This window comes from Sporacetigenium sp. TC11, from assembly GCF_058146105.1.
Map to the genome: position 1 here is coordinate 1 of NZ_JBYVNY010000008.1, position 57,671 is coordinate 57,671.

Annotated in this window: 67 protein-coding genes and 2 riboswitches (1 of these 69 running past the window's edge); of the genes, 16 read left to right on the forward strand and 51 right to left on the reverse strand. The window is 30.0% G+C overall.

The genetic code is table 11. The features are described 5' to 3' along the window. The first annotated feature begins 4 nt into the window (after positions 1–4). On the forward strand, positions 5–91 hold the full coding sequence (locus ACUSRV_RS11705; RefSeq protein ID WP_490141992.1) for a hypothetical protein: 87 nt from the start codon (positions 5–7) through the stop codon (positions 89–91). 74 nt (positions 92–165) lie between these two features. Here the strand turns inward: ACUSRV_RS11705 and ACUSRV_RS11710 are convergent, their stop codons facing one another. Together ACUSRV_RS11710 and ACUSRV_RS11715 are read right to left on the reverse strand one after the other, a co-directional pair. Then, a complete protein-coding gene (locus ACUSRV_RS11710; RefSeq protein ID WP_490142147.1) occupies positions 166–582 on the reverse strand; it encodes a DUF3785 family protein in 417 nt (138 codons plus the stop codon). Positions 583–603: 21 nt separating this feature from the next. Next, positions 604–1,542 carry a DMT family transporter gene (locus tag ACUSRV_RS11715; protein ID WP_490142148.1) on the reverse strand — a complete coding sequence of 313 codons (939 nt, stop codon included), beginning with the start codon at positions 1,540–1,542 and terminating at the stop codon, positions 604–606. A gap of 137 nt (positions 1,543–1,679) precedes the next feature. Between ACUSRV_RS11715 and ACUSRV_RS11720 the strand changes: the two genes are divergently transcribed. Next, a complete protein-coding gene (locus ACUSRV_RS11720; RefSeq protein ID WP_490142149.1) occupies positions 1,680–2,336 on the forward strand; it encodes a DUF1638 domain-containing protein in 657 nt (218 codons plus the stop codon). A 56-nt stretch (positions 2,337–2,392) separates the two neighbouring features. Here ACUSRV_RS11720 and ACUSRV_RS11725 read toward each other — a convergent pair whose 3' ends face one another. From ACUSRV_RS11725 to ACUSRV_RS11785, 13 genes are all read right to left on the reverse strand, one after another. Continuing rightward, positions 2,393–3,553 carry an MFS transporter gene (locus tag ACUSRV_RS11725; protein WP_490142150.1) on the reverse strand — a complete coding sequence of 387 codons (1,161 nt, stop codon included), beginning with the start codon at positions 3,551–3,553 and terminating at the stop codon, positions 2,393–2,395. A 12-nt stretch (positions 3,554–3,565) separates the two neighbouring features. Next, entirely contained in the window at positions 3,566–5,401 is a 1,836-nt protein-coding gene (locus ACUSRV_RS11730; protein WP_490142151.1) for an ASKHA domain-containing protein, read from the reverse strand. A gap of 28 nt (positions 5,402–5,429) precedes the next feature. Continuing rightward, a complete protein-coding gene (locus tag ACUSRV_RS11735; protein WP_490142152.1) occupies positions 5,430–6,128 on the reverse strand; it encodes a GntR family transcriptional regulator in 699 nt (232 codons plus the stop codon). A gap of 4 nt (positions 6,129–6,132) precedes the next feature. Further along, entirely contained in the window at positions 6,133–6,801 is a 669-nt protein-coding gene (locus tag ACUSRV_RS11740; RefSeq protein WP_490142153.1) for a cobalamin B12-binding domain-containing protein, read from the reverse strand. A gap of 83 nt (positions 6,802–6,884) precedes the next feature. Beyond that, positions 6,885–7,028, reverse strand: coding sequence for a hypothetical protein (locus ACUSRV_RS11745; protein ID WP_490142154.1), 144 nt, complete (start codon positions 7,026–7,028; stop codon positions 6,885–6,887). A gap of 12 nt (positions 7,029–7,040) precedes the next feature. Then, positions 7,041–8,198 (reverse strand): uroporphyrinogen decarboxylase family protein, encoded by a 1,158-nt coding sequence (locus ACUSRV_RS11750; RefSeq protein ID WP_490142155.1) that lies wholly within the window; start codon positions 8,196–8,198, stop codon positions 7,041–7,043. A 1-nt stretch (position 8,199) separates the two neighbouring features. After that, positions 8,200–8,835, reverse strand: a complete 636-nt coding sequence (locus tag ACUSRV_RS11755) for a cobalamin B12-binding domain-containing protein (protein WP_490142156.1) — start codon at positions 8,833–8,835, stop codon at positions 8,200–8,202. Positions 8,836–9,060: 225 nt separating this feature from the next. After that, on the reverse strand, positions 9,061–10,254 hold the full coding sequence (locus tag ACUSRV_RS11760; protein ID WP_490142157.1) for an MFS transporter: 1,194 nt from the start codon (positions 10,252–10,254) through the stop codon (positions 9,061–9,063). A 20-nt stretch (positions 10,255–10,274) separates the two neighbouring features. Beyond that, positions 10,275–10,418 (reverse strand): hypothetical protein, encoded by a 144-nt coding sequence (locus ACUSRV_RS11765; RefSeq protein WP_490142154.1) that lies wholly within the window; start codon positions 10,416–10,418, stop codon positions 10,275–10,277. Between the two features lie 11 nt (positions 10,419–10,429). Beyond that, on the reverse strand, positions 10,430–11,587 hold the full coding sequence (locus ACUSRV_RS11770; protein ID WP_490142158.1) for a uroporphyrinogen decarboxylase family protein: 1,158 nt from the start codon (positions 11,585–11,587) through the stop codon (positions 10,430–10,432). 1 nt (position 11,588) lies between these two features. Further along, the gene (locus ACUSRV_RS11775; RefSeq protein WP_490142159.1) at positions 11,589–12,224 is read right to left on the reverse strand and encodes a cobalamin B12-binding domain-containing protein; all 636 of its coding nucleotides are present in this window, start codon (positions 12,222–12,224) and stop codon (positions 11,589–11,591) included. A 35-nt stretch (positions 12,225–12,259) separates the two neighbouring features. Further along, the gene (locus ACUSRV_RS11780; protein WP_490142160.1) at positions 12,260–13,069 is read right to left on the reverse strand and encodes a methyltetrahydrofolate cobalamin methyltransferase; all 810 of its coding nucleotides are present in this window, start codon (positions 13,067–13,069) and stop codon (positions 12,260–12,262) included. Between the two features lie 185 nt (positions 13,070–13,254). Then, complete coding sequence (locus tag ACUSRV_RS11785) at positions 13,255–14,262, reverse strand: NADH:flavin oxidoreductase (RefSeq protein WP_490142161.1); 1,008 nt, start codon at positions 14,260–14,262, stop codon at positions 13,255–13,257. Positions 14,263–14,378: 116 nt separating this feature from the next. Here ACUSRV_RS11785 and ACUSRV_RS11790 point away from each other — a divergent pair, with 116 nt between their 5' ends. Further along, positions 14,379–14,888 (forward strand): flavin reductase, encoded by a 510-nt coding sequence (locus ACUSRV_RS11790; RefSeq protein ID WP_490142162.1) that lies wholly within the window; start codon positions 14,379–14,381, stop codon positions 14,886–14,888. 51 nt (positions 14,889–14,939) lie between these two features. Here the strand turns inward: ACUSRV_RS11790 and ACUSRV_RS11795 are convergent, their stop codons facing one another. The 11 genes from ACUSRV_RS11795 to ACUSRV_RS11845 all read right to left on the reverse strand — a co-directional run bounded on the left by ACUSRV_RS11795 (position 14,940) and on the right by ACUSRV_RS11845 (position 25,508). Then, complete coding sequence (locus ACUSRV_RS11795; RefSeq protein ID WP_490142163.1) at positions 14,940–16,247, reverse strand: WD40/YVTN/BNR-like repeat-containing protein; 1,308 nt, start codon at positions 16,245–16,247, stop codon at positions 14,940–14,942. A gap of 28 nt (positions 16,248–16,275) precedes the next feature. Next, on the reverse strand, positions 16,276–17,661 hold the full coding sequence (locus tag ACUSRV_RS11800) for a Na+/H+ antiporter NhaC family protein (protein ID WP_490142164.1): 1,386 nt from the start codon (positions 17,659–17,661) through the stop codon (positions 16,276–16,278). Between the two features lie 98 nt (positions 17,662–17,759). Beyond that, positions 17,760–18,308, reverse strand: a complete 549-nt coding sequence (locus ACUSRV_RS11805; protein WP_490142165.1) for a fascin domain-containing protein — start codon at positions 18,306–18,308, stop codon at positions 17,760–17,762. 78 nt (positions 18,309–18,386) lie between these two features. After that, complete coding sequence (locus ACUSRV_RS11810) at positions 18,387–18,989, reverse strand: nitroreductase family protein (RefSeq protein WP_490142166.1); 603 nt, start codon at positions 18,987–18,989, stop codon at positions 18,387–18,389. Positions 18,990–19,232: 243 nt separating this feature from the next. Further along, a complete protein-coding gene (locus ACUSRV_RS11815) occupies positions 19,233–19,907 on the reverse strand; it encodes a DUF4397 domain-containing protein (RefSeq protein WP_490142167.1) in 675 nt (224 codons plus the stop codon). Positions 19,908–19,978: 71 nt separating this feature from the next. Beyond that, positions 19,979–21,805, reverse strand: coding sequence for an ATP-dependent zinc metalloprotease FtsH (gene ftsH / locus ACUSRV_RS11820; protein ID WP_490142168.1), 1,827 nt, complete (start codon positions 21,803–21,805; stop codon positions 19,979–19,981). 14 nt (positions 21,806–21,819) lie between these two features. Then, the gene (locus ACUSRV_RS11825) at positions 21,820–23,106 is read right to left on the reverse strand and encodes a sensor histidine kinase (RefSeq protein WP_490142169.1); all 1,287 of its coding nucleotides are present in this window, start codon (positions 23,104–23,106) and stop codon (positions 21,820–21,822) included. Further along, positions 23,103–23,777, reverse strand: a complete 675-nt coding sequence (locus ACUSRV_RS11830; RefSeq protein ID WP_490142170.1) for a response regulator transcription factor — start codon at positions 23,775–23,777, stop codon at positions 23,103–23,105. Before ACUSRV_RS11830 ends, ACUSRV_RS11825 begins: the two co-directional genes overlap by 4 nt. 261 nt (positions 23,778–24,038) lie before the next feature. Then, positions 24,039–24,725: a DUF5714 domain-containing protein gene (locus tag ACUSRV_RS11835; RefSeq protein WP_490142171.1), complete on the reverse strand. Its 687-nt coding sequence runs from the start codon at positions 24,723–24,725 to the stop codon at positions 24,039–24,041. A 209-nt stretch (positions 24,726–24,934) separates the two neighbouring features. Then, entirely contained in the window at positions 24,935–25,135 is a 201-nt protein-coding gene (locus ACUSRV_RS11840; RefSeq protein WP_490142172.1) for a cold-shock protein, read from the reverse strand. A 172-nt stretch (positions 25,136–25,307) separates the two neighbouring features. Further along, a complete protein-coding gene (locus tag ACUSRV_RS11845; RefSeq protein WP_490142173.1) occupies positions 25,308–25,508 on the reverse strand; it encodes a cold-shock protein in 201 nt (66 codons plus the stop codon). Positions 25,509–25,701: 193 nt separating this feature from the next. On the opposite strand from ACUSRV_RS11845, the gene ACUSRV_RS11850 reads away from it, so the two are divergent. After that, positions 25,702–26,067: a DUF3221 domain-containing protein gene (locus ACUSRV_RS11850; RefSeq protein WP_490142174.1), complete on the forward strand. Its 366-nt coding sequence runs from the start codon at positions 25,702–25,704 to the stop codon at positions 26,065–26,067. Positions 26,068–26,109: 42 nt separating this feature from the next. Here the strand turns inward: ACUSRV_RS11850 and ACUSRV_RS11855 are convergent, their stop codons facing one another. From ACUSRV_RS11855 to ACUSRV_RS11865, 3 genes are read right to left on the reverse strand one after another with little or no spacing between them, the layout of a single operon-like run. Continuing rightward, positions 26,110–27,372: a GGDEF domain-containing response regulator gene (locus ACUSRV_RS11855; RefSeq protein WP_490142175.1), complete on the reverse strand. Its 1,263-nt coding sequence runs from the start codon at positions 27,370–27,372 to the stop codon at positions 26,110–26,112. 12 nt (positions 27,373–27,384) lie between these two features. Beyond that, the gene (locus ACUSRV_RS11860) at positions 27,385–29,436 is read right to left on the reverse strand and encodes a hybrid sensor histidine kinase/response regulator (RefSeq protein WP_490142176.1); all 2,052 of its coding nucleotides are present in this window, start codon (positions 29,434–29,436) and stop codon (positions 27,385–27,387) included. Between the two features lie 20 nt (positions 29,437–29,456). After that, positions 29,457–29,813 carry a response regulator transcription factor gene (locus ACUSRV_RS11865; protein WP_490142177.1) on the reverse strand — a complete coding sequence of 119 codons (357 nt, stop codon included), beginning with the start codon at positions 29,811–29,813 and terminating at the stop codon, positions 29,457–29,459. Positions 29,814–30,046: 233 nt separating this feature from the next. On the opposite strand from ACUSRV_RS11865, the gene ACUSRV_RS11870 reads away from it, so the two are divergent. From ACUSRV_RS11870 to ACUSRV_RS11885, 4 genes are all read left to right on the forward strand, one after another. Further along, on the forward strand, positions 30,047–30,991 hold the full coding sequence (locus tag ACUSRV_RS11870) for an arsenic resistance protein (RefSeq protein WP_490142178.1): 945 nt from the start codon (positions 30,047–30,049) through the stop codon (positions 30,989–30,991). Between the two features lie 163 nt (positions 30,992–31,154). Then, on the forward strand, positions 31,155–31,511 hold the full coding sequence (locus tag ACUSRV_RS11875) for a PadR family transcriptional regulator (protein ID WP_490142179.1): 357 nt from the start codon (positions 31,155–31,157) through the stop codon (positions 31,509–31,511). Then, the gene (locus tag ACUSRV_RS11880; protein ID WP_490142180.1) at positions 31,498–32,496 is read left to right on the forward strand and encodes a hypothetical protein; all 999 of its coding nucleotides are present in this window, start codon (positions 31,498–31,500) and stop codon (positions 32,494–32,496) included. The genes ACUSRV_RS11875 and ACUSRV_RS11880 overlap by 14 nt, the downstream gene beginning before the upstream one ends. A 70-nt stretch (positions 32,497–32,566) precedes the next feature. Next, positions 32,567–32,947 (forward strand): hypothetical protein, encoded by a 381-nt coding sequence (locus tag ACUSRV_RS11885; RefSeq protein ID WP_490142181.1) that lies wholly within the window; start codon positions 32,567–32,569, stop codon positions 32,945–32,947. A gap of 283 nt (positions 32,948–33,230) precedes the next feature. Here ACUSRV_RS11885 and ACUSRV_RS11890 read toward each other — a convergent pair whose 3' ends face one another. Together ACUSRV_RS11890 and ACUSRV_RS11895 are read right to left on the reverse strand one after the other, a co-directional pair. Continuing rightward, a complete protein-coding gene (locus ACUSRV_RS11890) occupies positions 33,231–33,659 on the reverse strand; it encodes an N-acetyltransferase (protein ID WP_490142182.1) in 429 nt (142 codons plus the stop codon). 68 nt (positions 33,660–33,727) lie between these two features. After that, entirely contained in the window at positions 33,728–34,585 is an 858-nt protein-coding gene (locus ACUSRV_RS11895; RefSeq protein ID WP_490142183.1) for a PhzF family phenazine biosynthesis protein, read from the reverse strand. A 155-nt stretch (positions 34,586–34,740) separates the two neighbouring features. Between ACUSRV_RS11895 and ACUSRV_RS11900 the strand changes: the two genes are divergently transcribed. Together ACUSRV_RS11900 and ACUSRV_RS11905 are read left to right on the forward strand one after the other, a co-directional pair. Then, positions 34,741–35,475 carry a TrmB family transcriptional regulator gene (locus ACUSRV_RS11900; protein WP_490142184.1) on the forward strand — a complete coding sequence of 245 codons (735 nt, stop codon included), beginning with the start codon at positions 34,741–34,743 and terminating at the stop codon, positions 35,473–35,475. 1 nt (position 35,476) lies between these two features. Beyond that, complete coding sequence (locus tag ACUSRV_RS11905; RefSeq protein WP_490142185.1) at positions 35,477–36,367, forward strand: PhzF family phenazine biosynthesis protein; 891 nt, start codon at positions 35,477–35,479, stop codon at positions 36,365–36,367. 72 nt (positions 36,368–36,439) lie between these two features. Here the strand turns inward: ACUSRV_RS11905 and ACUSRV_RS11910 are convergent, their stop codons facing one another. The 6 genes from ACUSRV_RS11910 to ACUSRV_RS11935 form a co-directional block, all read right to left on the reverse strand. Further along, a complete protein-coding gene (locus tag ACUSRV_RS11910) occupies positions 36,440–36,940 on the reverse strand; it encodes a GNAT family N-acetyltransferase (protein ID WP_490142186.1) in 501 nt (166 codons plus the stop codon). A gap of 399 nt (positions 36,941–37,339) precedes the next feature. Beyond that, complete coding sequence (locus tag ACUSRV_RS11915; protein WP_490142187.1) at positions 37,340–38,212, reverse strand: AraC family transcriptional regulator; 873 nt, start codon at positions 38,210–38,212, stop codon at positions 37,340–37,342. Positions 38,213–38,430: 218 nt separating this feature from the next. Beyond that, a complete protein-coding gene (locus tag ACUSRV_RS11920) occupies positions 38,431–39,090 on the reverse strand; it encodes a hypothetical protein (RefSeq protein WP_490142188.1) in 660 nt (219 codons plus the stop codon). 91 nt (positions 39,091–39,181) lie between these two features. Further along, complete coding sequence (locus ACUSRV_RS11925) at positions 39,182–39,928, reverse strand: hypothetical protein (RefSeq protein WP_490142189.1); 747 nt, start codon at positions 39,926–39,928, stop codon at positions 39,182–39,184. Between the two features lie 117 nt (positions 39,929–40,045). Next, entirely contained in the window at positions 40,046–40,498 is a 453-nt protein-coding gene (locus ACUSRV_RS11930) for a GNAT family N-acetyltransferase (protein WP_490142190.1), read from the reverse strand. Between the two features lie 24 nt (positions 40,499–40,522). After that, positions 40,523–40,945 (reverse strand): GNAT family N-acetyltransferase, encoded by a 423-nt coding sequence (locus ACUSRV_RS11935; protein WP_490142191.1) that lies wholly within the window; start codon positions 40,943–40,945, stop codon positions 40,523–40,525. 159 nt (positions 40,946–41,104) lie between these two features. Between ACUSRV_RS11935 and ACUSRV_RS11940 the strand changes: the two genes are divergently transcribed. After that, entirely contained in the window at positions 41,105–41,599 is a 495-nt protein-coding gene (locus ACUSRV_RS11940) for a GNAT family N-acetyltransferase (protein WP_490142192.1), read from the forward strand. Positions 41,600–41,667: 68 nt separating this feature from the next. On the opposite strand, the gene ACUSRV_RS11945 is transcribed toward ACUSRV_RS11940, so the two are convergent. From ACUSRV_RS11945 to ACUSRV_RS11960, 4 genes are all read right to left on the reverse strand, one after another. Continuing rightward, entirely contained in the window at positions 41,668–42,033 is a 366-nt protein-coding gene (locus ACUSRV_RS11945) for a DUF6483 family protein (protein ID WP_490142193.1), read from the reverse strand. A 21-nt stretch (positions 42,034–42,054) separates the two neighbouring features. Next, positions 42,055–42,945 carry a DMT family transporter gene (locus tag ACUSRV_RS11950; protein ID WP_490142194.1) on the reverse strand — a complete coding sequence of 297 codons (891 nt, stop codon included), beginning with the start codon at positions 42,943–42,945 and terminating at the stop codon, positions 42,055–42,057. A 174-nt stretch (positions 42,946–43,119) separates the two neighbouring features. Beyond that, entirely contained in the window at positions 43,120–43,938 is an 819-nt protein-coding gene (locus ACUSRV_RS11955; RefSeq protein WP_490142195.1) for a polysaccharide deacetylase family protein, read from the reverse strand. A gap of 69 nt (positions 43,939–44,007) precedes the next feature. After that, a complete protein-coding gene (locus tag ACUSRV_RS11960) occupies positions 44,008–44,166 on the reverse strand; it encodes a hypothetical protein (protein ID WP_490142196.1) in 159 nt (52 codons plus the stop codon). Between the two features lie 156 nt (positions 44,167–44,322). Here ACUSRV_RS11960 and ACUSRV_RS11965 point away from each other — a divergent pair, with 156 nt between their 5' ends. Continuing rightward, positions 44,323–45,054, forward strand: a complete 732-nt coding sequence (locus ACUSRV_RS11965) for a metallophosphoesterase family protein (RefSeq protein WP_490142197.1) — start codon at positions 44,323–44,325, stop codon at positions 45,052–45,054. Positions 45,055–45,096: 42 nt separating this feature from the next. Here ACUSRV_RS11965 and ACUSRV_RS11970 read toward each other — a convergent pair whose 3' ends face one another. The 4 genes from ACUSRV_RS11970 to tenA are packed head-to-tail and all read right to left on the reverse strand — an operon-like array spanning position 45,097 to position 48,282. Beyond that, entirely contained in the window at positions 45,097–46,089 is a 993-nt protein-coding gene (locus ACUSRV_RS11970; RefSeq protein ID WP_490142198.1) for an ABC transporter substrate-binding protein, read from the reverse strand. Then, on the reverse strand, positions 46,040–46,852 hold the full coding sequence (locus ACUSRV_RS11975; protein WP_490142199.1) for an ABC transporter permease: 813 nt from the start codon (positions 46,850–46,852) through the stop codon (positions 46,040–46,042). Before ACUSRV_RS11975 ends, ACUSRV_RS11970 begins: the two co-directional genes overlap by 50 nt. After that, positions 46,852–47,613, reverse strand: coding sequence for an ABC transporter ATP-binding protein (locus ACUSRV_RS11980; RefSeq protein ID WP_490142200.1), 762 nt, complete (start codon positions 47,611–47,613; stop codon positions 46,852–46,854). Before ACUSRV_RS11980 ends, ACUSRV_RS11975 begins: the two co-directional genes overlap by 1 nt. Continuing rightward, a complete protein-coding gene (tenA, locus tag ACUSRV_RS11985; protein ID WP_490142201.1) occupies positions 47,614–48,282 on the reverse strand; it encodes a thiaminase II in 669 nt (222 codons plus the stop codon). 91 nt (positions 48,283–48,373) lie between these two features. Further along, positions 48,374–48,474, reverse strand: a riboswitch (TPP riboswitch). Positions 48,475–48,710: 236 nt separating this feature from the next. Next, positions 48,711–48,799, forward strand: a riboswitch (glycine riboswitch). A 155-nt stretch (positions 48,800–48,954) separates the two neighbouring features. Between tenA and ACUSRV_RS11990 the strand changes: the two genes are divergently transcribed. Both ACUSRV_RS11990 and ACUSRV_RS11995 read left to right on the forward strand, forming a co-directional pair. Then, on the forward strand, positions 48,955–50,301 hold the full coding sequence (locus ACUSRV_RS11990; RefSeq protein WP_490142202.1) for an alanine/glycine:cation symporter family protein: 1,347 nt from the start codon (positions 48,955–48,957) through the stop codon (positions 50,299–50,301). Between the two features lie 156 nt (positions 50,302–50,457). Then, positions 50,458–50,616: a hypothetical protein gene (locus ACUSRV_RS11995; protein ID WP_490142203.1), complete on the forward strand. Its 159-nt coding sequence runs from the start codon at positions 50,458–50,460 to the stop codon at positions 50,614–50,616. Positions 50,617–50,710: 94 nt separating this feature from the next. Here the strand turns inward: ACUSRV_RS11995 and ACUSRV_RS12000 are convergent, their stop codons facing one another. Beyond that, positions 50,711–51,094 (reverse strand): winged helix-turn-helix transcriptional regulator, encoded by a 384-nt coding sequence (locus ACUSRV_RS12000; RefSeq protein ID WP_490142204.1) that lies wholly within the window; start codon positions 51,092–51,094, stop codon positions 50,711–50,713. A gap of 152 nt (positions 51,095–51,246) precedes the next feature. On the opposite strand from ACUSRV_RS12000, the gene ACUSRV_RS12005 reads away from it, so the two are divergent. Then, a complete protein-coding gene (locus ACUSRV_RS12005) occupies positions 51,247–51,777 on the forward strand; it encodes a GNAT family N-acetyltransferase (protein ID WP_490142205.1) in 531 nt (176 codons plus the stop codon). 90 nt (positions 51,778–51,867) lie between these two features. On the opposite strand, the gene ACUSRV_RS12010 is transcribed toward ACUSRV_RS12005, so the two are convergent. The 3 genes from ACUSRV_RS12010 to ACUSRV_RS12020 all read right to left on the reverse strand — a co-directional run bounded on the left by ACUSRV_RS12010 (position 51,868) and on the right by ACUSRV_RS12020 (position 55,824). After that, positions 51,868–52,551: a hydrolase gene (locus ACUSRV_RS12010; protein WP_490142206.1), complete on the reverse strand. Its 684-nt coding sequence runs from the start codon at positions 52,549–52,551 to the stop codon at positions 51,868–51,870. 287 nt (positions 52,552–52,838) lie between these two features. Further along, positions 52,839–55,301: an ATP-binding cassette domain-containing protein gene (locus ACUSRV_RS12015; protein WP_490142207.1), complete on the reverse strand. Its 2,463-nt coding sequence runs from the start codon at positions 55,299–55,301 to the stop codon at positions 52,839–52,841. A 25-nt stretch (positions 55,302–55,326) separates the two neighbouring features. Further along, the gene (locus ACUSRV_RS12020) at positions 55,327–55,824 is read right to left on the reverse strand and encodes a metallophosphoesterase (RefSeq protein WP_490142208.1); all 498 of its coding nucleotides are present in this window, start codon (positions 55,822–55,824) and stop codon (positions 55,327–55,329) included. Between the two features lie 246 nt (positions 55,825–56,070). On the opposite strand from ACUSRV_RS12020, the gene ACUSRV_RS12025 reads away from it, so the two are divergent. Further along, positions 56,071–56,682 (forward strand): class I SAM-dependent methyltransferase, encoded by a 612-nt coding sequence (locus ACUSRV_RS12025; protein ID WP_490142209.1) that lies wholly within the window; start codon positions 56,071–56,073, stop codon positions 56,680–56,682. Positions 56,683–56,723: 41 nt separating this feature from the next. On the opposite strand, the gene ACUSRV_RS12030 is transcribed toward ACUSRV_RS12025, so the two are convergent. Both ACUSRV_RS12030 and ACUSRV_RS12035 read right to left on the reverse strand, forming a co-directional pair. Further along, positions 56,724–57,206: a hypothetical protein gene (locus ACUSRV_RS12030; RefSeq protein ID WP_490142210.1), complete on the reverse strand. Its 483-nt coding sequence runs from the start codon at positions 57,204–57,206 to the stop codon at positions 56,724–56,726. 90 nt (positions 57,207–57,296) lie between these two features. Next, positions 57,297–57,671 carry the final stretch of a DUF1015 domain-containing protein gene (locus ACUSRV_RS12035; protein WP_490142211.1) on the reverse strand. Its footprint extends 867 nt past the window's final position, so only the last 375 of its 1,242 coding nucleotides appear in the window; its start codon lies off the right edge, out of view — the gene reads right to left on this strand; its stop codon occupies positions 57,297–57,299.

The window sequence follows — 57,671 nt, forward strand, 5'->3', positions numbered from 1 at the left end:
ATATATTCATTTTTATAACAATTTTAGATTTCAAAAGAAACTTAAAAACATGGCTCCAATTGAGTATAGAAGCCATGTTGATGTTGCATAGGGGTTACGTGTGTCTATTTTTAGGGTATCACTTCAACAAGTTACCTAGGGGTATTTTACTAGTTTTTAATTATTTTAGACTTCACATTGCTCAATTACTATAGAATATTCTTTACAATTAGCACATACTAATACGCTTACAATATAGCTATTATCAACTTTCTTTTCTTTTAATAACTTGTTAAATGATGTGTTTTCATATTCTTTATCTATACTACTTATTACATAATCACCATTCTTTGTAAATATATAAAAGTAATACTCTAAAAATTTGAAGTACTTTGCCTTTTCTTCTCTACCTGCAAAACACTTTTGGCAAGCCTGATCAAAATAAGCTAACTCAAAATCCACATCTTCATATTCACTCAGAAGTCTTAATATATCTTCTCTTGTAATTCCCTTAACTGGAATTTCTTCATCGTTTATTAAATCACTAAAGTTACTTCCTTTAAGTTCATATACATTATCATCGTAAGTAAATTTATAATCCATGTTTCCCTCCATATATAATATTTAACTAACCTTTTTTATATTATCCATATTTTTTCCCTTTGTTTTTTCCTTATATTCCTTTATTTTTCTTTCAAGCATTCCAGTTGCCAAATACACGCCCATAAATACAAGGACTCCTCCAGATATTTGTACAATTGTAATATTATTTCCAAGTATCCAACTAATAATAGCAGTGAAAACTGGAATTAAATTTAAGAAAATCCCCGTTTGATTAGCTCCTATTTCTCTTATAGCTAAATTCCAAAAAATAAATGACAATACCGAAGGAAAAACAGTCATATATAAAATACCATTTATGGCTAATGAGCTAATTTCTCCAAAATCAACACCTTGAGATATTACAAAAGGAGCCATAATAATAGTAGCAGCTAAAGCAGATAATCCACTTGCAGTTATTGGAGGTGTATTTTTAAGTTTTTTTCCTAATACAGAATACAAAGCCCAAGTAACTATAGCAACTATCATCAACAAATCACCTTTGTTGTATTCCATTTCAAATACCTGAGCTATATTTCCTCCAGTTAAAATAACCATTACTCCTAATAAAGATACAATAATGCCTGCACCTTGTAGTTTTGAAAATTTCTCTTTGAGAAAAATAGTTGAACATATTACTATTACTCCAGGGTTTAATGCATTAACAAGAGATGCGTTTGTAGAAGATGTATAATCCAGCGCAGAATAAAGAGCTAAGTTATAACCTATAATTCCAAGTATACCTAGGATAGTTAGCAATGGCCACTCTTTGATTACAACTTTCCACTTTGGTTTTTCAAAATGCGAAGCTATACCAAGGAGTAAAAAAGATGCCAAAAGCCAACGGGAAAAAGTAATCATAAGAGGTGTTATTTCTGCGACTACATATTTTCCAATTACATAATTTCCTGCCCAAAATAAATTACATAAGATTAATAATATCCAAACTCTGTATTTGCTCATATGCTGTCTCTCCTATAATCTAAATAAATTTAACCTCATATTTTCATAATATCATTAAGTTTAATATTAGTACAAGTATTCTAATTTGTTTTTATAAATCATAAAATATAACGTAGATATAAAAAGGGGGTAAGATCTTGAATAATTTAATTATTGCCTGTAAAACTATAACAAACGAGCTAAATTTAGCTCTAAAAGAAACAGGATGCGACTATCCTGTGCTTTGGGTTGATTCAGGATTACATACATATCCAGATTTATTAAGAGCTAAAATTCAAGAGGAAATAGATCATATTTCTAATGTGGACAATATTGTTCTGGCCTTTGGTCTTTGTGGCAACTCTCTTATTGGACTAACTGCACCTAATGCCCGCATTATTTTTCCAAATGTAGATGACTGTATAACATTAATGTTAGGTTCATGTCAAAGAAGAAAGGAAATTTCAGCACAATCCGGAACATATTTTCTTACAAAAGGCTGGCTAGATTACGAACTGAATATATGGGTAGAATACCAAGATGCAGTTAACAAATATGGAAAACCTAGAGCTGATAGAATTTTTAAGATAATGCTTAAACATTACGAAAGGTTGGGAATAGTATCAACTGGGGCCTATGAATTAGAAGAATTTCTTGAGAGAACGCAAGTTGTTGCAGAAGGACTTAATTTAAAACATGAAGTAATACCTGGAACTTTAAGATATATAGAAAAACTTTTAACTGGTCCATGGGATGAAGAATTTGTAGTAATAAATCCAGGCGAAAAAGTTACACTAGACCATACACGTAATTAAAAAAATCGTTGCTTAAACATAAAAGGGCTTCCTATATTAGGATAGCCCTTTTATGTTTAATTCGTAGCATTATTTAATATCTTTTCAATTTTTTGATTCAATACAAACCATATAGCAGCGCAACATAATATTCCAACTCCTGATATTAAGAAATTAAATCTAAACGTTCCATTCCCTATTGCACTTCCAAGAGTATTTAAAACAAAAGGTGAAATAAACTGCCCTACTCCCATTGCACTGGTGGCAATTGCAATCGCAAGTGTTGTTGCCGCTTTTGGAGCAACTATTGAAAGCTTAACCATAATTGAAGGCATTGTAGTTCCAAATCCCATACCTATAATCAATGACTCAAATATAATCATATTCAAACCTAAAGGATAACTTAACATCAAAAATCCAATTCCGGTTAATGTTATGCCTGCAAATATAGCGTGTTTCTTTAGTAATTGAGATATCTTACCAAATAATATACCTGCTATAAGACTTCCTACAGTCATAATTGTCAGTACAATTCCTGCAGATGCTGCATTCCCTAAATTCTCACTTGTAACTACCATAGCTATATTTGTAAAGAATGAGAATAATAAAAGTGAGTAAATTAAAAACAAAGCTGAAATTCCATACACTGAGAAACCTAGTGATTGCTTTTTATCACCGCTAAGTTCAACTCTTTGTGGTTCAGGTAATTTAAATAATGTAAGCAATAGAACACCTAATCCAATAAAATAAACAAAGAATGTATAGTGCCAGTTTATTGCACTTAAAAATCCAGCTATTAATGTAGTAACTATTGAGCCTATACTTACCATAGCACTTTGAAGTCCCATCATAGTTGCTCTTTCTTCGCCTTCGAAGAAATCTGCAATAAATCCTGATGCAAGGGTACCAATAAATCCTAAACCTATTCCAAGTATCCCTCTAAAAGTTAATATAAGACTTAAGCTATTGCTAAATCCTGGACCTACACCCCCAATTACAAACAGGATAACCCCAAAATATAGAAGTCTTGTTTTTCTTATTGAGTTTGAAAGTTTTCCACATAATAATGTGGTAGGTATCATTAGTAGTGAAGGTAGTGATACTATTAAACCTATAGTGCTTGGAGCTGCACTTGGAAATGCCTGGCTTATGTCTGCAAGTGCAGGAGATGCTGCTGTTGCAGCTAACATTAATAGTGAAATAGATAATATAGCTGCTTTAAGCATTGTTTTTTTCATAATCATTACTCCTTAAAAGTACATAGATTTTGAAAAAATGGATGAAAAGTTAGGGTAAGTGGCAAGTTCAACAAATTCTACAAATTCACCAATACTTTCTGCGCGTTTGTATTCACTTTTAGAAAGTAATGATAATTTTGATCCACTTCCAGCTGCATTTCCAACCATTTTTATTTTACTTTCTAATTCCTTTGGTATAAGTCCAATTACACATGCACTGTGTGGATTCATATAATTTCCAAAGGCTCCTGCTAATAGTACTTCCTCTATTTCATCTACGTTAATTCCATATTTATCCATAAGTATCTTAATAGCTGCTGACATTGCACCTTTTGCCATTTGTAGTTGTCTTATGTCCTTTTGAGTTATCATAATAGGTTTTTTGTGTGAAGTATAGTTTTCATCAGCTAATAAAAAGGCTTTTGCACCATCATAATCGATAATATTATTTTTAAATACTTCTGCTTTAGGGTTTGTTATCTTTTCATTAGATAAAAACTTTCCTCTTTTATCAAGAGCTCCGATTTCTATTAATCCAGTTACTACATCTAATAGTCCAGAACCGCAAATTCCCTTTGGTTTTCCTCCACCGACTACAGAAACCTCTAGTTTTTCACCAAATACAACATGATCAATTGCACCTTGTGCACCTCTCATACCGCTACTTATCTCTGCACCTTCAAAGGCTGGACCCGCTGCAGCCGAACAAGCAAGTATTCTATCTCTACACCCAAGGGCTATCTCTCCATTAGTTCCTATATCTATCATTAATTTAATATTTTCACTTTTGTCCATTTCCGTAGCCAAAATTGCTGATACAGTGTCTGCACCTACAAATCCTGCAATGTTCGGTAGTACAAATACCTTTCCTGCATTGTTTATTTCAATAGATAGATCCTTTGCATCTAAAACTACAGGCTCACTAATAGCTGGTATATATGGCGCTTTTGCAACAAAACTTGGACTTACTCCTAAGAAAAGATGGTGCATACAGGTGTTTCCAACTACACTTATAGCATATATATCTTCTTTTTTTATACCTACCTTAACACAAGCTTCATGTATAAGTTCATTTATATCTTCTATAACTTCTAAATGTAAATTTCTTAATCCATCTTCTTCTTTACCAGCATAATTACTTCTGGTAATAACATCTGCACCGTACTTAGTTTGAGAATTTAAAGTTGAAACAACTCCTAATTCTTTTCCCGTATACATATCTATAAGATAACCTACTATTGTTGTAGTTCCAATATCAAAAGCCATACCTATAAGGATATTTGTAGTGTCATTTTCTTCAATTTGCAAAATGTTTTTATCATATGTAACTGCAGTAATATGATTATTATTTTTTCTTATCATATTTGGAAGTTGTTGTAGAATTTGAATTTTTACGTTTTCCAGATAAGTATATTCCTTAAACAAACTATCATTAAGTCTTCTCCAGTCAGACTCCCAATCTCCAATAGATGGCTTTTTAACTTCAATATATGTCTTTGTTATATGAGGATCTATGTTAAATTCTTTTTCTTCTGATGTTAGTAAAATATTGTGTGATTTAGAACTTGTTCCTATATTATCAACAACAATATCTCCCAATACCTCCGTAAAACAAGCAAGGTGGATACCTTGATTTATTTCATCTTCAGTTAAGAATTTTTTTTCAGAATCATTATGTTTAATATTACCTTCTAATATTCTAACTTTGCACTTTCCACATTTTCCTACTCCACCACAAGGAAAATCAAAATCTATTCCTCCATCTCTAATTGCTTTTATAAGTGTAGTTCCTGAAGCCACCTCTATCCTTTGACTTGAGTGTCTAAAAACTACTTTATAATTTTTCACAATAATTCCCCTCTTTCATTTGCATGAATTACTGACTAAATCCCTGTAGCTTAATATAATCTGATCTAAAATAAGTTACGCCTAGTCCCATAGGCTTATTATTGTCATCATATATTTTTTGTTCTACAACCAATAAAGCAAGTTCGTTGTATATATTAAGTAGCTTTTTAGTTTTATCGCCTGGAGCTATAGCATATATCATGATTTCTTTTTTTAGTTCATAAGGAGATATATTTTTCGATATCATTTCTGGAAAAGTTGCTTGTTCAATTTCTTTTTCTACAATAGGCATTCCTTTTTCATACATAAAATATTTAATGTCATAAGCTATAGGTTGACCATCAGTGTAAAACAACCTTCTTATTTTTATAATTTTTTTGTTCTCGCTAATTTGTAATTTGCTTGCTAATTCTTCATCTGGTTTTATAATATCTACTGATAACAGTTTTGCATTATCTACATTATTGATTAAATTATCCATTTCATCGTAATGGACTGTGTACTTATTGCACTCAGGTTTTTTGACGAAATATCCTTTTCCCGGAACTGAATAGATATATCCTTCATTAGACAAAATTGCAAGACCTTTTCTAACTGTCATTCTACTCGTCTCATACTCTTTGCACAAAGAGGTTTCAGATGGTAAATCATCTCCTGAATTTAGGTCTCCACTTTTAATTTTATTTCTAATATCTTCAGCAATTTTAATATACATTGGATTTATCATTGTCTTATACTCCCTGCCTATTTGTGTCATTCATCCACTTCAAACATATGTCAGTTCCTAAATAAGCATCATTGGCAAAACCATCTGCCCCAATATACTCACATGTACATTTATTAATATGGCTAGAGCCTACAATTATTTTAACTTCATCTCTTATATTAGCTTTAACAAAGGCATCTACAACATCTCTCATTGGATCTATAGTATTTGTTAAAGGTCCACTCATTGCCACAATATCAGGCTTATTTTTTATAAATTCTTTTACGAATACTTCTACTTCAGCATCTACACCAATATCTATTACTTCAAATCCGTTTACTTGTAATATGCCTTTAAAAATATCTTTTCCTATATCATGAATATCCCCTTTTACAGTTCCTAAAAGTACCTTACCTATATATGTATTTTCATTGTTTCTAAAGTGATTTCCCATTTTTTCTAATTCTAGAACTTGCTTAAAAATAATACCTGACATTATTAAATCCGCTATATAATAATGTTTTTGTTCATATAATTTCCCTACTCTTTTCATTCCATCATTTATCATTTCCAGTAGAGACAATGGTTCAATACCTTCATCTAATGCCTTATTAGCTATTTTTATTACGTTTTCTTCATCTAGTTGCTCTACATACTCAATAATCAACTCTTTTAACCCAGTTAAACTATCCATCTTTATCCCCCGTTAATTTTATATAAATATAATAGCTGCAATTTCTATGATTTTATAGGATTGCAGCTATTCTTTAAATTTTTCTACATTAATAACATCATTACAAAGCCAAACATCATTTCTTCATATGGTTGCATTTTTGCAGCCATAACATCATCTAACTTTTCTTCTATTTCTGGATGATCTTCCTTGTATTCTTCCCATGTTCTATAATATTGAGTTTCCATATATACCCCTCCTTAATACTTACCATTTTCTGATACATATTGTAGTACCGCTTGTAAATTTTCTATATTAACGCTATCTTTAGTTATTATTACCTTATCAAAGCTAAAGTAATATTTTCCGCCTGGTGCCATAATATCAAGAATCTCCTTTGCCTTATCTATACACTGTTCTTTTGTGCCTGTTTTTAATAAACCAGTTGGATAGAAACCAGTAAGTATGTGTTTGTCACCTAATTTTTCTTTTACAGTTTTTGGATCACCATATTCAAACATCATTCTTGTATTTTCAGGAAGTTCATATAAGTAATCTAGGAATCTCATCCAGTCATGCTCAACAAATAATAGTGATGGCTGACCATTTTCATATAATCCATCTACTAATCTCTTAAATGTAGGCCAATAGAATTTACTAAAGTCCTTTTCACGTAAGAATGGTGCCATATGAAGAGGTATAAATGTAGCTCCATATTTTGATGGATTTGGTGGAGTTCCTTGTTTTATCATAATAGGTGTTACTGCTTCACAAGCTGATTCAACCTTTCCTGGATATCTTCTTATATCACCAGTAATATTTTTGAATCCTCTTAATTGATCCGCTACAAAGTCAAAAGGAGCTTCAGTCATTTGTCCTATTCCCCCTAAAGGAGAATATCCATGTTTTTCAGTTAACTTTCCGATTACTCCTAAGTCTCTGAATAGTTCATCGTAATATGCCTTAAAAGCCTTTGCAAATGCTACTGATCTTTGACCTGGGTTTGTATCTAACTCTTTATAAATTCTTGGAAGTATTTTTTCCATTATACAGTCATATGGAGAATTGATGAATTCATCATATTCACTAGCTTCTAATCCGTGAATTTCAGGATGTTGCATAAATCCATTAGAGCTCATTATAAAGTTTCTAGCTCCTAATAGTTTATATAGTAGAGGATTTCTCAATTGAAGTCCTGCTGGATTTGTATCTGTAACAAAATCATTACATACTTTTTCATATATTTCTTCTAGCTCTGAAGTATCCCATTGGGATTTTGCTAAATCTTTTCCTGAGTACTGTATAGCAAATTCGAGTGAGAAGTTAACATTTATAGGTACTCTCTTTGGAATTTTTCCATCAAATAAATCTTTAAATAACTGTGTTCTTTCTTCTTTTAGTGCTACTATATTACTCATATTATTTCACCCACCCTTGGCATATTTTTACACCTTCTGCAGCGTTAGTTGTAAATGCATCTCCTCCTACAAGCTCACATGCTTCTTTTGTAACTGGGTTACCACCTATAACTATTTTTAGGTCATCTCTAAGTCCTGCTTTCTTCAATTCGTCTATTGTATCTTTCATTGCATCTATTGCAAGAGTTAAAACTCCACTCATTCCTATTATTTGCGGATTTACTTCTTTTACTTTTTCTATAAATGCTTCTGCAGTTACATCTATACCTAAGTCATATACTTCAAATCCTGCAGCCTCTGACATGCTCTTAAATATATTTTTACCTATATCATGTAAGTCTCCACTTACTGTTCCAAGCACTATAGTTCCTACTTTTTCTGTATTATCTGTACCTATTACAGGCTTTAATATATCTATAGCTCCTGATAATACTTCACCAGCAAATATTAAATCCCCAACAAAGTACTCTCCTTGATCGAATAAATCTCCTACTACTGCCATACCCCTTTGGCATGCATTTACTACTTTTTGAGCTTCTTCTTCACTTGGGTTTGATGCTACAAACTCGTTTAACATTTCTACTACACTTTCTTCATCTAATTCTCCAACATATTGCGTTAATAAATTTAAATCCATAATCAAAATCCCCCTTTTAATTTGGTTTTTAATAAATGCCATTTATGTTTTTATTCCTTCTTTAGTCTTAATTGAGGTATAGACTTGTATATACCAGTTGTTGCAAATTTTCAGATTTACACTAATATATATGAGTCACTTTTAAAGAATATTCCAAAAAATAAAAGCAAACTATCTAGTTTTTCATTTTTCAGATAGTTTGCTTTTATTCATACTATATATTATCTAAGCTCTTTTATTTTCTGTATTTACAGGTAACAAAAGTAATATTCCAAGTAGTGGCCCAGCTGCCATAATCCACCATACTGACGAAAACACACCTGAGAAATCTACCGCAAACCCCATAACCATTGGCCCTATTATTGAAGCAAATTGGAACAAGAAGTTAGATGTACCATTTGCAGTTGCAGCCCATTGTTTACCAGCAAAGTCAGTAACCATTACTGTTAACTGTGGATTGGCAATATATGATACAAATCCAAATAAGAAACCAACTATTGATAATGATGGTATAGTTTTCATATATCCAAAAGCAATAGTCAAAGGTATTACTAATGCAAAAGCAAATATTAATATGAGTTTACGTTTACCTATTTTATCCGATATAACTCCCGATAATAAAGGTGCTAATACTCCACCAAGTCCGTAGAAAATCATTACTAACCCTGCTTGTGCTACAGATATACCAAGTTCACCTTTCATATAAGCATTTGCCCAAGTTGCAGTTCCAAGTTCTACCCACATTAAGCAAAATCCTGCAAGTGAAGTTAATATTAAATCCTTATTTCCGAAAATGACTTTAAATCCGTCTATTATTTTTCCAGAGTTTTGTTCTTGTTTATCTGCTTTAATTAACATATAAACCAAAACACCAACTACTATAGTTGCAATGCCTACAGTTTTAAATGCTCCCTGCCAACCAAAACTATTATTAAGAGCAGGGACTATATAGTTTGATAAAACTATGCCTGCTGATGGTGCTGCAAGTAAAATTCCAAAAGCTGTTCCTCGTTCCTTAGGCGAAAACCACTCTGCAACTGCACGTGAGCAACAACTAAATACTGCACCAGCTCCTAATCCGGTTATAACTCTAAGCCAAAATCCTCCTTCAAATCCTGTAATATATCCCATTCCAAGTGTAGCAATACCCTCAACAATAAGACTAACTGCCAATATTACACGAACTCCGAACTTGTCTGCTAGTATACCTGATGGTACTTGAGTTATAACATAACCTATATAAAAAGCACTCATATATGCTCCAGCCTGTGTCATTGCTATACCTAAGTCAGGCATAGCAACAGGAATTAATGGAGGCCATGTAAATCTAGTAATAAAAGTAAATATAAAACATGCAACTGTTAACAGGAGTATGGTCCATCTATATGGGCTTTTTTCCTTTTCAACTATTGTTTCCATACTTTTCTCCCCTTTAGCTTCTACATTAACAACATCATAACAAAACCGAACATCATTTCTTCGTATGGTTGCATTTTAGCAGCCATAACATCATCTAATTTTTCTTCTATTTCTGGATGGTCTTCTTTGTATTCTTCCCACGTTCTATAATATTGAGTTTCCATACTACCCCTCCTTAATACTTACACTGAGCTACATAATCAAGTACTGCTTGTAGATTTTCAACATTAACACTATCAAGTGTTATTATACTCTTATCAAATCCAAAGTAATATTTTCCACCTGGTGCTAGTATCTCCACTAACTCTTTTGCCTTATCAACACATTGTTCTTTTGTACCTGTTTTTAATAGTGTAAGTGGATAGAAACCAGTAAGTATGTGTTTGTCACCTAGTTTTTCTTTTATAATCTTTGGATCTCCGTATTCAAACATCATTCTTGTATTTTCAGGAAGTTCATATAAGTAATCTATAAATCTCATCCAATCATGTTCAACAAATAGTGTTGCTGGTTGGCCTGCTGATGCCATATCATCAACTAACTTTTTGAAACTTGGCCAATAGAATTTTTCAAAGCTTTTATCATTCATGTAAGGTGCCATATGTAGAGGAATAAATGTTGAGCCATGTTTTGTTTTATTAGCAGGAATTGCCTGTTTTAACATAAGTGGTGTAACTGCTTCACAAGCCTGAACGACTTTATCAGCATGTCTTCTCATGTCACCAGTAACTCCTTTAAATCCTCTTATCAAATCAGCTACAAGATCAAAAGGTGCTTCTGTAGCTCCTGTAAATAAAGGATCTGCATATCCATATTTTTGAGATAAGTTCCCAAATACTTTTCTCATATTTGCACTTTCATCATGATAAAGTTTAAAAGACTTTGCCATTACCATAGATTTTGTAACTGGATCTGTATCAAGTTCAGTATATAATCTTGGTAATACCTTCTCCATTATAACTTTATATGGATCTGCTATGAATTCATCATACTCTGCAGGCTCTAATCCATGGACCTCTGGATGTTGTAAGAATCCACTTGAACTCATAACAAATGTTTTTGCACCTAACTCTTTATAATATGAAGGAAATCTTATAGTACTAAGTGGAAGGTTATCCGATTTAAAGTCTCTGCATACTTTATCAAGTATTTCTTCAAGATTTGAAGTATCCCATTGTGCTTTTGCTAAATCTTCTCCAGCATATTGTATGGCAAACTCACTTGAAAATCTCGTTGCACCATTAGGTACTCTTTTAGGAATTCTTCCTGCAAATAAATCATCATATAATTCATTTCTCTCTTGTTGTAGTTTCTTAACGTCTATTGATGACATATTAATTCACCCACCCTTGGCATATTTTTACGCCTTCTGCTGCGTTTGTTGTAAATGCATCTGCTCCTACAAGTTCGCATGCTTCTTTTGTAACTGGGTTACCACCTATAACTATTTTTAAATCATCTCTAAGTCCTGCTTTTTTGAACTCTTCTATTGTATCTTTCATTGCATCTATTGCAAGAGTTAATACTCCACTCATTCCAACGATTTGTGGTTTAACTTCTTTTACTTTTTCTATAAATGCTTCTGCAGTTACATCTATACCTAAGTCATATACTTCAAATCCTGCAGCTTCTGACATACTCTTAAATATATTTTTACCTATATCATGTAAATCTCCACTTACTGTTCCAAGCACTATAGTTCCTACTTTTTCTGTATTGTCTGTTCCTATTACAGGTTTTAGAATATCTATAGCTCCTGATAATACTTCACCAGCAAATATTAAATCCCCAACAAAGTACTCTCCTTGATCAAATAAATCCCCTACTACTGCCATACCCCTTTGGCATGCATTTACTACCTTTTGAGCTTCTTCTTCACTTGGATTTGAAGCTACAAACTCGTTTAGCATTTCTACTACACTTTCTTCATCTAATTCCCCAACATATTGTGTTAATAAATTTAAATCCATAACCAAAATCCCCCTTTTAATTTATCTATTTGGTCTTACACTTCTTTTATAGGTCCTATTTTATTTTTTCTATATGCAGTAGAATACTTTCTACAGTGTTTATCTTTTCCTAAAAGTGCTTCTGTTGCAAGAAGTGTAGCTAATAAATCTCTGTTACATGGATCTATAATCGCTGAGTCCATACCTGCAAAAGCAGCCATTGTTAAGAAGCTTTGATTTACAACTTTTCTAAGTGGCATACCAAATGATATATTACTTAAACCTGAAGTAACTTTTATTGTAGGATATATTTCTTTTATAGTTTTTGTTGTTTCAACAAAGTTAAGAAGTGACGTATTGTCTGCCGATAGTGCCATCACAAGTGGATCTATATGTATTCTGTCTGGTGTTATTCCGTATTTTTCTGCTTTTTCTACTATTGTCTTTGTTATATCAACTCTTGTCTTAACATCGCTTGGAATACCATTGCTATCACAAGTTAATGCAATTACTTGCCAATCTGTCTCTTGGATTAAAGGGAATATAACTTCACATTTATCTCCTTCTTCAGATACAGAGTTTATTATTCCTGGTTTTTTTGCATATTTAAATACCTCTGCAATAGTGTTTGCATTTGGGCTATCTATACATAATGGCTTATCAACAGCATCCTGTATAATATCCATTAACCATTTTAATGTTTCTACTTCAAATTCTGGCGCAGTACTTGCGCATACATCTATATAATTAGCTCCTGCATCTACTTGTTTAATTGCTAAATTTCTTATAAATTCCTCATCTCTTGCTTCAATTGCCTTTTTTACACTTGGTATAGTTCCGTTTATCTTTTCGCCTATAACTATCATTAAATTCTCCCCTTTATTTTTAATATTTATCGTATACACTTGTGTATACAGGTTAATCTATGTCATATAACCTTACTGATACTTATTTATATGTATCAAGTTTTAGAGGTATTACCAAAACTGATGATAAAATTTAATAAGGCTTCATAAATAGGATTAATCCTATTTATGAAGCCTTTTCTAATCTACTCAATATTATTGATTTTATTGTATTTCATTCTCCCTGGACATCTTGATGAATCTACAAACCATTGACATGTTGAACATCCCATACATTCAACACTTACCCCTTGGTTTAAAGCTTCGTTTGCCCAATTTGGATTTGTAAGTATGCCTCTTCCTATAGCAACAAAATCAGTTAAATCATTTTCTACTAAGTAACTTGCTTTGCCTGCAGTTTTTATTTCATTGACAACTATTATTGGAATGTTGACAGCATCTTTTACTTTTGTTCCATTGTAAACAATAGAATTACATGGAAAATTACTTGGTACACTTAATTCTTTATCTAATAAATTCCCAAAACCAGTTGAAATATGTAGTGCATCTGCTCCTGATTTTTCTAAAGCTTTTGCAACTTCCTTTGCCCCATTAGAATCCGGAATATTACATCCCATTCTAACTCCAATTATAAAATCTTCACCACAGTTTTCTTTTATTTTAGGTATAATCTCTGATACAATTCTAATCCTATTTTCTATACTTCCACCGTATTCATCATTTCTTTTATTACTTCTTTCATCAAAAAATCTTGAGATTAAAAATCCATGAGCTCCATGGATTTCAATTCCGTCTAGACCTGCCCTTTTTGCTCTTATAGATGCACTAACATATGCATATTGAATATTTTTTATATCATCTTTTGAAAGTAAATCAATTTCACTATTATCTGCAAAGCTAAGCTGAATTATTGCCAATGCTTCATTTTCTTTTATGATTTTTGCAAGTTTACTTATTCCTTGAATTTGCGAATCGTCCCAAAGTCCTAGTCTGTTACTATTAGGGTTAATTGCAGTGGATTCTATTATTATAATTCCTGCTCCACCTTTAGCAACTTCTTCATAGTGTTTGATATGTTTTTCTAAGACCTTGCCAGTTTCATCAGCATAGCCAAATGTCACCATTGGTGGCATAACTATTCTATTTTTTATTTTATGGTTTTTTATTGTAAATTCTGAGTTTAAACTGTTCATAATAAACCTTCCTATATATAAATTTCTTCATATGAATTGAAAATTGTCTTCTTTTATATAATAATATATACAATGGTACTTTGAAAAGTAACTAATATTATTATAGGAGGTACATTATGAGTAAATTTATAGAAATCAAACCTGAAGAACTAAATAAAAGCCCATTTCAACTTATAGGTAATGAATGGACTCTTATAACTGCTGAAAAAGACAATAAAGTAAATACAATGACTGCATCTTGGGGCGGTTTTGGTATTATGTGGCACAAGAATGTAGTTAATGTTGTTTTAAGACCTCAACGTTATACTAAGGAGTTTGTAGATAGTTCTGATACTTTTTCTTTAACATTCTTTGATAAAAGCTTCAAAAAGGAATTAGGATATCTTGGATCTGTATCTGGCAGAGATGAAGATAAACTTTCTAAGTCTAGTTTGACAGTTGGACATATCGATAATACACCTTACTTTGAAGAAGCAAATCTTGTTCTTATATGCAAAAAACTTTATGCACAAGATTTCAAACCTGAATGTTTTATTGAAAAAGAGCTTAATGAAGAATTTTACTCTCAAAAAGACTACCATACAATGTACATAGCTGAAGTGCAAAAAATTCTTATAAAAGAATAATTAAAAAAGTGTTACACAAGATTACTTGTGTAACACTTTTTTTGTATATAGTTAATTATCAATTACATTATCTGGATCAACTAAATTAGCAAATGACCATGTAGCTCCTTCATCTAAAGAAATAAATCTAGCTAATACCTTACCACCTTGATAATCTCCACTAGGTCCTTGATTTACAAGTAAAGTGCCTTGAGATCCATCAAACGTAGGTACCTCAGCTACAGTAAATATTCCTTTATATTCCTTAGGTATTGGAACATTTACCTCATTCCAAGTTTCTCCTTTATCAGCACTTCTGTATAATGAAGGTCTTGGCAGCTCATCATTTACATTTATAGCACCAAAGGATATAAATCCAAGTTCATCATTAATAAACCCACCACTGGTAATAAGTCTATAATTTTCTTTAACATTACCTGTATTTACCCAAGTTTTTCCCCCATCATTAGTTTTAAAAACAGCATGGGCTTCAGAACTCATAGTTCTATCTCCAGATAATATTAGATATCCATTTTCATCAGAGGTAAATCCAAGTATTCTCATTCTTATTGCTGGAAATGGACTTTTTATACTAGAAGTATTCCAAGTTTTTCCCTTATCATTAGATTGTATAATTCTTAAGTCATTATCTCCTAAGTTATAATGTCCCCCAGTTACAAATGCTGTTTTTTGTGGTGTTATAACATAGCTTCCATCTATTAAATACTTTTTGGAGCCATTATACTCTCCTCTGAACAGATCCTCCAAAGAAACGGGAACTTCATTCCAGTGTTCTCCGTTATCATATGTTACCTTAAGGGCGTTATTTACAATCTCATATCTGTTGTTTTCATTTGGGACTTTGATACCCGCATCCTTTTGATATTTATCTTCAACAGGAGCTAGTCCACTAACAGCATTTGATGTGTCCTCAATCCTAACTAGTGTATATTTGTTTTCTCCTGTTTTCTTAATCCTTAAGGTCCATTTGATATCTTTAATACTTCCATCTTCTTGCACATAACCCCAATTATTATGAGTTGACCAATTTTTCTTTTCTAGCTGGACCCAGAAAGTTACAGCTATTGCAAATTCGTTTTCATCTCCTGCTAGTAACTGAAACTTATTGTAACGAACATCGTTAATTCTTTTCCATGAACTAACATTATTATCTGTGTAAGAATTCATATATGTAAACCAAAATTTATAAGCTATGTCTTCAAGATTCTTACTTTCAGACACAGTAGTTATTGGCAGTGACTTGTTTAAATCTTCTTTGTAAAATTTAGTATAATAAGTTGCAACCCCTGATATTATTAATATTATTATTGCAACACTTACGACTATCTTTAATTTATTCTGCTCTTTGTTTATTAGCATTACATATTCTCCTCAAGATTAGCTTCTTTTATTTTGTATCACTATTAAATTCTTTCAGTTCTAAATATCTTTCTTTACTTATACTCCCAACAATAAGTGTCATAAGAGGAAAAATATAACACAAAACTGCATATTGAGCATATCCAGTACTGAACCCTACTATTGTACCTATTATTAGAACGTTTACATTCCAAGGCATTAATGGTGCAATAATAACACCTGTATCTGATATAGTTCTTACTAACACATTTTTGTCTACATTAAGCTCATCGTATTTATTAGCCAGTAGTTTCCCCGGAATTACAATTCCCATTGTTTGATCACAAGTTACAGTAGTTAAAATACTGCTCATCAAGCTAGTTTTTAATATAAGCTCTTTTTTTGAATTTATTGTTGAAATAGCTTTATTGGTAAAATAACTAATTACTCCTGTCTCTTCTAAAATACTGCTAAGTGCAATAACTCCCATAACAATAAAGCAAACTTCAACCATAGATACAACTCCACCACTTACTAATATCTCATTTAACTTAGCAGATGTTGTATCCCCTTTATATCCTAAAAATATTGATTTAATTATTTGAGTAATTGTCATGTTTTGATAAACAAAACTTACTATTACTCCCCCAAGAAGTCCAGTTAAAATTGAATAAACCATTTTTATACCTAAAAATGACATTATAATAACTACCAGAGGCATTAGCAATAAGTATGGAGATATGTAAAAAGCATCTTCAATTGAACTTTGAAACTGTAATATACTTGAAACATCTATATTTGTGTTATACTTAACTCCAAGAAAATAGTATATAATAGATGTTAATATAAGTGTTGGTATTAAAGTTATAGCCATAGATTTTAAAACTTCTTTATAATTTGTATTTGTTGTTGATAAAGTAAGGTTTAAAAGTCCTGAAATTGGAGAAATCTTATCTGCAATAAATGCACCTGAAACTATAACTCCTAATAGCACGTGGGAAGGAATGCCAAATCCTACTCCTATTCCCAATATTGCAACGCCTATAGTACTTATAGTTCCAAGTGATGTTCCCATAAACACTGAACTAATTGACATTATTAAAAAAGCTACAAATAGTAAGTTTATATCCTTCATATATTCAAAGCCATAATACATCATTGATGGTACAACTCCAGAAGAAAGCCATATAGATACTGTAGCTCCAATAATCAGAATTATTATATATATAATCCTACACTCTACTAATCCTTTAGCCATTATTGCTGTTAATTCTCTAAAAGAAAATCCCCTTTTATTTAATACAATACAAGATAATATAATGCTTATACTAAAACCAAATACAAGAGAAACTTTTAATAATACACATCCACTTATTAACAAAAGACATAGCCCTAATATAAAATAAATATCTTTATGATTTAGTTCTTTTTTCATGATTTATCCCCCAAGTTATTAAATTCATAATTTATATTATACATTAATAAACACTTAGTATAGAAATATAATTCTGCACTAAGCGTTTATTTTTGTTCTTAATATATCCATATTCTTTGTGATATATCTAAAGGTACTATCTCAAATATTTCCCACTCTCCTATTGCGAGCCTATCTGCCTTTAGTAAACCTGATGGTTCTTCAGCTACTACGTAGTGCCCATTTCGTGTTCTAATTGCTATATTGCTCTCTGGAAATAGAGGAATTATACTAAAAAATTCTTCTTGACCTATAGTTGTTTTGTTAACATTTAAAGAACTTCCTCCCCCTCCGGGTGCTGAGAAAAAATAGCCTCTAGATGTTCTTATAACTACGTTTCCTTGTTGAATCCCTAAAGGTACTAATGTAAATGTTTCAAATGGGCCTATTTCATCTTTATTCGCTACTAGTATATCTCCTCCTCCATTTACTGCAGAGACATATTTACCATTATGAGCTATAAGTGCCACTGTTCTTATACGGCCTGCTCTTAAATCAAGTATTAGTTTATATGTCTCACTTTTATATAACTCTAGTAAGTAGTCAGGTATAAATCCATTATATTCTTGTCTAGGGTACTTTTTTGGTAATCCATTATATATATACATTTATACACATCACTCCTTTACTAGTATAATATGAACTATTAAATAAAAAGCACCCATTTTCATGGATGCCTATAATATCTATTTAAATACTTTTACACGCTCTTGTAATGATCTAAACTCTTTTTCACCAGGACTTGCTACTGGTTTACCAAATGGCATTTGTGCAATTAGCTTCCACTTACTATCAATACCCCACACATTCTTTACTTCATCATCAATAAGTGGGTTATAGTGTTGTAGAGATGCTCCAAGGCCTTCTATTTCTAATGAAGTCCATACTACAAATTGATGCATCCCTGAAGATTGTTGTGACCATATTGGAAAATTATCACTATAAGAAGGGAATTGTTCTTGAAGAGATTCAATTATACTAGTGTCTTCAAAGAATAAAACTGTTCCATATCCACTACGGAATGAGTTTATTTTTTCTTCTGTAGGTGCAAATTTATCTTCTGGAACAATCCTTTTTAATGTTTCTTTTGTTATATCCCATAATTTATTGTGATTTTCTCTAAATAAAACCACAACTCTTGCAGTTTGTGAGTTAAATGCAGAAGGAGTATGCTTTACTGCATTTTCTATTACTTCTATTATTCTTTCATCAGAAACAGGTGTTTCCTTGCTAATTCCATATATACTACGTCTTCCTTTTATAGCATTATAAAAATTTGTATTTGACATATTAAATCCTCCTCATTTTGTAAGTTTTACTTAACTAGTATATGTATTTATAAAAGTTTAAATAATTTTATATACTAATTTTAGCTATTATTATCCTATATATTTATATGACTCTCATGTTAAATTGTTACTATTATTACTACCCAAGATTTAGAACTTTAATCTTATATAAAATTTTAAAAAACATATTACAAAAGGGAATCTATATAGATTCCCTTATTTTGCATATTACACTTATTTAATTTAATATAACCCACATTTTTTTAGTATAGTATTTCCATCTACCACCTGTAATATCTGATATATATTAGCACTTTGGTATTGTGGCGAATCTGGTCGTACACTTTCCAGAATATATATAGTATATATTTTCCCTGGGATCAAACTTACCTTCACTGCTATTATGTGACTTCTGTGAGGAGGACGAACTTCTAATGTGTAAGGACCTGGAGACATTTTAATATACGCTGTTCCTTTATTTGATACCAATCCACTATATATCATGCTACCTATACTATATGTTAAAAAATCGTGAGTTAAGTTAAAAATTCGAACCATAGATTCATCTGGTTTTATAGTTTGATTAATATCATCTACTACTGTTACTATTTCTATATTGGTTATAGTTCCTGCAATTACAAGTGTAATTATTTGATTTTGGTATATTTGGACTTCTTTAATTTCAATTATAGGAGTATCTTTTTTACCTGTTAGATATATTTGTATATTATACACCCCCGCTAGTGCCGGAAAATAGGGGGTTATTCCTTTATAAGTTTTACTAGCTATTAGTAGTTCATCATTTACATATATATCTATAGCTGGTGATTCTGGCATTGAGTTAAAAAATCTAGTAAATGAGTATTGCGGGATTAAACAAGGAATTATTAATTCATCTATTAACTCACGGTGATACATATAATCACACCTTTTTGTTTAATAATAAGACAACTGTCCTATTATTAATATATGTGAACAAAGTATAATTGTTAACTTTCCAAAATTCTCATAAATTCTTCTCCCGTTATAGTTTCTCTTTCAATAAGATATCTAGATAACTGGTGAAGTTTATCCATGTTGTCCTTTAATATATTGATTGCCTTCTCATGTGCTTTTTTTATAATATCGAGTACTTCTTTATCTATTTTAGCTGCAGTTTCAGGTGAACATATTAAAGAGGCGTCTCCTCCAAGATACTGATTAGAAACAGTTTCTAAAGCCATCATATCAAAATCTTTACTCATTCCAAGGCGAGTTACCATAGATCTCGCAATTTTAGTTGCCTGTTCAATATCATTAGATGCTCCAGATGTATAATTTCCAAAAATTAGCTCCTCTGCAGCACGACCACCTGTATAAGTTGCAATTTTATTAAAAGCTTCATCTTTGGTCATAAGTACATTTTCTCCCTCTGATATTTGCATAGTATATCCAAGAGCTCCAGATGTACGAGGAATAATTGTAATCTTGTGAACAGGTGCAGATTCCATCTGCTTTGCAGCAACAATTGCATGGCCTATTTCATGATATGCAATAATTCGTTTTTCTCTTGGTGAAATAACTGCTCCCTTTCGTTGATATCCAGCAATTACAACTTCTATAGATTCTTCTAAGTCACTCTGTATTACATACTCACGACCACATTTAACTGCTCTAAGAGCTCCTTCATTAATAATATTTGCAAGTTCTGCACCAGATGCCCCTGAACTTGCTCTTGCTATTGCGTTGAAGTCAATATTAGTATCTAACTTAACTCCTTTAGCATGAACCTTTAAAATAGCTTCACGCCCTTTTAGGTCTGGTAATTCTACTGGTACACGACGGTCAAATCTGCCTGGGCGAAGTAATGCCTTATCAAGAGACTCAGGGCGATTTGTTGCTGCAAGAATTACAACACCTTTTTCTCCATTAAATCCATCCATTTCAGTTAATAGCTGATTTAGAGTCTGTTCTCTCTCATCATTTCCACCTATTCCTCCATTGTCACGCTTCTTACCTATAGTATCAATTTCATCTATAAATACAATACAAGGGGCCTTTTCTTGTGCTTGTTTGAAGAGATCACGTACTCTCGCTGCACCCATACCCACAAACATCTCAACAAATTCAGAACCTGAAATTGAGAAAAATGGAACCTTTGCTTCACCTGCTACAGCCTTTGCAAGAAGTGTTTTACCAGTACCAGGAGGTCCTACTAATAAAGCCCCTTTTGGCATAGTTGCACCGATAGTTTTGTATTTACTTGGATTATGAAGAAAATCAACTATTTCAGTCAGTGCTTCCTTAGCTTCATCCTGTCCTGCAACATCTGCAAATGTCTTTCCAGTTTGAGCTTCAACATATACCTTAGCGTTGCTCTTTCCAAAGCCCATCATATTGCCGCCCATTTTACCTCCCATTTTCTTTTGTATTGAGCTTGAAAACATCTGCCAAAGTCCAATAAAGATAATTGTTGGTAAAATCCAAGTCATAATAAAATTTACTAATGGTGAATTTTCTTTTGGAATAACTCTAGAAAATTCAACTTTTGCATCATAAAGACGATTTACAAGTTCTGGATCGTCCATACGTCCTGTTACATATACTTTTTCTTTATTCTTTTCATTTGTTTTAACAAATGCTATTTGCTTTTCTTGTATTTCTACAGTTTTTACATTTCCACTTTTAATTTCAGATAAAAATTTACCATAATCTACCTGAGTAATGTTTTTGCTGAACACAAGTGGAAAAATAAATGTGTTTAAGAGCAATACAGCAACCATTATTACTATATAATAATAAGCTATGGACTTTTTAGGACCATTTTGTTTTTTCATATTATTTCCCCCTTCTATACTGGCAACTCGACAGTAAATGTAGATCCTTTATATAATTTGCTTTTTACATGGATACTACCACCGCATAAATCTAAAATACGCTTTACAAGAGGTAGTCCCAAACCATTACCTTCATGAGAATGAGATTTATCACCTTGATAGAACTTTTCAAAAATTCGAGCCTGTGTTTCTTCACTCATACCTATTCCATTGTCACTAATTTCTACTTTTATATTTGAATCAACTACATTAAGTATTACACTAATATTGCTATTTTCATTTGAGAATTTAATTGCATTACCCAAAAGATTAATCCAAACCTGTTGTAGTAGGTCCTCATCTCCTTTATACCCAACTTTTTTGAGTTCAACATCAAATTCAATATTCTTTTTTGACCACTCATGTTCGAGTAACAAAATACTTCTTCTTATTTGTTCATCTAATGAAAATAAATCCTTTTTCTCTATGAGTTCTTGATTTTCAAGTTTTGAAAGTTTTAAAATATTTGAAGAAAGATTAGATAATCTATTTGTTTCTTCAACAATAATATTTGTATATTCCTGCTGTTCATCGTGGGATAAGTTGCCATTTTGTAAAAGCTTTGCAAATCCTTGAATAGATGCAATTGGCGTTTTGAATTCATGGGATACACTACTTATAAAATCCTTACGAAGATATTCTATACTTTTTAGCTCCCTTGTCATTTTGTTGAAATTCTTGGTAAGTTGGCCAATTTCGTCATCACTTTCATTTTCAATTTGTATATCGAAATTACCTTTTGCTACTTCTTTAGTAGCCTTTGTTAGTTCTAATATTGGCCTAACTGCTATTCTCCCTAATAAGGTAATTAAACAAGCTCCAATAATAACATATGATGTAAGGGTAAACCCTACACGGGAGGCAACTAGTTTAAATATATTGTTGTTTGAATGAAGACTAATTTTAATATAAAAATCATCTAACATTATCATGGTAGTTCCATTGGATTTTGGAGATGATAAGGGAACTATCTCATTGTTTTGGATTTCTTTTAGTTCCTCATTATTTACATCTAAAGAATCAACATTTTCAACTTTATTTACACTATACATAGAATTCGATGTTACGCTTACAATTTCATCTATAGTTAAATCTGTTTTCTGTCCTAATTTAAATATAGATACTGCTATTGCCTCTTGATCTAATTTTATTTCATTGCCTATACTATTTGTGAAAAAAGTAGATACAAAAAAAGATAAAATAGATGAAGTGCACATAAGAGAAATAAAAAATAAGGCTAATTTTACTTTAATATTTTTCATATTTTTTTCTCTGCCTTATATCCAAGTCCACGAACTGTAATAATTTCAAATTCATCAAAATTTGCAAACTTTTCTCTAAGTCTTTTAATATGAACATCCACTGTTCTTTCATCGGCTTCTGAATCCATACCCCATATTTCATCCATTAACTGTTGTCTTGTAAATATTTTCTTTGGATAACTAAGAAGCTTAAATAATAAATAAAATTCTTTCTTAGGTAGCAATATTGAGTTGTTTTTTTTACTTACAGCTAAAGCATTATAGTCAAGTACAACATCTCCAATTGTAATGCTAGACTCATTTATAATACGAGAACGACGTAATAGTGCAGCTACCCTTAAAATCATCTCATCCATATCAATTGGCTTTACCATATAATCATCAGTTCCAACAAGAAACCCCTTCTTTTTGTCCTCAAGGGTTTCCTTTGCTGTTACCATTAAAATAGGCAGATTGTAATTTGATTGTCTAAGTACATTAGTTAACTCATATCCGTCTAAGTTTGGCATCATAATATCACTAATAATTAGGTCAACATGTGATTTATCTAATATATCTAGAGCTTCTAATCCATCTTTAGCACTTAAAACATTATAACCATTTTGCTTTAAAACTGCCATCATTAACTTCTGAAGGTTTTTATCATCTTCAACTACTAAAATATTAACCATGTATATCACCTCTGCCTACTATTATAATTTAAATAGGATTAGTATTACCAATTAATGTTATTAAAAGCCTTATAAATATATTTTAAGATACAAGTGTGAACTATTTATGAATAAAAAATTCGCTATGCTCATGTCGCCAACGACCTTGAAAAGCAGGTTCGTTGCTCAAGTTTAACAGTTGAATATAATAACTTATCCATAGACCGGATAAATTATTATATCCTTATAAATACAATAAGACGGTAAGCATTAGCCCCGTCTTTAAAAACTTTTATAATAACTGCATTTAATTTTTCGACATCCATGTGGATGGCGCTCACTATCATTACAACAAATATCTAAATTATGTGGTAAATCTATATCTAGATGCTCCTTAGCAAGTTCACAGCTTAAGGTTAAAGTTTTTCTCATAAAGTTTTTACAACAACATGGTCCAGCTTCATTAGCAATTACCTCAATAACTTTAGAAACAACATGCATTGTAGTTGAAGTTTCTTTATCCTTAGGACAAGCTGCACCTAATATAATACTAACACAAGACCCTATAGCAGGAGCTATTCCACAAATACCTGTCAAACCACAATAAGCTGCTATTGCTTGTTTTTTTGTACGATTAAAAGCTTCTTCAACTTGTTTATCGCTAATATCGATCTTCCCGTGATTTTTTATGGCACCTAAAAATGCTCCAGCAGTAATTAAAGCATGTTCACATCCAAGCATTGGTATGTTAGAAATCTCAAGTATTTCTTCAGCTATAATCAATGGATTTGTGCTCTTTGAAGAGAGACTTTTATTTAAAATAATATCAAAGGCATCTTTTCCATGACAGTTATCACAAATATAATGGCCATTGGCACAATTTACGTATCCATTTTCTTTTATACCACATCTAATACAAGTAAATTCTTTTCCTATTTCTAAATATTCAAGACTCCCACCACAAATCAAACAATTTTCTTTATTTTCATTAAGGTATTGACCAATACCTTCTTCCTTATCTTCTCAACAGCTTGATAAAACTATATTAAGTTCTTCAGTTCCCATGTTATCTCCCCCCTTACTTAATTTGGTTTAAAGTGTATCTTACCTAATAAGATACCAGTTTTTGGGCATAAAAAAAAGACCCTAAGGCCTTTTTTTGAATTAGAACATATATATTATAATATAGTTATGTTTTCAGCTTGTGGTCCTTTAGCTCCGTTAACTATATTAAAGCTTACTCTTTGTCCTTCTTCTAATGATTTGAAACCATCAGTTTGTATAGCTGAGAAGTGAGCAAATACATCATTTCCGCCTTCTACTGTTATAAATCCAAATCCTTTTTCGTTGTTAAACCATTTTACTATTCCGTTAGTCATTTATACATTCTCCTAAACCTGTTATCAAGTTAAACTTGATTTTATTTTTTATTACTTATTTAATATAACATATTATATCAAAAATAGCTACCTTTTTTAAAATATTTTTCATAAAATAATTTTAGGTATAAAAAAAAGACCCTAAGGCCTTTTTTGAATTAGAACATATATATTATAATACAGTTATGTTTTCCGCTTGTGGTCCTTTAGGCCCGTTAACTATATTAAAGCTTACTTTTTGTCCTTCTTCTAATGATTTGAAACCATCAGTTTGTATAGCTGAGAAGTGAGCAAATACATCTTTTCCACCTTCAACTGTTATAAATCCAAATCCTTTTTCATTGTTAAACCATTTTACTGTTCCGTTAGTCATTTATATATTCTCCTAAACCATTATCAAGTCTTGCTTGATTTTATTTTTTAATACTCACTTAGTATAGCATGAGTTTTATAAAATAGCTACCTTTTTTTAAATTTTTCCAATATGTTGTATTAATAATATATCTTATAATATAGTTATTAATATAGTACGTATAAAATTGGAGGTGCTCTTTCTGAAAAACAAATTGAAAAAGACTATATTTTTAATATTAGTCACTATTCTTTGCTTTTCTATCATTGGATGTACTAAATCTGATGATAGCACTAATATTATTAGCATTAGAGGTATTGTTACTCAAATTACAATTGATAATGAAGAAGGAAGTATTTTAGTAGAAGGTAAAGTTGAAGACGATACAGAGTATGACAAAGCAAGTATTCATGTACCAAAGGATACAATAATCCAAAAGGATTCATTGAGTAAATCATTTAAACTATCAGATATTCAAATGGGAGACAAAGTTGAAGTTGTGTTCAAAGGTCCTGTAGCAGAAAGTTATCCAGTACAAGCTAGTGCTGATATTATAAGAATAATAACTTCAAAGCAATAATAAAAAATAAGCTATAATTTTTAAATTATAGCCTATTTTTATCTATAGGTTTTGATATGTATTTTTATTTCTACCACATTGTTTAGATTTATATAGATATTTATCAGTAATATCCAGAAATTCATCAATAGTTTGATTTCCATCTTTCATAGTATTAATTCCTGAACTAAAAGAAATATATATTGGTTTATTCGTTTCGTTATAATAAATTGGGTTTAATTGTATTTCCTTTTTAATTCTTTCTAGTATATCATATACTTGAGTATCTATTATATTGGGAAATAAGATAATAAACTCATCTCCTCCAAACCGAAACAACTCATCTTTTGATCTAATATTACGTTTTATTATTTGAGTAAACTTTTCTAATATACGATCTCCTACCATATGACCATATTCATCATTTATTTTTTTGAAAAAGTCAAGATCTATAAATGCTAGAGAGAAGATTTCTCCATTTCTTAATAATCGTTTTTGAACTTCTCCTATTTTTTTTCTAAAATACTTTTTTGTATATGCTCCTGTTAATTCATCCATTCTATAATGTGTGCTTCTTTCAAGAGCTCTACTTACCCTTGCAACAACTTCTTCTACCTTAAAGGGCTTCGTTATATAATCATCAGCACCAGAACTCAAAGCAGCAACTTTATCTTTTGTAAATGTCTTTGCAGTAAGAAATATTATTGGTATATCTAACTTTTCCTTTTGAATTTCATTAAAAACCTCAAAACCATCTATTTTAGGCATCATAATATCCAAAAGAGCAATATCTATATTTTCTTCTTGTATTATTTTAGCTACTTCATAGGATTTAGATGTACTTATAACATTATAGCCCTCATACCTAAAAACTTTATCTAGTTGATTTAATAAGATAACATCATCATCTACAATAAGTATATTACCACTATTCATTTTAGATTTATATTTAGTTTCTACTGATATATCGTGCTTTTCCTTTGCATAATATTCTTTGCTTAATTTTTCTATCTCTTCATTAACTTCTGCTAATCCTATCAATAAGGGATAAATATCTTCCTCTGATAACTCATCTTCATTTTCTATACTATCTATGTAATCCTCATATATTCTTCCTAAATTAGATATGTTTTCAAAATTAAAAGTTGAACCCGTCCCCTTTAATGAATGAAAAAACAATTTTAGCTCATCTTGTTCTTTTTTGTTTTTATACAAGCAATATTTCATAAGACTAGTCATAACCTGATTAATCTTTTGTTGTTGATCACAAATAAATAAATGTCTACCCTTTTCCATAATAGATTCTAGCGTTTCTGATGTTTCCATATCAGGTTCCTCCTACTTTACCTCAAAGCCATTTTCACACAATTTTTTAAAAATAGTATCTGTATTTCCTTTTTCTGTCTGAATAACAACCTCAACTTCTTCTCTACTCTTTATTTGACTAGAGAATTCAATTAAATCAACAACTGTTTTATTCAATTGATCTAATGAGTACGGCTTAACAAGATATTCATCATAAATATCATTATCATCTTCTTTCAATGGTTTTTCTAAAGCTGAGGATATTATTATAGGTACTTTTTTGATTATTCCCTTTTCTTTAAGCTTTTCTAAAACTTGCCATCCATCTAAATTTCCATCCAATCTGATATCTAAAATAAGTACTAAAGGAGGTTTTTTTTCTATCAGATTTAATGCTTTTTCTCCACTTTCTACAATTTTACACTTAAGCCCCATATTTGATATATTTTCGCTAATAAGTTGTCCTAATGAGATATCATCTTCAACAATTAAGATATAATCTCTACCTTCATCATTTTTTTCTTCATTTATGTATTCTAATTTTGGAATAGTAAAATAAACCTTAGTCCCTATACCTAATCGAGATTTTATCCATATCTTACCTCCATGCGCTTCTACAATTTCTTTGCAAATGGCAAGTCCTAATCCAGTTCCACCTATTTTTCTATGATCTGAATTATCTACACGATAAAACTTACTAAATAATTTAGGAATAGATTCTTTAGGTATGCCTAATCCTTTATCTTCTACTGCTATTTCTAGTTCTTTTTCTTTCTCAATAATTTCTATGCTTATTTCTTCTTTATCAGTGGAATACTTCTTTGCATTAGAAATAAGATTACTTACTAGCTGCTTTATTCTATCATAATCACCGTACACAGACAGGTTGTCTCCATGCACTTCTATTTTAAAACTATCTGCTTTATCCATTGAATAAATTTCCACAACTTCATTTATTAAATTATCTATTTTAAATCTTTCTTTTTCAAATATTTGTTTGCCCGTCTCCATTCTTTGTATATCTAAAAAATCGTTAATAAGATCAGTTAATCTTCTAGCTTCTTTATGCATAACTTGCAGATACTTTCTCGTTTTTTCTTGATCTAATTCTCTCTTTAATAAAAGTTCTACAAACCCTAATATACTAGCAAGAGGAGTTCTAATTTCATGACTAACTGTGTTAATAAGATCGGACTTCATTCTATCTACTTCTTTACGCTGTGTAATATCTTGTCCTGAAATTACAGTTCCTACAATCTTATTATCTTCATCTTTTAGGTGTCCATTATGCCATTCTATCACTTTTTCTGTTCCACTTTTAGTCAGTATTCTATATTCAGCAAATTCAAGTATATCTACTTCACCAGATATAAATTCATAGAATCCATTTCTAACTTCCTCTTGTATATCCTTTGGAATAAAATTATTAAACCAATTTCTACCTATAACTTCCGATTCATTGCATTCTAAAATTTCACAGGCTTTTTTATTAATATGAATAACCTGCTCGTTTTCATTTATTACAACCATTATAGTCTCAGCTACATCAAGATACTTTTGTGCTCTATCTCTTTCTTTTTTTAATTCTTTCTCTACTTTTTTATAATTCGTTATATCTGTTGATACAACAAGCACTTGAGATGTCTCCTCTTTCTCTGATATTATTGGTACCTTTACAGTTTTTAGCCATATAATATTTCCCTTTAAATCCGTAACCATTTCTTCAGGTATTATTTTTGTATCATTTCTATCTATAATGTCTTTGTCTTCAATAAGAAATTTATAGGCTTCTTCTTTGTTAGGATTAATTTCTATCTCTGTTTTTCCAACAAGTTCTTGAGGCCTCATGCTGTAGAAAAAAGCTGCTTGTTGATTTGCTAAAATAATTTTACCATTATAGTCTCTCACAAAAATATGACTTGGGTTTATATCAATTACTTTATATAAAAATTCTTGTTGGTATGTAACTATTCTTTTAATATCTTCTAACTCTTCTTCAGCTTTTTTTCTTTTTATTTTTTCTTCTTCTAATTCTATAGTTTTTTGTTTTAATTCTTTAAGTATATCTTCATAATATTTATCCATAAGTTCATCCTCATAATTTTTTATACTAATATTTCTTCTACTAATTCCAGTAATTCTATAGGGCTAAATGGCTTTGTCAAAAAATAATCAGCTCCATTTTCAAATCCCTCTTCTCTATCTCGTTGTTGTCCCTTTGCTGTGAGCATAATTATTTTAGCCTTGTTTTTATTTTTTCTTAAAATTTTTCCTACTTCATAGCCTGTAAGTTTTGGCATCATAACATCTAATAAAAGCAAATCAAACTCAATTTTATTAGCCATTATAATAGCCTCTTCCCCATCTTCAGCTTCATATATTTCATAATCATTTATTTGTAAAGTTTCAGATATTAGAAACCTAATTGATGACTCATCATCTACTATAAGAATTTTCTTCACTTATGCTCCTCCATTATTGTAAAAATCGCAAATATTTTGTCGTTATTTAGTTGTTTTTATAACTATTATAATTATAACTTCTAAATTAAATAACATCAATTATAAATAATTTTCTAAGCATTTACCCAAAATTATCCTATTTCCTATATCAATTATCTAATTTTCACTAAAAACAATATTGATAATGATAATTCATATCACATTGTGTTACTATATACTATGAGGTGATATATATGGAAAATATAAACAAGTTTCAAAGCATTATAATCTTAGTTATGGTTTTCATCGGAATAATATTAGGACAATTCCCTTTTGTGCAAAACTATTCAGAATACATAATAATGCCATCATTAATAATAATGTTGTTTTTGGTATTTATTCAAATTCCATTAAAAGACATAACTAAATCATTTAAAAATATTAAGTTTACATTAACAGCTGTTTGCATCAATTTTGTATGGACACCAATAATAATATTTGTACTTGGAAAAATTTTTTTAGGAAATAGCCCAGAGTTATTAATTGGCTTTATAATGCTTATGGTAACCCCTTGTACAGATTGGTATCTTATTTTTACAGGAATAGCTAAAGGAAATGTTGCTCTAGGAGCATCAATTCTTCCACTAAATTTTGTACTCCAGTTAGTATTACTTCCAGTATATGTTTTTATCATTGGAGGTTCGAGTATACAAATAGATATAGGAAATCTTACTCAAGGAGTACTTATAAGTTTACTTATCCCTTTACTAGGAGCCATGATTTTTAGAAAGATTATTATAGCTATAAAAGGTATGGATAACTTTGAAGAAAATATAGTTCCTAAAGCTTGTGATTATCAAGGATATTTTTTAAATATAGCAATAGTTTCTATGTTTGCATCACAGGGAAAACTACTTATTAAAAATCCTCAAGTACTGCTACAACTTTTAGTTCCTGTATTATTATTCTTTATAATAAACTTTATTACTGCACAGTTTGTAGGAAGGAAATTAAAATTAACTCGTGAAGATAGTATAGCTTTAAACTTAACTACCCTAGCTAGAAATTCACCAATAGCACTTGCAATAGCTGTTGCTACATTTCCTGATAAGCCATTAATATCACTTGCTCTTATAATTGGACCGTTAATAGAGCTTCCAGTATTATTTTTAGTATCAAAAATATTGCTATCTAAATAATTTATAAACTTCATAGTATGAGTATTTCCAAAGGGTTGCATTAGATTTTCTGATGTAACCCTTTTTTAAAATAATAATAAACTGTAAATAATATTAAAATATTAATATTAAATTATTCACAATAGTGTATGTCATACAGTATAATAAACTAAGAGGTGATTAAATGAGTAATATAGATGAACTAATGGGCTCTCTTATTGTTGAACTTAGAAGAGGTACACTGGTACTTTCTGTTCTTAGCCAACTCCATAGGCCAGAATATGGCTATTCCCTTGTTCAAAAATTAGAAAAGAAAAATGCACCAATTGATGCTGGAACTTTATATCCCCTACTTCGTCGACTAGAAAAACAACAACTTTTAACAAGTAGCTGGGATACAAGCGAAAGTCGACCACGTAAATTTTACGTATTAAGTGATGAAGGAAAACAAGTATATGAACGTTTAAAAAGTGAGTGGAAATATATTTCAATTCAGATGTTCGAATTATTGAGGGAGGATAAAAATAATGAAATTGATTGATCGTTATGTATATGCTGTCACTGATCGTTTACCCGAAAATTCTCGTGAAGATGTAAGCAAAGAATTACGTGCAAATATATATGATATGTTACCTGAAAATCCATCTGAAAATGATGTTCGTAAAGTTCTTGAAGTACTTGGCAACCCCATAAAGCTTGCTGATGAATATAATACAACTAAAAGATATTTAATCGGTCCTAGCCTGTATGATAACTATATCTCAGTTCTTAAATTAGTATTAGGTATTGTTATATCTGTGTTTGTATCTATAGATTTAATTAGTGAATTATTCACTTTATCAGGTGATGTTGGTTTTTTTGATGTATCGATTGATATTTTTGTAAGCGTGCTTGTTGCTGCAATTGAAGGAATTACTCAGACATTCTTATGGGTAACCTTAACATTTATTATATTAGAGAGAACTGGAGTTAACGGGAAAGATATCCCATTTGCAAGTAAAGAATGGTCTCCTGATGATTTACCAGAAATACCATCATCGAGTAAAGGAAAAATATCTCGTGGTGAAACAGTATTTTCAATGTTTTGTACCGTATTATTCACATCAATATTATATTTTGCACCGCAACTTATTGGAATATATACAAAAGTAGGAGAAAAAGCTGCCCTAATTTCACTACTTGATGCCCAACGTCTGCAATCCTATATATATGTAATTATTATATTTGCTATAGTCCAGATTGGTCTTTTTGTCTACAAATTTGTATCTAGATATTGGACTCGTCCTTTGGCTATTGCTAATGCTGTTTATAATATAGCATCGTGTATACTTATATATGTACTTGTAAATGACACATCTTTGTTTAATAAGGAATTTATATCTAACTTTTCTAATTTAACAGGAACTTCTATGTCTCTACTTGCATCAATATGGTCAAGAAGCCTTTTAATATTTGCAGTAGTTTTTATTGGTATTAGTATTTGGGATAGTATAAACGGATTTAGACTATCTAATAAAAAAGATTAGTATTGTAGAAAACAAATAACAATTGTATTATAATACAATTCAGATAAATATTAATTTGAGGTGAAATGCCATGGATAAATACACAAAAGAAGAATTAGCAGCAACGCTACGAGTTGTATCTTCCACTATCAGTAATTGTGAAAAAGCACAGCTAAAATTTGCAGAAGGTACATCTCATCACACACTCCTTAGGAACAGGATAAAAGCAATGTATATTTCAAAATCATTAATAACAGATGAAAATGTTATAGATAAATATACAAAAGAAGAATTGATAGAAGCACTACGCCCAGTATCTTCAGTTATTAGTAAATGTGAAAAAGCACAGCTAAAATTTACTGAGGGTACATCTCATCACACTCGCTTTAAGAACATAATAAATGCTATGTATATTTCAAAGTCATTAATAACAGATGAAATTAGCAAAAGAGACATATCAGCATTAGTTTAAATAGAACCTAATTTTAAAAATGGATGGTGATTTTGTGTACCCACATGATACCTTCATGTTTGATATATTATGTAACCTTTGAATTTGAAAAAGCCTATATCTTATTTAACGTAATAATCTAAGATATAGGCTTTATTTTTACTAAGGTATAAACTCAGTAAAGTCATTTACAATTTTTTTATTCATAGTTTGCTCCCCTACCTCGTGAAATACGACCCCGTCTTTTTAATACTCGGCTATGATTTAATATACTATGAAATAAAAATTGCAAAACAATCTTATATTATTTGGTCCACCTCATTAGATACTCCATAAAATCAGAGTCTTCATTTGACTGTTTTCTTACTATAGTAAAACCACAGGCTTTATAAAAATTTACTGCATGTATGTTGTCTAAATAAACACATAGTTCTAAACTTGAGTACAACTTTTTACAGTAATTAAGCAATTTTTTTCCAATACCTTTACCTTGATATTCTTCTGAAACAAATAATGCTCCTATAAATGAATTATTAATAATACTTATAAACGCCTTCAATTCGTTATCTTCCTCATATACAAAAGTCTGAGAAATAGGTATATATTCGTTTTTAACTATATCATAATTTTTAATCCAATAGGTTTCTGGTATGAAATTATGGGCAGTAATATTAGACTTTAACCAAATATCCATAATATTGCTTATATGCGAATTATCTAATTGCTTAATCATATTATACCCCTTTCTTACTTACACAATATGTAAAGACTGTATATTAAGATATATTTAAACTTTTATTATTAAACTAAATTACCTTTAGTTAAAATAACTGCTTTTCCGCCAACCATAATTCTTGGGTTATCTTTGTTTATAATCTTTGTAGTTATATTCGAAGGCCTACCCATACTGTGTCCCTGAAGAAAAGTATAATCACAATCAAAATCATTTATGACATTGTTCTTAAATAGATAATATGTTAATGCTCCATTTGAAGTTCCTGTAGCTGCTTCCTCATCAATTCCTACTAATGGCCCAAAATTTCTACATAACGCAACTCCATCTTCAGTATCAAGAGTAAATGCATGGACACCGCCTACATTATTTATCTCTGAATAATTTGCTAGTTCTTTAAAATCAGGATCAAGAGCATACAAAGCATCCTTTGATTTTAGTGGAAGCATTATATCCCAAAGTCCTGTACTTGCAGCTTGAGGAACTAAATTGTATTTACTATCACCTATGTACTCCTTATCAATTTTAAATATTTGAGATAAAGTTTGATAATCCTCAAATTCCTTTCCAAGATTTGGCGTTGCTTGTTCCATCATAATAAATGAATCACTTACATAAACAGGCAATGTTCCAGCAAGAGTTTTCATAAAGTATTTATTATTATCATCAATATATTTACTGTCTAACAATGCTTTAAATGAAGCTACTGTAGCATGACCGCAAAGGTCTACCTCTGAATTTGGCGTAAAAAATCTTATTTCGAAATTTGAATCATCAATTTTTTTAATAAAAGCCGTTTCTGAAAACCTAACTTCAGCAGCAAATTTTTGCATAAAATCTTCACTTAAATCTTCATGTATAACTACCCCTGCCGGATTACCCCCAAATTTTGTTTCAGTAAAGGCATCAATTACATAATATATCATTCTAAATCACCCCCTTATCTAACTATTATAACATACGGTAATAACTGTATTATATATTGACAAAGACAAAAAAAGAATGTATTTTTATTATAGTAACTACTACAGTAGTTACTAATCCGAATATATATTTTTATTAAAAATAGGAGAAAAACTTAATGGATGAATTGATTAAAGAAATGCAAAAAATTGGTTTTACAATTTATGAAGCAAAAATATATATAGCTTTACTTAAACAAAATCCGTCTACTGGTTATGAATTGAGTAAAATTTCAGGAGTACCACAGGCTAAAGTTTATGAGAATATTTCTCGTCTTATTAATTCAGGGGCAGTTCTTACTGTTGGTAGTGAACCAACAAAATATGTTCCTATACCCCCAGAAGAATTACTAAAAAGTGTACATACTAATTTTGAAAAATCTATAAATACAATACAAGATACTCTATCTAAATTAAATACAACACAAAATGCTGAATATGTATGGAATATCAAAGGATACAACCAAACTATGGAAAAGGCAAAAGAAATAATTTCTAATTCAAAGAATAGCTTAATGCTTTCTTTATGGGAAGATGAAATTTTACATCTTTATGAAGAATTTATACAAGCTATTAATCGTGGAGTTATTGTAGATATCCTCCTTTATGGAAGTAATAAATTAGAAGGAATTGATAATGTTTATTATCATGGAAGTGATGAAAATCTCAAGGAATTAGCAGGTGGCAGGTGGTTAACTTTAATATCCGATAAAAAGGAAGTTATTACAGGCCAAGCTATACTTGAAAATGATGGAATTTCTATATGGACTTCAAACCCAAGTATTGTGTTTATAAGCTCAAGATATATTGAGCATGAAATATACATTTCAAAAAAATTAAATGGAGGTAATTAAAATGAAAAAAGTTGAAATTAAACAAGTAGATGCATTTACAAGTATACCTTTTGGAGGGAATCCTGCTGGAGTTGTTTTAGATGCAGCATCATTAAGTGATGATGAAAAACTAAAAATAGCAAGAGAAATGAACCTTTCTGAAACTGCCTTTGTTTCTCCATCAGAAGTTGCAGACTTCAAAGTGCAATTTTTCACTCCTAAATTTGAAGTAGACTTATGTGGTCATGCTACTATAGGTACGTTTTCAGCGCTTTTCGAAGAGGGAAAATTAGATTTAAGTAAAAATAAATTTTTTCAAGAAACAAAAGCTGGTGTTTTACCTGTAGAGTTAGTAGATATTAATGGCGAAAAAGTATTTATGATGACTCAAACAACACCTAAGTTTGAAGTTTTTGATATGCCTAAAAGTGAAGTTGCAAAACTTGTAGGTCTTAGTGAGGAAAATTTATTAGATTTACCTGCTATGAAAACAAGTACAGGCCTATGGTGGTTAGTATTTGGAGTAAAAAGCTTAGATAAACTTATGAACGCAAAACCAGATTTAAGTGCTATTCATAGAATAAGTGAAGATTATAATTTAATAGGAATTACTCCATTTTGTATAGAGACATTGGATGAAAAATATAGTTACCATTTAAGAGCTATAGCTCCATTAGTTGGAGTGGCAGAAGATCCTGTTTGTGGTACTGGAAACGGAAGTGTTGCATCTTATATCATTCATAATAAATTAATAGAATGTAATGATAGTATAGATTTAATAGGAGAAGAAGGAATGGAAGTAGATAGACCTGGTTGTGTATATGTAAGTATTTCAAAAGAAAACGATGAAATAAGTGAAGTAAAAATAGGTGGAACTGCTATTACTGTTTTAAATTGTGAGCTAGTATATTAAATTGTCTATATTTTATATATTACTGAAACTGAGGATATAATTAAAGGAGGTGAAATATTTCACCTCCTTTACCTACACCCCTACTCTTTTGCTTCTTCTTTCCATAAGTACTGTATCTTGCCATATTCCGTTACTATCACGGCCTATTTTTTCTCTTATGCCCACAATTCTAAAACCACATTTTTTATGTAATGCTATACTGGATTCGTTAATAGCAAATATTCCTGATTGTAATGTCCATATCCCTTCTTTTTCTGTTTCTTCAATGACTTTATTAAGAAGCCTATATCCCAAATTATTTTTTCTGAAGGATTCACTAATATAAACACTTACTTCAGCAACGCCTCTATATACACATCTGCTACTTGTAGGACTTAATGCTATCCATCCTAAAACTTTATCTTGGTTATCAACCGCAACAAGTCTTCCAATTTTAAGGTGTCCCTTATCCCATTCCTCATATTCAGGTACTTCTGTCTGAAATGTAGCTTGTTTTGTGTTTATCCCTTGCATATAAATATCAACAACATTGTTCCAATCTTCTTTTTTCATTGTACGTATATTAAATTCCATTTCCATATCCCTCTTTCAATATAGTAGATAATAAAAACAAAAAGCTTGCCATATTGGTTACCCTTTTATTTTATCTCATTAATACCTTATTTTATTTCTAGCCCATATATTTTCATATTTCTCGTTGCTACAACCATATAGTCATTGAAAATAGCAGGAGAACTTTCTATATTTCCATTAAGTGTAATTATATTTAGTGTTTCTGATGTTTTTGGATCTATTAAATGTATTTGCCCTATGGAATCACATTGTATTAAATATGCCTTCCCATCTTTATTATAAAAAGTTCCTTATATATTTACTATAAATATTCTATTTTTATATACAATTCCCTTTAATTTTACACTAATTTGTCTTACTACAAAAAAGAGGCTGCAACTTAGTTGCAACCTCTTAATATTACTTTTTAGAAACCGGTATCCATATTTCACTTCTATAAGTTGGCGAACTCGTATCTTTATGCTCATTCCATAATATTTCCGGTCCTTGTGCTATTTCATAGTTTGATGATGGAAACCATTCAGAATAAATTTTTCCCCATACATTTTGAAGAGTCTCTGGAAACGGTCCTACTGCTTCAAATACAGCCCATGTTGAAGGAGAAACTTCAAGTTTTGCAAAATTATCTGGACACTCCTTATTTGTTGCAACACCTATATAATGATCAAGCTCTCCTTTTTCTTCCATTCTACCTTCAGAAAAGTTAGCTGATGCACTAATTATACCCATAGGCTCTACGTTAGAAAGGCTCTTAAGTTGAGTTATCATCTCCATATTTAAACTTTGCCACATAGATGCAATCTCTTGATTAACACCGTTAAAAACAATAGGAACTCTTTTTGTTATACCAACTATACTAAATGCCTCTTTTTCTTCAATTCTATAATTCATTTCACTTCCTCCTTTAATTGTTAATTGAAAGGTCATTGGTGGATAAGCTTTTAGTAATTGACCATTGTTTCTAGCTTCTGATGGTGTTATACCATGTAAGCTTTGAAAAGCCCTTGTAAAAGAATCTGGCGAGTTATATCCATATTTAATAGCAACATCTATTACTTTTATGTCACTATTATTTAGCTCAAATGCTGCCACAGTAAGGCGTCTTCTTCGGATATACTCAGATAGTGTAACTCCTGAAAGTAGAGAAAACATTCTTTTAAAATGATATTCTGAACATAAAGCTATCTTTGATACTTCTTTATAGTCGATATCATGAGTCAAGTTTTTTTCAATATATTTTAATGCTTTATTCATTTGTTTAAGCGAATCCATTTATATAACCTCCCTCTAATCAATATAATATCAAAAGTATTATTCCTATATCCGATATTTGGTGCACGATAATGTAGGATTAATTAGTATGAATTAATCCTCAACTACCTTAATCTTAATAATTCTTGTAAGTTACTAAATCTATACTTGTATCACTACCATCAACTGAGCTGCTAACTCCTTATATAAATTATTCAGGATTATGGTTTCGTAATAATTTATTTTACCTCACTTATTTTTAAGTAAACAACTATATCTTTTTCATTTGCTCCTGTATCAAAACTATACTCGCTTGGCTTTCTAGCATCTTCGCCTACATTTATGCCGTATGTTGTGTTACCTTTTCCAGTACTAAATGATGCAATTGATATCTCTTTATCTAATTTAATTTTATGAACTTCATTATTAGAATTTTCTAACATCGACCATGAATATCCTGCTTCCTTATCTTCTCCTAAACTAAGATTACTTGATGTTACAGAACTACTATTTTCTTCATTTATATAATTTATATCAAAGGTCAAATTATTTTGATTTTTATTCACTCCTACATATAATTTATCTTTATTGTCCTTGATTTCAATTAAATCAGTTTGTACATCCCTAGATGTTTTAAGTTTACCTTCGTTGTATTCTTCCATTAAAATAACTACTGTATATTTTCCTTTTTCTAAATTTTTCACCTTAAATATACCTGTATAGTTTCCTTGTAATCTATCTTTCATTTCATCTAATTTGTCGAATTTTTCTCTAGTTATACTAATGCTTTTTTCACTATCCTTACTAGTTGTGTCAATGCTCTTTTCAACTTCTTTATTTGCACATCCAGTAATACCTAGAAGTAAAATCATAGATAACGTTATAAATATTTTTTTCAATACTTTTCCCCCTTAATTAATAATAATATATAGTATTCGTGTCAAATAAAATAATCCCTCGTATTTGAGAGATTATTTTAATCTATAATATTTATTTACCAAAATACTCATCTATTTGAGCTTTAGTAAGATTTTGTTCAACTTCTTTTATATCCTTTATTACATTATTCTTAGAATGAACTAATATAACTTTATCAGAATTCTCTCTTGTATATAAATTAATTTGATCTACTGTACCTTTTTTAAATACTTCTACTTTAGGATCTTCTAAGCCGTATTTTTTATTAAATTCATCTATATTTTTGCCTGCAAATTCGTCTTTATATTTTTTAGCGTCAAAATTATTATCACTTATAGCTTTATTATCAAAATAATAGTTTACTCTATAGTCTGTATCTCTATAGTCATTATTAGGTACTTGTGCAAATTCACCGACATTTGCTTCTGTTATTGTGTTTTTATCTGTATAAACATATAATGCACTTTTTTTCTCTTCAATTCTTGGATAAACATATTCTGTTATAACAGACTTATCGCCTACTACATTTCCTGTTTCATCACTATTTATATTTACTATATTAATATCATCTGAATTTACGAAATATGTAGCTCTTTGAGGTTTATCTAATTCTTCAAATAAATCATTTATATCTCTACCTATTAATCCTTCAGTATTTTTTTCATCAACATAGTACTCTACATCTCTAGTTAAGTCAGGTGACACTTCTTCCTCAGTAGCTGCATTGTCATTTTGATCAGTATCTGCGTTGTTATTGTTATTAGCGCATCCTACTAAACTTAATGTAATTATTCCCAATAAGGCTAATTTTTTTATCACTTTTTGGACCTCCTATTAATTAATATTTCAAATATATTATTAGATTAAACATGTGAATTTATTCCCTATTTTAATATATCTGTCCTTAAGTTCCAATTAATAGAAGATTTTAGAATATTATATCCCTTTTTCAAACCTTGTTAAATAAGTGCCTTTACATATTTCTATATCATCTATCTTCTTATATCCATTTTTTAAATATAGATTAATAGCTGGCAGATTCTTATTTCCAGTGCATACAGTTACTTTGTTTATATTAATATTAAGTCCTTCAATATAATTAATTAGTTGATGTGCTATACCCCTTCTAAAAAAATGAGGATATACTGCAACTCTATGTATATCCAAAACATTTTCAACTATTTTATATGAAATTATTCCAGCTAAAACATTATTTATATAATATCCATAAAAAATTTCATCACAGGTTTTTAGACTATCTATTGTATCCTTTAAAGGTGGAATTTCATAAAAATCTATAATCTCAGCTTCAACTTTATATGAAGCTATTTGCAGTCTTAATACTTCTTTTATAATTTCTATATCCTTTAAATTAATTTTTTTAATCATATTTATTTTACCTCTTATTTAAATTTATTCAGTAAAACCTTTCTTCTGCATTTCTTCTGCATTAAGAAACATAGCCATTCCTGTCTTCATTTTTTTAAAGTTCAGCTTCTCATAAAAAGCTTCTTTGCCATGAGCAGCATATAATATGAAATTACATTGAGGAATACATTTTACAATGCTACTAACAATTGTACTGCCTATGTTTTTCCCTTGATATTCAGGTAATATTGCTATATCGTATATAGCTGCCTGGTAAGCCCCATCTGAAATTGCGCGACCAAATCCTATTAGCTTATTCTCATCAAAGACAAATACAACAGTATGGCTATTTTCAAATGCTTTCTTGTGTACTTCTCCTTCAAAGTATGCCATTCCTACATTTTTTAATATCTTAGATACAATATCCCAATCTATATCTGTACAATTATATTGAATTCTCGGATTCATCCATTAACCTCCAATAGTATTTATAATTAATATTATACAATTGTTCATATATATGATTCAATATCTATTGCTGTTAAAATTTACATATAAGTTAGTTAACAATTGTATAATATTATGTAACTAATGTAAGTAAGATATTGAAGAAATGGAGGATTTCATATGATAGAAACAAAACGTATATACATAGTTGATGCAACAGAAGCAGATATTGAAACTATTATTGAAATGGAAAATAATGAAGAAAACAGAGATTTCGTCTGGAGCGGTACATATGACGAACATAAAGCTGAAATTGAAGATAAAAACTACTTAATTTTTGTGTTTAGAAAAAAAGATGATAATTTAACTGTTGGATTTGCCTTAATTAAATTAGATTTTAAATCTGATATTTTTGAACTTAGGAGAATTGTTATTTCTGAAAAAGCAATGGGTTATGGTAAAGAAGTTATGAATGCATTATTAAAATACGCATTTGAAGAAAGAAATATACACCGCTTTTGGTTGGATGTATATCCTGATAATGCAATAGGAATAAAGCTTTATGAAGGACTTGGAATGCATAAAGATGGAATATTAAGACAAAACTATAAATCTGAACGAGGCTATTTAGACCAAATAATATATTCTATGTTAAAATGTGAGTACTTTCAATAACATCCTTATTATTAAAAAAGAGATATATTAGATGTATAATATATCTCTTTTTTAATATGTTTTTTATATTATTTAAATAGTGAAATCCCGAATTTTTTTGAAATGTCTTCAAGTCCACTTTTAATTTCATCTCTAGAAAAATCAGCTTCTTCTAATTGTTCATCACTTAATTCATTTAATCTATTGTAAAAATCAACTGCTATTTTTAAGTAGTTTAAATTATTGTTTTTTATATTATTAAACAATAAGTCTTCAGCTTCATTTATTTTTAGTAAGCTTATTAACTCAAATAACTCTTTATATAATAAATCTGTTTCTGCACTGGTTTCATCATTTGTAATTTCGTAAGTTATAGTATCTTTTCTGAAAACAATTTTTGCAATAATTTTGGCCATATCTTGAACTTGTCTCATCATCCAATCTTGTTGAAACATTATAAAAACAATCTCCTCTCCTTATTCCTCAGTCTTTTTTGTTTTTAACGTTGAATAGGTTGCTGTAGTTAAAATAACAATTCCACCTATAATTTCTCGTATAGATGGAATTTCTCTTATTAAAATAGCAGTAGCGATTATCCCATAAACCGGCTCAAGACTTGCAATAATACTTGCAGTTTGAGCTTTTACATTTTTTAATCCATTGATAAATAAAGTATGTGATACACCTGTAAAAATAACACCTAATACAATAAGTAGTAAGACGTTTTTAACTTCAAACTCAGGCTTTAACATAAAAACAAAAGGTAACAATACAATTGTAGCAACAGAGCACTGATAAAATGATATTACTAAGCTCTTATATTTACTTACATAACTTTTGTTTAAAACTGAAAGTATAGCAAATGTGAATCCAGATAATATACCCCACAATGCCCCCTGAGTCATACTGTTTTCAAACTGAAAATTTGGTATTACAAGAGCAATACCTAAAAACGTAATAAAAGCTATAATAATATCTTTGGAATAAATCTTATCTTTTGAAAAAATAGGCTCTATGAAAGCAACAAAAACGGGGAATGTAGAAAATGTTAATAGCCCTATTGCCACAGTGGATAGTTGTATAGATAGGAAAAATGTAACCCAATGAAAAGCCAAAATGGCTCCTAGTACAATAAAATAAAAATAATCTTTTCTATCTTCTAATTTAATACTTTGCTTTTGAAAAAATAACACAATAAGCAAAAATACGGAAGCAAATATAACCCTTCCAAATACAATAGCTAAAGGTGGAAGTGAAATAAGTTTTCCAAATAACCCTGCAAGTCCAAAAAATAAAACTGCTATGTGAACTTCTATAAGGCTTCTATTTTGTGAATCTATAATATTAAATATATTTTTAAAAAACATTAATATATACCCCCATAATTTAAAGAAAAACCTGCTAATTATATTTCAATTGTATCACTCTGTAATTCTTTTAACAATAAATATGTAAAATATAAAGTCGGATTAAAATTGAAGTACTTAATTTTAATTTATGTAAAAACTAAATAAGAGACTACCTTAAGGTTAGTCTCAGAATCACTGATTAATTGCTTTTATATCTTTGTTTTCTTGTTTTTTATTTTCTTTAGTTTTTTTATTTTCTTCTTCTGTTATTTTTATTAATTGTGATACAGTTACAAACTTATATCCTCTTTTTTTAAGCTCTGGTATTACAATTCTTAAAGCTTGCACAGTTTGAGATGTAGGTGCTTTTTCTCTATTATTGTAATCGTGAAGTAATATTATATCTCCATTTTGTATATTATTTAGTAATTTATTTGATATACTATATACTCCTGGATTAGACCAATCTCTAACATCTACAGTATTACACCACAAAACAAACTTTAAATTTAAATCACTTACTATATTAATTAAGTTTTGATTGATCCCTTTATATGGAGGTCTAAATAAAGTTGGCTTTGTTCCTGTAATATCATATACAGCTTCTTGTCCCTTTAATATTTCATCTTCTACTTTTGATTTATTATGTTTTTCTGCGTTAATATGATTATAAGTGTGATTTCCTATTTCATGCCCTTCTTCTTTTATTCTCATAACTATATCTGGATAATCCTCTACTTTATTACCAACTACAAAAAACGTAGCTTTTGCATCGTTATCTTTTAATATGTCCAAAATTTGAGGTGTAAATTTTTCATGTGGCCCATCGTCAAATGTCATAGCTATAATCTTTTGATTTTTTGTTCCATTTTTTATTATAAATCCTTCAGGTACAACAATATCTGAAGTACCTTTTAAATATATATTTGTTGAATTTTTTATATTAAAGTTGTATATAGTAGAAACTAATATAACAAGGATACTTGATAATAATAGTACCTTTTTTACCATGCTTATCACCTCTGTGACATACTCCATTTACAGTTATATAATAGAGTTTTAATTAGTAGTTTTCACAAGTTATTCTGGATCTAATGACTCAGTTGTATCGTCTGTTTGGCCACCAGTTGTATTTTGACCTTGTCCAGGATTTGCTTGTTCATTTTGGTCAATTGACTTATTAGTACATCCAGCCAAACTTAATACAATCAATCCTATTGCCACAGCTTTTTTTATCATTTTTCGGCGCCTCCTAATATTAACTTTATATATATTATTTTATTAATACTGTAAATTTATTTACCATAATTTGAATTATATTGAAAGTTAAACCTAATAATTTAATAATTTTTAGGAAATACATTATATATCAGTATTTTATATGGAGGTACATTAATGAAAATAGGTTTAATAACTGATATACATGGGAATTTTCCTGCTTTGAAGGCTGTACTTGATGATATAGATAAAAACAAAGATATAAATGAAATTTACTGTACAGGTGATATGATTGGAATTGGTCCAAATTCCAATGAAGTTTTAGATACTCTTTTTTCTAGAAATAATATATATATGACCTTAGGAAATCATGATGAATATGTTTTAGCTTTGTCAAATAATGAAAAATACCCCCATAAGGATAAAAAATCATTAGAACACCATAAGTGGATAGCAAATAGATTGGATAAATCTTTGGCATCAAAGTTAGAAAAGCTTCCACGTTTTATAAGAAATAGCTTTTGTAATAAATCTGCATTATTTTTACATTACCATTTAAAATCAAATATGATAAATGAACACATTAGCAAAGATCCTTATCATAAAGTTGTACAGCCGTCCCTTGAAAACCTTAATAATCTTTTTGATGACTGTAGAGAAGATATTATATGTTTTGGACATCATCATCCTCTTCAATTTTTTAAAACTGAAGACAAAATTTATTTAAACCCAGGATCTTTAGGTTGTTATCATAAGCCCATAGCCCGCTATGCGGTTATATCCTTTGATAATACCAGTGTAGATGTTGCATTTAGAGAAGTAGAATATGATAATACTGAATTTCTTGAACACTTTAAAACCCTAGACATTCCAAATAAAGATTTTATCATGGATGGTTTTTATTTATAAATCAAAAATCCAGCAGTACTTAAACTGCTGGATTTCTATATATTACTTAAATAAATCTTTGCTATTAACTTCTTTCTTAAGTAAATTCTTTTCTCTTAACCACTTTACATTCTTAGTCCAATTTTCTTCATCTTGGCTTAAGAATTTACCACTTTTATTTTCCATAAGAGGCATTAATATTTCTAAGCTCTTCTTTTCTACTTCTGCATCAAGTGGGAAGTTTTCATTTTGAACATTTAACACTAAATCTAAAGCTTTTTCAGGATTATTTTGAGTATATTCAAATCCTTTTTTAGCAGCATCTAAGAAAGCTTGTATAGTTTCATTATTATTCTCAATTGCATCGTCACTAGCTATAAATGCTAACTCATAATTGTTAGGTACTCCATAATCTGCTGGATTAAAAGTATCTAATTGTATTCCCTCTTTTTCTAATAATATCTTTTCGTGGTTTATGTATCCGCCTATTATTCCATCAACCCTTTTAGTTTGAATAGCAGCCATTAATTCATAACCTACATCTACAAACTCTATTTTTGAAGGATTTCCACCAGATTCAGCAACCATTGCCTTTACTGTTTCCTTATCAATATCAAATGATGGATAACCTATTTTCTTTCCTTCTAAATCCTTTAATGTTTTAACTCCTACATCTTTACGAACCATAAGTTGATTTAATGAACTTCTAACTATTGCACCAACTGACTTAACTGGAATATCTTCCCCTTTAGCCAAAATAATTTGTTTTGGATAACTTATAGCTAAATCAGCTTGATTTGAAGCTACTAGTTTAATTCCATCTTCTGTACCTGATGGCGTAATTAAATTAACCTTTAACCCTGCTTCTTCAAAATAACCCTGATCTTGGGCAGCATATAAGAACGAATGAACCGCATTTGGATACCAATCTAGTAGAACATCTACTTCTTTTAAATTTTTTGTAGCTTTTGTTTCTTCCTTCTTAGAACATCCGCTTAAAACTAAGCTAAACATCATAACTATTACTAATAACATACTCACTCTTTTTGATTTCATGATTCTCCTCCTTAGTTTTTTTTCTATATTTTAATAAAATCCTTTCTAGTAAAAACCCTATTGAAAACAAAGTTAATCCTAAAAATGATAACACTAACACTCCTGCAAAAACTGAATCTGATTGTAACATTCCAGATGCTCTTTTTACATATATACCAAGTCCTTTTTCAGCTCCTAACCACTCTCCTATGGTAGCCCCTGCAACACTATATGTAGCAGCTATTTTTAAACTACTTAAGAAATTAGGCAGTACAGAATTCATATGTAATTTTAAAAATATCTGAAGTTTACTTCCTCCTAATGCTTTTAAAACATCTTCTAAATCTTTATCTACACTATTTAATCCATCTAGAGTACTTATAACTATAGGAAAGAAACAAAACAACACTACAACTGCCACCTTTGACCATATCGTATATCCAAACCACATAATCATAATAGGTGACAATGCTATCGTTGGAATTGTTTGAGAAAATATTATAATTGGGTATAATGTTTTTCCTACATTTTTCCAAAGATATATAGAAAGTGCACAAGATATACCTATAATTACTGATATACTAAGGCCTAATATTGCTTCACCTAAAGTTATTAATGAATGATTGTACAATAATTCTCTTTGGGTGAACAAAGCATCAGTGACTTTAGAAAACCTAGGCAAAATATACTTTGGTATATTAAAATATGGTATTAAAAACTCCCAAGCTAAGAAAATAAATATTAAAAATGTTATGGGGAATATATAATCCTTAAATTTCTTCATTATATCCTCCCCCCTTTACCATCTATCTCATCGAGAATATTTAAAATATCCCTTTTTAGCTCTATAAATTCACTAGAAAGTGTTGTTTCATAGTTTCTAGGTCTTCTAAAATTAACGTCTATAGACTTTAAATTTTTATATGGTATTTGTGTGCAAATTAGTATTCTATCAGATAAAAGCAATGCCTCATCAATATCGTGAGTTATCATAAATACTGTATTTTTTTGTTTTTGGCAAAGATCTAATAACCATGTTTGCATCTTTCTCCTAGTCAATGCATCTAAAGAAGAAAATGGCTCATCTAATAAAAGTATTGAAGGATTATTTACTATAGCCCTTAAAAAAGAAGCTCTTTGCCTCATACCCCCTGATAATTCATGAGGGTATGATTTTTCAGTACCTTTAAGTCCAAAGTCTTCAAAGTATGTAGCTGCTATTTTTCTAGATTCTTTTTTACTATGACCATTTAATTCAAGTCCAACAGCTGTATTGTCGAGGATATTTCTCCAAGGCATTAATGAATCATTTTGGGGCATATATCCTATAACATTTTTATTATATTCCTTTGCTATTTTGACAGTGCCTGTTTGTGGTTTTAGTAGCCCTAAAATCAACCTAAAAAGAGTACTTTTCCCTGTTCCACTAGGTGCAATTATTGTAATAAATTCATTTTTGTCTATGCTAAAGGATAAATCATCGATTATAAGTTTTCCTGAATCTTTATACCTAAATGATAAATTATTAATTTCTAGTGCTTTCATCTAAATAACCCAACTTTCTTTTTTATAACACCCATCCCAAAACATGTACTCATATTTTGAAGAAAGGACAAAGAGATTTTCTAATTTTTGAAGTTCTCTCTCTGGAAGACCTTCAGCAAGTCTGTCCATTAATTTTATACACCAATCATTTTCCTTATTGTATTCTTCATCTGCATAAGTAAGTATCCACTCTTTATAAAGAGGGTGCTCTAATGCCTTTTTATCTTTAGCTAAAGTATTACCAATAAACGCATAACTCCACATACAAGGAAGTAGTACTGCCACTAATTCTGCTAATGATCCTTGATTAGATATTTGAAGCATAAACTTAGTGTATGATAAGTTATTTGCATTTGGTTTTGTACCTTCAAGTTCTTCTTTAGTTACTCCAAACTTCTTTGCAAATTCAATATGTGAATCCATTTCAATATTTACTATAGCATTTGCACATCTAGAAAAAGCTTTCATATCTTCTAAATTATCTGCTTTAACCATTCCTAATGCGAAAATTTTTATGTAATCTATTAAATAAACATAGTCTTGTTTAACGTAAAAACAAAACTTTTCTTCTTCCAAAGTGCCTTGACTGAGTTCTTTAAGGAAAGGATGCTCTAGGTAAGCTTCCCAAATTGGTTTAGCTTTTGATAATAATCTTTGTGAAAATTGCATAAAAAAACTCCTTTCAAACAGTATTTAACATACCATCGAAAGGAGTTGATAATTCAATAATTATAAATCTATATAAACTAGATTTAACTTATGTATTATACTACAACTTCCCTTCGCTGGCATTATCCAGTGCAGGTTCAAAGGGTCTGAATAAAATTCATCTCAGCCATAACGGCTCCCCTAGTACATATCTAAATTTTATACTTTAAATAAAATAATGTCAATGATTAGTAGAATTCTGTCGATATATTATTTGTATAAAAATCAAAATATTTAGTTGACATTTATCATAGTATGCTTTAATATAATCTAAAATAATGCTAATAACAAATCAATACCCGATTGAAGCTTTATAGAAGAGTTGTCAAATTTGACACACCGAAGGAATAACACTCTCAGGTACTTTTATAAAAGTAGGACTGTAAAGCTTAGGGAACTCTGGAGAGACCCATTATGGGCGCCGAAGGGGCAAGGCAATTTAGCTCAATCTCTCAGGCAAAAGGACAGGGATCACATACTATATACTTAGTACTTTTTTGAGTACCTTTTTATAGTTGTCATTTATCCAGAGCTGAATCTATATTAGATTTAGCTCTTTTTAATTCTCCTGTCAATTAATTCATTTTTCTCTGTTGATTTATTAAAGCAAATAATTTTAAGGAGTGTATTTTTATGAATTTAATTGATGTTTTAAACCAAATGGACACTTTCATATGGGGTCCACCTTTACTTTTACTATTAGTAGGTACTGGTATCTTATTTTCTTTTAAGCTTGGATTTTTGCAAATTACTAAACTCCCTACTGCTCTAAGGTTGATTTTTAAAGCTGAAAACAATGGTAGTGGTGATATTTCTAGCTTTGGTGCTTTATGTACAGCTCTTGCTGCTACTGTTGGTACAGGAAATATAGTTGGTGTTGCTACTGCTATAAAAGTGGGAGGTCCTGGCGCATTATTTTGGATGTGGGTTGCTGCATTCTTTGGTATGGCTACTAAATATGCTGAAGGTGTTCTTGCTATAAAGTATAGAACTAAAGATGAAAACGGGCAAATATCTGGTGGACCAATGTATTACATAGTAAACGGTATGGGTAATAAATACAAACCTCTTGCAATTTTCTTTGCTATAAGTGGTGTGTTAGTTGCACTTTTAGGTATTGGTACTTTTACTCAAGTTAATTCTATAACTGATGCCATTAACGGAAGTTTTGGAATTGACCCTAGAATGACTGGAATTGCCTTGGCTTTAATTGTTGCTTTAATTATATTTGGAGGACTTAAAAATATATCTAATGTTTCAACTGCGTTAGTTCCTTTTATGTCAGTTCTTTATATATTAATATGTTTATTAATTCTAGCAAGTTCATTTGATAAAATACCATCTGCTTTTATGTTGATAATCAAAAGTGCTTTTACTCCGGTTTCTGCATTTGGTGGATTTATGGGAGCTAGTGTTTCTATGGCTATTAGAAATGGTATTGCTCGTGGTGTATTTTCTAATGAATCAGGACTTGGTAGTGCACCTATTGCTGCAGCTGCTGCTAAAACTGAGTGGCCTGCTGAACAAGGTCTTATTTCTATGACTGGTACTTTTATAGATACTTTAATTATTTGTTCTCTTACTGGTTTTTCACTTATATTGTCCGGTGTTTGGCAAGGAGATTTAAATGGTGCTATTATGACTCAAAGTGCTTTTGAAAGTGTACTTCCTGGTATCGGACCTTTATTTTTAACAATTAGTTTAACCTTATTTGCTTTTACTACCATACTAGGGTGGAGTTATTATGGTGAAAGATGTTTTGAGTTTTTATTTGGTACTAAAGGCATAAATGGTTATAGAGTTGTCTTTGTTTTTATGGTACTTCTTGGATCATTTTTAAAGTTAGAAGTAGTTTGGATAATTGCCGATATTGTAAATGGTCTTATGGCTATTCCTAACTTAATTGCTCTACTTTACCTTATGCCTGTGGTTGTTTATGAAACTAAGATTTATATGGATCATTTAAAATCTAATAAATAAAATCATTTGTATTTTAATTCTCATCAATAAAATACAAAATAAGTATTGCAAATATAACTAAATATAAACTTAATAGTTAAAAAATAACTAGACTTTTTATATATGGATATAGACAAAATAATATTGACTTTAAAATAATAAATAAGGAGTGATACTATGTTTAAAATGACAAATTTAAAATCTGATGAGTTAAAAGCAGTACAAGAATTAGAACAACAGTTAAAAAGTAGATTAGGTGAAGATATTGCATTAATCGCTTGGAAAGACGAAGATAAAGATAAAACTAAAGATACTCATAAAGAATCTCATATGTAAAAGATGTAAATTAAAATTGTGATTTTTAGTTATTTTATAAAAGTGGTGAGACTCAAATCTCACCACTTTGTATTTTATTTATATACCTTTAAACTTAGAGAGTTGATTCTAATTCTAACTTTTCTTTATCAAAAGTGTCTATTTGCTTATTTCTCATAGTTTTACCCCATCTTGCTAATGATTCAAGTGCAGGTATTAAGTCTTTACCATCTTCTGACAATGAGTATTCTACCCTTGGTGGTATCTCCATATACTGCTTTCGATTAACAAGGCCATAGATTTCCATTTCTTTTAAACATTGGGATAACATCATATTTGTTATTCCATCAACTTTTCTTTTAAGTTCGTTATAACGCAAAGTATCATTTTGATTCAAAGCCCATATAATAGGAAGTCTCCATTTACCCCCAATTAATTCTAGGGCATATGTTAATGGACAATTTTTAGTATTTTCATTTTCATTACTTTTACTATTCATTTAATAACTCCTTTAGTCAGTTTTTTCTTACTTAGTCATTAAATACTGCATACTTGTAGTTTTTTTATCATGTATTATAATTATATCATAATTGATCAATTAATTTTATTTAGGAAATCCTAAGGCTTATTTAAATACAAGGAGTGAAATAAATGAATATAACATATGAAGTTATACCTAATGATAAAATTGAATACTGTAAAGATTTATGCAATGAACTAATGGTGTTCCAAAAATCAGTGGCAACAGTTACACCAGAATTATTTAATCCAATGAATTTTGATTCTAGAATGGTTCCTTCTGTGAAAACTGCACTACACAATTACATTGTAGTTGTAAGAGATAATAATAAACCAGTTGGTTATGTATATTCTAACGTATCTCCAAAAGAAACATATTGTAGCGACTTTGCAACTTTCTTTGATCTTTCTTCTGTAAAAAGATCTAATGTAGGATGTTTATCACAATTTTATATTAAAGAAGAGTATAGATCAAAAGGAATTGGATCAGTGCTTTTCGATATGTCTATGAAATGGTTAAAGGAATTTGATGATATTGATGATTATTTCGTATTTGTTTCAAATGGTAATGCTAATGCTTTGGAGTTTTATAAATCTAAAGGTTTTCTTGTTAGTCATGACATATTAGATGGTTTTATAACTGTTTTAAGAGATAAATTATAATTACATTCCTTATGCTCTTTGAGATTGGCATTTGTAGAATTTTAAGGGACTAGATTATTAAAATAACACTAGTCCCTTTTTATTAAAAATTTAATCATTTGATTCATTCTCATATTTAACTCTATATACGTCCATTCTCTCACTAAACATATCAGCTATAGATGGTGGCGTGTATGTTATGGCATTAGCCCCAGCTTCTATTGTTTCAACAATAGTCTTTTCAGTAGGTCCTCCTGTCGCCATAATTGGAAAATTTGGGAACTTCTCTCTTATTTGTCTAACTATGTGAGCAGTTCTTTTCGCACCTGAAACATTTAATATTGTTGCTCCTGCATTAATTCTAGCTTCAATATCCTCATACTCTGAAACAACAGTAACTATAATAGGTATATCGATGGTTTCTCTCATGTTCCTTATAACTTCATTTGGTGTAGGGCTATTGACAACAACTCCCATTGCACCCTTAAACTCAGCATCTAAAGCTAAGTTTACCACTCTTTTTCCCATTGTAGTCCCGCCGCCAACACCACAAAAAACTGGAACATCTGCAGTAGATACTAAAGCTTCAGTTATAAGTGGCTGAGGTGTAAAAGGATATACAGCAATTATAGCATCTGCATTATGATTTTTAATAACAACTACATCAGTTGTAAAAATAAAAGACTTTAGCCTCTTTCCAAATATTTTTATGCCAGTAGCTTGTCTTATTACAGATGGCATCTCAATTATATGACTTCTAAGCATCCCTTTAATTTCCGGTACATGTCTACTCATCGATCGTCCTCCTTATATTGAATTTAATTAGTTCAATACGCTTAATACTTAATTATACAACAATTTATAATGATTAAGAAACATACTTTTTCAATTTAAAATATATTTTCATTAAGATGTCTAAGATAAATATAATTTTATCACATTATGCATGTGACTGAATAGTACAAATTTTTACATAAAAATACATAACTTTTAAAAAATCAATTTAGTTTAAATAACACTAAACTTAGTATTATCAAAAAAATATAAAATAATAGGCTAACTAGAAGAGTTAGCCTATTGCTTTATACGCACAAAAATTTCCCTGTTACAGAATTTTTATTGGAGATTATCTCACCTGGAGTACCAACGGCAATCACCCTACCTCCATCTATTCCACCTTCTGGCCCAAGATCTATTATCCAGTCAGAAGCTTTTATAATTTGTTCATTATGTTCTACTACTATTACTGTACTTCCATAATCTACAATTCTATTTAAAAGCACAATAAAATTTTCTACATCAATTGGATGCAGTCCTGTTGTCGGTTCATCAATTAAATATAGATTGTTCTTGCCTTCGTTACTAATTAATTCTTTTGCAAGTTTTAATCGTTGCCCTTCGCCACCTGATAAAGTAGTCAATGTTTGCCCTAGTTCAAGATAACCTAATCCTACATCTTTAAGTAAATTTAGGACCTTAAGAATTTTTGGATAATTATCAAATGCAATAATCGCATCTTCAATAGACATTTCTAAAACATCTTTAATAGAATTTCCGTTATATTTTACAGATAAAACATCATCATTAAATTGGTTTCCACCACAAACTGGGCAAGGAACTTCTAAATTCTCAAAAAACAGCATATTGCTCGTGATGTATCCAAGGCCTTCGCAATTCTCACAACGTCCGCCCTTCGTATTAAATGAAAAGTGCTTAATATTTAATCCTTTTTCTTTTGCATCCTTTAAATTACCAAAGATTTTTCTTATTTCAGAATAAACATCAGAATATGTTGCTACATTTGAACGCTTCATCTTAGTAATAGGAGATTGCTCTACTGTGATTATTTGATCAAATATTTCAGTTCCTGTTACAATATTACAATCTGTTTGATTTTTTGTACCCCATTTTGATAGTACATCAAATACCAATGTTGATTTTCCAGAACCTGAAACTCCAGTAACACTAATCAAACAGTCAATAGGAAATTTAACATCTATATTTTTTAAGTTATGTAAATTTGCATTTTTTACTTCTATAATTTTTCCTATGCCTTTTCTAAACTGTTTATTGCTTTCTATTTTTCTATTGAGATAAGATCCTGTTACAGAATTAGTTATTTTCTTAAGTTCTTCTAAAGTTCCCTTTCCAATTATTTCACCGCCATATTTCCCAGAACCAGGGCCAATGTCTATAATATAGTCAGCTTTCTTCATAACATCTATGTCATGTTCAATTACTATAACTGTATTTCCAAGATCTCTTAACTCTTTTAGTATACTTATAATCCCAGCTGTATCCTTTGGATGAAGGCCTATTGTTGGTTCATCCATTATGTATATGATTCCCGTTATATCAGAATCCAAAGTTGCTGCTAATTTTATCCTTTGTGCTTCACCTCCTGATAAAGTCATGGTTTGTCTATTAAGAGAAAGATAGCCTAGGCCAACATTAATAATCCTTTTAATCTTTGTTTTCAGATCTAATAGATATGATTCTACCATTAGTTTATTCGCACCAATAGTAGAGTTCTCAAGACCTAATATCCAATCATATAATTCAATTAAAGATAAAGAAACTAACTCTGGAAGACGTGTGTCCATTACTGTTACACTACGACTTAAGTCGTTTAATCTCTCACCATTACAATCTTTACAAACTTCTGAGTGAAAGTAAGGATCTAGTTGCTTTGATTCCCCTCCCTTTTCTGATAGTCTTCTCCAAAGGACAGGAAACACACCTTCAAATCTTCCCTTATCTACAGTTTTTGGAGCAACAACATCCGGAAAAAGCTTCTTAACTTCGTCGCTTTCAACACCGTAAAGAAGTATTGTCCTTTGACCTATTTTAAAATCCTTAACTGGAATATTTGCCTCTATTGGAACACCATAATGTTTAAATGCATTGTATAATGATGATATCTGATATTCCTTATATCTTTGTTCCCAAAAATTTATCGCTCCAGCTTCCAGCGATAATTTCTCATTGATTACATTATCCTTGTTTATTTTTAGGACCTTTCCTAATCCTTGACATGTGTTGCATGAGCCTTCCCTTGTATTATAAGAAAAATTGCTTCTAGTAAGCTTATCCATTTTGTAATTACAGTTATTACAATACATATAAACTTTAAAATTACTTTCGTACTTCTCTAACTCTTCCCTACACTCTGAGGATATTATTTCTTTACTACAATTTGGACAATTTCTTTTACTTAGCTTTTCATAAATCATCCTAAGATCTGTATAAATGTCAGTGACTGTACCAACAGATGAACGTGGATTTTTATTGGCGTATCCAGTTTGAGTAATCACAATAGCAGGTGATAAATTACGAATATAGTCAATCTTGGGCTTATTAATTCCTTGTAACCCCATAGCCTCTAAATACTGTCTTTGACACTCATGGAAAATAGTATCAATGGCTAATGTTGATTTACCAGAACCAGATAAACCAGTAAAAACAACGAGTTTGTTTCTAGGTATCTCTACTGAAATATCCTTTAAATTTCCTTCTTTGGCACCTTTGATAATAATGTTGCTCACTTCACTCCCTCATTTCTATATATGCTTATTCTACATTAAATTTAGCTTTTATCTCATCAAATGAAATAGGTTTGTAATCAATATTTTCTACAGAAACATTCACATAAAAGTATTTATTTATAGATTTGCTATGAGTATGACCATGTATATTTACATAAACTGATTCTTCAGGCAAATACTGTGTTTCATGACTTAAAATATAGAACCCGTCTAGTATAATAGGATAGTTTATAACTTCATCAAATCCAATATCTAACCACCAATTCCTAGTTCTTTCCTTATCGTGATTTCCCATTATTAATATTTTATAACCATTTAATTTATTTATTATTTCCTTTGTTTTTTCCATATTATAAAAAGAAACATCCCCAAGCACATAAACAGTTTCTAATTTATCTACAGTACTATTCCAGTTATTTATTATAGCTTCATCCATTTCTTCTAATGAAGAGAATGGTCTTTTTTCTAAATTTATAATATTTTTATGTCCAAAATGCATATCGCTTATAATCCATCGTTTCATTTTTTAACAACCTCACTTTATATTACTCTAAAATGGCGATAGCACGAATAGGTGCTCCATCAGAGTTTTCATATTTTATCATAAATTGTTCAATTGGTAATGAATCTAATGTTGTAATTTTATATTAACATAACATCTTTTATTTGTAATTCTTACTTACGTATATATTTTTACTTGTACATACTTGATTACTTCAATTTAAAGCACTACAATAGAATAATCAGAAATTGTGAAAGGTATGATAACATGGAAGAACAATATTATGAAAAATTATTGAATATAAAGACATGTGGTGAGCAAAAATGGGATAGCAAATCTACTCACTATCATCCATATGAGCCAACATCATATTCTGCATTAGAAGTATTGTTTCAACAATATAGAGTTGAAAGTAATGATCATATAATCGACTTTGGATGTGGTAAAGGGAGGCTTATTTTTTATATAAACCACTTTTTTAAATGTGAAGTTACAGGAATAGAAATGAACAATGAATTTTATGAGGAAGCACTTAATAATAAATCGAATTTTTTAAAAAAACATAAAAAAAATAGTGATAAAATCAACTTTTTATGTTGCTTTGCACAAGATTATAAGATAAAACCAATAGACAATAAATTCTACTTTTTTAATCCATTTTCAATAAAGATATTTATTAAAGTTATAGAAAATATTTTAGATTCAGTTGAAATCCACAACAGGACAGTTGAATTAATTTTATATTATCCATCAGATGATTATGTTTATTATTTAGAAAACAATACATCTTTTGTTCTTATAGATGAGGTTATGTTACCTCATATAAGTAAGTACAATTCTAACGAAAGATTTTTAATTTATCAATTAAAGTATATATAAAACCGTATTGAGTTTACAATACGGTTTTATTTTTATAATATTTACCTCTTTGAATGATATTGTATTAATACAACATCCTCTTGGAGTTTAGCAAACAATTTATTAGCCTCTAATATCATAGAAATACCTTTTTCGATTATATCTACCCTCATAAGTAAAACACCTTCTTTTGCTATATTAATACCTTCTTTATACATAGCTATAAATTCAATTATTCTATGATGGATCTCAATATATTCAGTGGGCACTGCATCATCAGTGTACTTATATCCATTTAATACTCTTTCTCTTTCTCTTAATGCATTGTAAGTATATACTTCTCCTTGAGACTTGAAACTACCTTTATTAATTGGATTTTCAACTTGAACTTCATTTAATTCTTGTAGAAATTTCTCAACAAAACTTATATATTCACTTTGTTGTATATTCAATACATTTAATGATGTGTTAAGTTTTTCTGTAGTTATAGGAGTTGCAAATACTAATAATATTGCAATTAAAAAATACTTATACCTTTTTATCATATCTACCACCTTTTTCATAATAATATTTCGTAATATTATTATGTGCAGACATAGATAAATTATTTTTACATCTATATTTCTTTTTATTATTTATAACTCATGTAAGAATAATCCACATCTTACTTTTGGCTCAAACCATGTTGATTTGGCAGGCATTATCTTTTTCTCATCTGCAACTTCTATCAATTCTTCTATACTAGTTGGATAAAGAGCAAAGGCTATTTTCATATCTTCATTAACTCTTTTTTCTAATTCCTCTATACCTCTTATTCCACCTATAAAATCGATTCTTTTATCTTCTCTAGGATTTTTTATTCCAAGAATAGGATTTATTATATTATCATGAAGTACAGATACATCTAAAGATTCTACAACAGCTTTATTTTTTATCATATCTTCTCCTACATTTATTTCATACCATTTTCCACCCAAATACATACCTATTTTCCCTTTTTCATCAGGTTT

Coding starts and splice junctions, on each gene's coding strand:
- ACUSRV_RS11815 (WP_490142167.1), bottom strand. CDS start 19,907: ATGTATCACCGTGAGTTAATAGATGAATTAATAATTCCTTGTTTAATC.
- ACUSRV_RS11765 (WP_490142154.1), bottom strand. CDS start 10,418: ATGGAAACTCAATATTATAGAACGTGGGAAGAATACAAAGAAGACCAT.
- ACUSRV_RS11775 (WP_490142159.1), bottom strand. CDS start 12,224: ATGGATTTAAATTTATTAACACAATATGTTGGGGAATTAGATGAAGAA.
- ACUSRV_RS11805 (WP_490142165.1), bottom strand. CDS start 18,308: ATGTATATATATAATGGATTACCAAAAAAGTACCCTAGACAAGAATAT.
- ACUSRV_RS11840 (WP_490142172.1), bottom strand. CDS start 25,135: ATGACTAACGGAATAGTAAAATGGTTTAACAACGAAAAAGGATTTGGA.
- ACUSRV_RS12005 (WP_490142205.1), top strand. CDS start 51,247: ATGAATATAACATATGAAGTTATACCTAATGATAAAATTGAATACTGT.
- ACUSRV_RS11995 (WP_490142203.1), top strand. CDS start 50,458: ATGTTTAAAATGACAAATTTAAAATCTGATGAGTTAAAAGCAGTACAA.
- ACUSRV_RS11980 (WP_490142200.1), bottom strand. CDS start 47,613: ATGAAAGCACTAGAAATTAATAATTTATCATTTAGGTATAAAGATTCA.
- ACUSRV_RS11795 (WP_490142163.1), bottom strand. CDS start 16,247: ATGCTAATAAACAAAGAGCAGAATAAATTAAAGATAGTCGTAAGTGTT.
- ACUSRV_RS11990 (WP_490142202.1), top strand. CDS start 48,955: ATGAATTTAATTGATGTTTTAAACCAAATGGACACTTTCATATGGGGT.
- ACUSRV_RS11950 (WP_490142194.1), bottom strand. CDS start 42,945: ATGTTTTTTAAAAATATATTTAATATTATAGATTCACAAAATAGAAGC.
- ACUSRV_RS12010 (WP_490142206.1), bottom strand. CDS start 52,551: ATGAGTAGACATGTACCGGAAATTAAAGGGATGCTTAGAAGTCATATA.
- ACUSRV_RS11960 (WP_490142196.1), bottom strand. CDS start 44,166: ATGATAAAAAAAGCTGTGGCAATAGGATTGATTGTATTAAGTTTGGCT.
- ACUSRV_RS11915 (WP_490142187.1), bottom strand. CDS start 38,212: ATGGATTCGCTTAAACAAATGAATAAAGCATTAAAATATATTGAAAAA.
- ACUSRV_RS11900 (WP_490142184.1), top strand. CDS start 34,741: ATGGATGAATTGATTAAAGAAATGCAAAAAATTGGTTTTACAATTTAT.
- ACUSRV_RS11880 (WP_490142180.1), top strand. CDS start 31,498: ATGAAATTGATTGATCGTTATGTATATGCTGTCACTGATCGTTTACCC.
- ACUSRV_RS11875 (WP_490142179.1), top strand. CDS start 31,155: ATGAGTAATATAGATGAACTAATGGGCTCTCTTATTGTTGAACTTAGA.
- ACUSRV_RS11945 (WP_490142193.1), bottom strand. CDS start 42,033: ATGTTTCAACAAGATTGGATGATGAGACAAGTTCAAGATATGGCCAAA.
- ACUSRV_RS11825 (WP_490142169.1), bottom strand. CDS start 23,106: ATGAAAAATATTAAAGTAAAATTAGCCTTATTTTTTATTTCTCTTATG.
- ACUSRV_RS11830 (WP_490142170.1), bottom strand. CDS start 23,777: ATGGTTAATATTTTAGTAGTTGAAGATGATAAAAACCTTCAGAAGTTA.
- ACUSRV_RS11940 (WP_490142192.1), top strand. CDS start 41,105: ATGATAGAAACAAAACGTATATACATAGTTGATGCAACAGAAGCAGAT.
- ACUSRV_RS11975 (WP_490142199.1), bottom strand. CDS start 46,852: ATGAAGAAATTTAAGGATTATATATTCCCCATAACATTTTTAATATTT.
- ACUSRV_RS12025 (WP_490142209.1), top strand. CDS start 56,071: ATGGAAGAACAATATTATGAAAAATTATTGAATATAAAGACATGTGGT.
- ACUSRV_RS11710 (WP_490142147.1), bottom strand. CDS start 582: ATGGATTATAAATTTACTTACGATGATAATGTATATGAACTTAAAGGA.
- ACUSRV_RS11885 (WP_490142181.1), top strand. CDS start 32,567: ATGGATAAATACACAAAAGAAGAATTAGCAGCAACGCTACGAGTTGTA.
- ACUSRV_RS12030 (WP_490142210.1), bottom strand. CDS start 57,206: ATGATAAAAAGGTATAAGTATTTTTTAATTGCAATATTATTAGTATTT.
- ACUSRV_RS12000 (WP_490142204.1), bottom strand. CDS start 51,094: ATGAATAGTAAAAGTAATGAAAATGAAAATACTAAAAATTGTCCATTA.
- ACUSRV_RS11760 (WP_490142157.1), bottom strand. CDS start 10,254: ATGGAAACAATAGTTGAAAAGGAAAAAAGCCCATATAGATGGACCATA.
- ACUSRV_RS11855 (WP_490142175.1), bottom strand. CDS start 27,372: ATGGAAACATCAGAAACGCTAGAATCTATTATGGAAAAGGGTAGACAT.
- ACUSRV_RS11790 (WP_490142162.1), top strand. CDS start 14,379: ATGAGTAAATTTATAGAAATCAAACCTGAAGAACTAAATAAAAGCCCA.
- ACUSRV_RS11755 (WP_490142156.1), bottom strand. CDS start 8,835: ATGGATTTAAATTTATTAACGCAATATGTTGGAGAATTAGATGAAGAA.
- tenA (WP_490142201.1), bottom strand. CDS start 48,282: ATGCAATTTTCACAAAGATTATTATCAAAAGCTAAACCAATTTGGGAA.
- ACUSRV_RS12020 (WP_490142208.1), bottom strand. CDS start 55,824: ATGAAACGATGGATTATAAGCGATATGCATTTTGGACATAAAAATATT.
- ACUSRV_RS11870 (WP_490142178.1), top strand. CDS start 30,047: ATGGAAAATATAAACAAGTTTCAAAGCATTATAATCTTAGTTATGGTT.
- ACUSRV_RS11785 (WP_490142161.1), bottom strand. CDS start 14,262: ATGAACAGTTTAAACTCAGAATTTACAATAAAAAACCATAAAATAAAA.
- ACUSRV_RS11935 (WP_490142191.1), bottom strand. CDS start 40,945: ATGAATCCGAGAATTCAATATAATTGTACAGATATAGATTGGGATATT.
- ACUSRV_RS11905 (WP_490142185.1), top strand. CDS start 35,477: ATGAAAAAAGTTGAAATTAAACAAGTAGATGCATTTACAAGTATACCT.
- ACUSRV_RS11770 (WP_490142158.1), bottom strand. CDS start 11,587: ATGTCATCAATAGACGTTAAGAAACTACAACAAGAGAGAAATGAATTA.
- ACUSRV_RS11810 (WP_490142166.1), bottom strand. CDS start 18,989: ATGTCAAATACAAATTTTTATAATGCTATAAAAGGAAGACGTAGTATA.
- ACUSRV_RS11740 (WP_490142153.1), bottom strand. CDS start 6,801: ATGGATAGTTTAACTGGGTTAAAAGAGTTGATTATTGAGTATGTAGAG.
- ACUSRV_RS11860 (WP_490142176.1), bottom strand. CDS start 29,436: ATGGATAAATATTATGAAGATATACTTAAAGAATTAAAACAAAAAACT.
- ACUSRV_RS11735 (WP_490142152.1), bottom strand. CDS start 6,128: ATGATAAATCCAATGTATATTAAAATTGCTGAAGATATTAGAAATAAA.
- ACUSRV_RS11965 (WP_490142197.1), top strand. CDS start 44,323: ATGAAAATAGGTTTAATAACTGATATACATGGGAATTTTCCTGCTTTG.
- ACUSRV_RS11955 (WP_490142195.1), bottom strand. CDS start 43,938: ATGGTAAAAAAGGTACTATTATTATCAAGTATCCTTGTTATATTAGTT.
- ACUSRV_RS11890 (WP_490142182.1), bottom strand. CDS start 33,659: ATGATTAAGCAATTAGATAATTCGCATATAAGCAATATTATGGATATT.
- ACUSRV_RS11970 (WP_490142198.1), bottom strand. CDS start 46,089: ATGAAATCAAAAAGAGTGAGTATGTTATTAGTAATAGTTATGATGTTT.
- ACUSRV_RS11845 (WP_490142173.1), bottom strand. CDS start 25,508: ATGACTAACGGAACAGTAAAATGGTTTAACAATGAAAAAGGATTTGGA.
- ACUSRV_RS11750 (WP_490142155.1), bottom strand. CDS start 8,198: ATGAGTAATATAGTAGCACTAAAAGAAGAAAGAACACAGTTATTTAAA.
- ACUSRV_RS11725 (WP_490142150.1), bottom strand. CDS start 3,553: ATGAAAAAAACAATGCTTAAAGCAGCTATATTATCTATTTCACTATTA.
- ACUSRV_RS11745 (WP_490142154.1), bottom strand. CDS start 7,028: ATGGAAACTCAATATTATAGAACATGGGAAGAATACAAGGAAGATCAT.
- ACUSRV_RS11895 (WP_490142183.1), bottom strand. CDS start 34,585: ATGATATATTATGTAATTGATGCCTTTACTGAAACAAAATTTGGGGGT.
- ACUSRV_RS11930 (WP_490142190.1), bottom strand. CDS start 40,498: ATGATTAAAAAAATTAATTTAAAGGATATAGAAATTATAAAAGAAGTA.
- ACUSRV_RS11715 (WP_490142148.1), bottom strand. CDS start 1,542: ATGAGCAAATACAGAGTTTGGATATTATTAATCTTATGTAATTTATTT.
- ACUSRV_RS11800 (WP_490142164.1), bottom strand. CDS start 17,661: ATGAAAAAAGAACTAAATCATAAAGATATTTATTTTATATTAGGGCTA.
- ACUSRV_RS11910 (WP_490142186.1), bottom strand. CDS start 36,940: ATGGAATTTAATATACGTACAATGAAAAAAGAAGATTGGAACAATGTT.
- ftsH (WP_490142168.1), bottom strand. CDS start 21,805: ATGAAAAAACAAAATGGTCCTAAAAAGTCCATAGCTTATTATTATATA.
- ACUSRV_RS11780 (WP_490142160.1), bottom strand. CDS start 13,069: ATGATAGTTATAGGCGAAAAGATAAACGGAACTATACCAAGTGTAAAA.